Origin of the sequence: Thiobacillus sp. (genome assembly GCF_018780105.1) — a bacterium.
In the GTDB taxonomy this organism is placed as follows: domain Bacteria; phylum Pseudomonadota; class Gammaproteobacteria; order Burkholderiales; family Thiobacillaceae; genus Thiobacillus.
Genome location: NZ_JADMKC010000053.1, coordinates 1 through 48,639 on the forward strand (window position 1 = coordinate 1; position 48,639 = coordinate 48,639).

Here is a 48,639-nt window from a genome sequence, read left to right on the forward strand (position 1 = left end):
CGCTCAGTTTGCGCGGCGCTTGAATTCGTTGGTGCGGGTGTCGATCTCGATCATGTCGCCGATGTCGACGAAGGCCGCGACGGGCAGCTCGAAGCCGGTAGGCTTGATACGGGCAGGCTTCATCACCTTGCCGGAGGTGTCGCCGCGCACGGCAGGTTCGGTGTATTCGACTTCGCGGATCACGGTGGTGGGCATGTCGACCGAGATCGCCTTGCCGTCGTAGAACACCACTTCGACCGGCATGCCATCGTCGAGGTAGTTCAACGCGTCGCCGAGGTTTTCGCCTTCGACTTCGTACTGGTTGTATTCGCTATCCATGAACACATACAGCGGGTCAGCGAAGTAGGAATAGGTGCATTCCTTGCGGTCGAGCATGACCATTTCGAACTTGTCGTCGGCCCGGTAGACGTTTTCAGCACCGGACCCGTTCAAGAGGTTTTTCATCTTCATCTTGACGACAGAAGCGTTGCGGCCGGATTTCGAAAATTCGGCTTTCTGCACGACCATCGGGTCTTTGCCGACCATCACGACGTTGCCGGCGCGGAGTTCCATTGCGGTTTTCATGGGTGTCTTGTCCTGCGACTAAAGGCGCTGTGTACTGCGCAACAACGCCAAGGGGTTGGGAAAACGCGGCATTGTATTGATTCGGCACGATAAAGTCCAGAAAAACGAACGCGCGCCAGTCCTGCCCCAGCCGCGTGCTCAAACGGCCTGTGGCCGCTTGTTTTCGACAAATTCCACCAGCGTCTCGACCAGCCCCGGCTGATCGGCCAGCCGTGCCTGCCAAACTGCCGCGTGAGCGCCCAGCACGTCCCGCTGCGCCCGCCATCCGGCCCAGCACGCCGCCATGTCCGGCGCGCCAGGTACCCCGTTCCAGCACCGCCAGGCATCCCGCACCGCCTGTGCCGCAAGCGGCTCCAGGCCCTCCGTGTATAGGGCCAGCAAGGCTTCGAGCTTGTCGTGATGCACGCTTTCCGCCTGCGGATACGCCTGCCACACCAGCGGCCGCGCGGCCCACTGCGCCCGCACGCAGGAATCCTCGCCCCGCACGAAATTGAGGTCGCACGCCCACAGCAGGCGGTCGTAGTCGTCCTGGCTGGCAAACGGCAGCACCATCACCTGCAGCGCGTCGCGCCGGATGACATCGCCTGCCTGCAGCGCGCTCAAACCCAGCCATTTCGCCAGTTGCGGCAGGATGCGGCCCTCCGGCACCAGCAGCGTGACGGGATCGGCGCCGCTGCGCCAGGCGTCGAGCAGTTCCGCCAGCGCCGGGTTCTCGTACGCAAACAGCGAAATCCGCCATTCGCCGGGAACTGGCGCGGCCAGGCCAAGCGCGCGCCAGTAAGCCTCGATTTCGAGCTGGACAAATGCCGAGCGGCGCGCAAGCAGATCGCGCTCGCGCAGCAGGCCGCCGGTTTGGCGCGTATAGCCGGGAAAGAAAAAGTACTTGGTCAGCGGCAGCTGCGGGTGCGGCGAAGGCAGGCCGTGATGCGCGCCCACCCAGGACTCCGCGCTCAGATATTCGAGATTGATCCACACCGGCGGCGGCATGCGCGCGGCCATGGCCGCCACATAAACGTCGGGCAGCGTGCAACCGAAGGCCTCGATCACCGCTTCGGCCGGCTCCCCGAACACCGCTTCCTGCCGCCAGACGCAGACAGTCACCTCCTCGCACAGCTGCTGCGCGCGATCGGGCTGGATCTCCGGGCGGATCCGCTGAAACGCCGCCAGGTCGTCGACCCACAGACGCACCCGGGCGCCCTGCTCGTGCGCCAGACTGCGCGCCAGCCGCCAGCTGACGCCGATATCCCCGTAGTTATCGATAACCTTGCAGAAAATATCCCAGGTGCGCATCGGCCGCATCCTACCGCAGGAAGTGCAAGGTCCAGGGTGAGACGGGCAAAAACCACTGTTTTTGTAGGGATTTTGGGGCCAAGCACACACCAACACATGCGCGAATTCACCCTAGCCCGGATGGCGGTTTGTTCCTAATATGGAGCGCTCCCCCAAGGGAAAACGTGATGACCCAGTCCGTGATGGCTTCAGACAAAACGGAACCGGCCGCTGCTCGGCCGATCTCGATTTTAATTGTGGAAGACGAGCGCATCATCGCGCTCGATCTCAGGCAACGCCTGAACCAGCTCGGATATAGCGTGGTCGGCTCCGCGGCGAATGCGCAGCAGGCACTGGCGCTGGCGGTCGCCGAACAGCCCGATGTCGTGCTGATGGACATCCGCATCGAGGGTGAAATCGATGGCATCGCGGCAGCGCAGACGCTGTATGCTGAAACGCGGATTCCTGTAATTTTCCTCACCGCCTATGCCGACACGGAAACCCTTGAACGCGCAAAGGCGACATTGCCCTACGGCTATTTGCTGAAGCCCTGCCAGACTGCGGAACTGAACGCCGCGATCCGGATCGCGCTGGCGCGCCGCGATTCTGAACTACAACTCGAACGCAGCGAAGAACGCCAGCGGCTGGCTCTGGACGCCGGCCAGCTCGGCATCTGGGAATGGGATAGCGAGCATAACCAGTTGAGCATCGGCGGCCATCTCATCGCCATCCTTGGCGCCCCGCCCGAAGCATTTACCGAATCCTGCGATACTTTTCTGGCACGCGTGTATCCGGACGATCAAAGCAAATTGCAAGCCGCGCTGGAGCGCATGAAGACCAGCAACGAAGTACTCGATCTGGTGTTCCGCATCGTGCGCGACGACGGCGCCGTCGCCTGGGTTGAATCCCACGCCCGTGCCTACAAAGCGGCGCCTTCATCGCCCACACGGCTGATCGGGGTGCTGAAAGACGTTTCCGAACAATGCCGGATCGAAATGCAGTTGCGCCGCGCAGCTGCCGTCCTCGAAGCCACCGCCGAGGGCATTTTCATCATGGATGCTGCGCACATCATCATCTCGGTCAACCCCGCTTTCACCACCCTGACCGGCTACACCGCCGCCGAAGCCATCGGCCAGGATGCCGAAATCCTGCTCCACGCACGACGCCGGCACAGCGACGAGTTTTACCCCGCGCTGGAACATGCGCCCGCTCAGCAGTGGCAGGGTGAAATCCACTTTCAGCGCAAGACAGGCGAAATATTTCCAGCCTGGGAAAACCTCTGCCTGGTGAACGACCCGGATGGCTCGCTCGCGCATTACATCGTGGCCTTCGCCGACATCACCGCGTTGCAGGAAGCCGAAGCGGAACTGCATCATCTTGCACATCACGATCCGCTGACCGGCCTGCCCAACCGTCTGCTGTTTCAAGACCGTCTGAAGCAGGCGCTGGAGCGAGCGCAACGGCTTGGCGAGCGCTTCGCGCTGCTGTTTTTCGACCTCGACGACTTCAAAACGATCAACGACAGTCTTGGCCATGCCAGCGGCGATCTGCTGTTGCAGACAGTGGCGGAACGTCTGAACAAAAACCTGCGCCGTTCCGACACCCTGGCCCGGCTGGGCGGCGACGAATTCGTCCTGTTGCTTGAAAGCGTCAAATCATCCGAGGATTGCGCACGCATCGCGCAAATCCAGCTCAATGCACTGAGTCAGCCGCTCGAACTGGCTGGTGAGCGCGTGAGCATCTCGGCCAGTGTGGGGCTGAGCCTGTATCCGGATGACGGAAGCGATACGATGTCGCTCATCAAGGCCGCCGATACGGCGATGTACCAGGCCAAAGCGCAAGGGCGCAACCGCTTTTGCCTGTATGCCTCCGAAATGAGCACGCATGCGGCCAAACGGCTGACTCTGGAACAGGGTTTGCGGCGTGCGGTCGCGCGCGTCGGGCTCGCGGACAATGAGTTCGCGATGCATTATCAACCGCAGGTGGCGCTGGCCGATGGCCGCCTGACCGGGGTCGAGGCCTTGCTGCGCTGGAACCCACCTGACGCCGCCACGATTGAACCGAACAGATTCATTCCAGTTGCCGAGGAAATCGGCCTGATCGTTCCCATCGGCCGCTGGGTACTGGAACAGACGTGCCGTGATGCTGCCGCCTGGCAGCGCAGCGGCTGGAGCGGGCGGCTGGCAGTCAACGCCTCGCGACTGCAGTTAGCGCAAAGAGACTTCGACGAGACGGTGCGCGCAGCACTCACGGCGAGCGGCTTGCCCGCACACCAGCTCGAAATCGAAATTACCGAAACCAGCCTGATCGGTATCGAGCCCGGGATGCTCGAAAGAATCAAGGCGCTGGGGGTGCAGATTGCCATCGACGATTTTGGTTCGGGTTATTCGTCGCTCAGCATGTTGAAACACCTGCCAATCGACCGCCTCAAGATCGACCAATCCTTCGTCCGCGATTTGCCCGCTGATCCCGACGACATCGCCATTACCGAAGCCATATGCGCACTCGCCCACAGCCTGCGCCTTTCTCTCATTGCCGAAGGCATCGAGACCGCCGCGCAACTAGCGATGCTGCAAGGCATGAATTGCAACGAGGGTCAGGGCTATCTGTTTGAGCATGCGCTGCCCGCCGACGCCATTCCCGCGCTACTGGGTCGACAAGTGCCATGGGGCGCGCTGTTTGAGCGCTCGCCCGCTTGAACGCCCGTGCGCTGCAGGCGCTGTGCGCAGCGCTCGTCACGGGTTTGGGCGTGCTCATGCTGGTCGGATGGGGCTGGGATCATGGAACGCTGAAAACAATGCTACCCGGCCTCATCAGCATGAAGGTGAATGCCGCGCTCGGATTCGTACTGGGCGGCTCGGCATTGGCACTGCTGGGACGACCGCCCGGTCCCCTGCGGGATGCCGGTACGGTCTGCGCCGGCGGCTTGCTGACATTGGCGCTCGCGACCGCATTCGTACACGTCACCGGCATGACGCCCGGCTTCGATCTGACGACCAGCTTGGGTTTCGGGCTGGCCGCTGGCAGCCTGCTGATCAGCCGCAACGCCGCGCATTCGCTGCCGCGCAGCCGGATGGCGTACACCTTGGCGATCGCTGTCGCCGGATTGGGTCTGGCGGGCTACGCCATCAACGTCGAGGTTTTCTATAGCATTCCCGGCTTTGGCACATCCGCCCTTCATACGATGCTCGGACTGCTGCTGCTGGCAGCAGGATTGCTGGCGGCGGGACGCGGCGGCGTCTGGATCAAGCCGGCCGAAGCCCGGACGCGCACCGACAACCAGGCCCTGCTGGCCAGCAACGCGCTGCTGCGTTCGATATTCGAAGACGGCCCCGACGCGATCCTGGTTGTCGACAATGCCGGACAAATCGTCGAGGCCAGCCCGCGCGTCGAAAGCCTGTTCGGCTACACGCGCTCGGCGCTGCTCGGCCAGCGCATCGAAATCCTCCTGCCCGAACGCTACCGCGCCGCGCACCCGGCGCATCGCGCGGCCTTCGCTGCCGAGCCGCACGCACGCGCGATGGGCAGCGGGCTGGCGCTCTCCGGTCGCCGCGCCGACGGCAGCGAGTTCCCGATCGATGTGGTGCTCAGCCCCATCCAGGGCGGCCACGCGCAACGCACCATCGCTATCGTCCGCGACATCAGCGCCCGCCTGGAAATCGAGCAGGGACTCGCCGAAAAAACCGTGCTGCTGCAGGAAATCCACCACCGCGTCAAAAACAATCTGCAGGTCATCGTCAGCCTGCTGCGCCTGCAGGCCGATACGCTGCAGGATGCCGCGGCCCGTAGCGCTCTGGCCGACAGCCAGGCGCGCGTCCAGAGCATGGCGCTGTTGCACCAGTTGCTATACGAACACAAGGATTTTGCACGGGTCAGTCTGGACGATTACCTGCGGCAACTGGTCCAGCACGCGCAGAACAGTACGAATGCGCTACAAGTCACATTCATGCTCGATCTGGTCCCGCTCCAGCTCGACTTGCAACGCGCAGTTCCATGCGGTTTGCTGGTCAACGAACTGTTGAGCAACGCCTGCAAGCACGCTTTTCCAGACGGCAGAAGCGGAACACTGAAGGTGGAACTGCATGCGCCGGGAGATGACGGACTGGCACTGCTCGTTGTAAGCGATGACGGTATCGGCCTGCCAGCCGAAGTGGAAATCGGCCAGACCCGCTCGCTCGGTCTGCAGCTGGTTCCCCTGCTGACCGAACAGATCGGCGCCGAACTGCGCATCGTGCGCAACACCGGGACGCGCTTCGAGCTGCGCTTCCGGCCCGGCGGCTAGCTGCCGCCGCACCGCACCTACATGTTGGCGACCATCACCTCGGCAAACGCCGAGCACTTCACCTCGGTCGCGCCCTCCATCAGGCGCGCGAAGTCGTAGGTCACCTGTTTCGACGCGATGGCTTTTTCCATGCTGGCGACGATGAGGTCGGCGGCTTCGAGCCAGCCGAGGTGACGCAACATCATCTCGGCCGACAGGATCAGCGAACCCGGATTGACGTAATCCTTGCCCGCATATTTGGGGGCGGTGCCGTGGGTCGCCTCGAACATCGCCACGGTGTCGGACAAGTTGGCGCCGGGCGCAATGCCGATGCCGCCAACTTCCGCCGCCAGCGCGTCGGAGATGTAGTCGCCGTTGAGGTTGAGCGTGGCGACCACGTCGTATTCGTCCGGGCGCAGCAGGATCTGCTGCAGGAAGGCATCGGCAATCACGTCTTTGATGATGACGCCGTTCGGCAGTTCCATCCACGGGCCTTCGCCGATCAGGCGGCCGCCGAATTCGCGCGCGGCGAGTTCGTAGCCCCACTTCTTGAAGCCCCCCTCGGTGAACTTCATGATGTTGCCCTTGTGCACCAGGGTCACGGAACGGCGGTTGTTGTCGATCGCGTATTGAATGGCCTTGCGGATCAGGCGCTCGGAGCCTTCGACCGACACCGGCTTGATGCCGATGGCCGACGATTCGGGGAAGCGGATTTTGCTGACGCCCATTTCGTTCTGCAGGAAGGCGATGACTTTCTTGACCGCGTCGGTGCCCACTTCCCATTCGACGCCGGCATAGATGTCTTCGGTGTTCTCGCGGAAGATCACCATGTCGACTTTTTCCGGCGCCTTCACCGGGCTCGGCACGCCGGTGTAGTAACGCACCGGACGCAGGCACACGTACAAATCGAGCATCTGGCGCAGCGCCACGTTGAGCGAGCGAATGCCGCCGGAGGTCGGCGTGGTGAGCGGACCCTTGATCGAAATCACGTAGTCCTTCACCGCCTGCACGGTTTCTTCCGGCAGCCACTGGTCGTCGCCGTAAACCTTGACCGCTTTTTCGCCGGCATACACTTCCATCCAGGCGATCTGCTTCTTGCCTGCGTAGGCCCTGGCGACGGCGGCATCGACCACGCGGCGCATCGCCGGGGTGATGTCGACGCCGGTGCCGTCGCCCTCGATGAAGGGAATGATGGGCATGTCCGGCACGTTCAGACTGTTGTCGGCGTTGACGGTGATTTTTTGGCCTGCGGCGGGGATCTGGATATGTGTGCTCATGAAGGTCTCGAAACGTTGTTCCCTTAAATGGGTAAAATTGGGACTTTGCCCCCCACCGAAGTGTCGCGTCTTATTGTGTTCAACAAACCCTACGGCGTTCTGAGCCAGTTCACAGCCGAAGGCCGCTGGCAGGGTTTATCGGATTACCTCGCGCTGCCGGGTGTGTACGCAGCCGGACGCCTGGATGCGGACAGCGAAGGCGTGCTGATTTTAACCGATGACGGCGCACTGCAGAGCCGCATCGCCGACCCCAGGCACAAACTGCCCAAAACCTACTGGGCGCAAGTCGAAGGCATCCCCGACGAAGCCGCGCTGACCACGCTGCGCCAGGGCGTCGATCTCGGCGACTTCGTCACCCGGCCGGCAGCCGCACGCGTCATCGACGAACCCGCCGGCCTGTGGCCGCGCAATCCGCCGATCCGTTTTCGCGCAGCCATCCCGACCCGCTGGATCGAACTGGTCATCAGCGAAGGCAAGAATCGCCAGGTGCGCCGGATGACCGCCAAAATCGGCTTCCCCACCCTGCGGCTGATCCGCGCCGCGGTCGGCGAATGGACGCTGGGCGAGTTGCAACCCGGAGAATGGAAAGAATTGCATGTCTGACATCTGGTCACCCCACGTCGTCGTTGCCGCCATGGTCGAGCGCGACGGCAAGTTTCTGCTGGTGGAAGAAGAAACCGCCGAGGGCCTGCGCCTCAACCAGCCTGCCGGCCACTGGGAGCGCGGCGAAACGCTGATCGAGGCGGTGCGCCGCGAGGCGCTGGAGGAAACCGCGCATCACGTCGAACCGCAGGCGCTGCTGGGCGCTTACACCACCTACTACGAGCGGCGCGACATCACCTATCTACGCTTCGCCTACCTGTGCGAGGCGGTCGGTTTCGACCCCGACCGCAGTCTCGACACCGGCATCGTGCGCGCCGTCTGGCTGACGCCGCAGGAACTTGCCGCCAGCCGCATTCCGCCCCGCAGTCCGCTGGTGATGCGCTGCGTGCACGATGCGCTGGCCGGACACCGCTTCCCGCTCGACTTCGTGATGCACGCATGAGCACGCGCGTTGTGGTCGGCCTCTCGGGCGGCGTCGATTCCGCCGTCGCCGCCTATCTGCTCAAGCAGCAAGGCTACGACGTGCTCGGCGTGTTCATGAAGAACTGGGACGACGACGACAATACCGAGCAGTGCACCGCGCGCCAGGACTTTCTCGACGTGCTGGCGGTGGCCGACGTGCTCGGCATCGAGGTCGAGGCGGTCAACTTCGCCAAGGAATACAAGGAACGCGTGTTCAGCTACTTCCTCGCCGAATACCAGGCCGGGCGCACTCCCAATCCGGACGTGCTGTGCAACGCCGAAATCAAGTTCAAGGCCTTCCTCGAAGACGCCATCGCGCGCGGCGCCGAATTCATCGCCACCGGCCACTACGTCGGCAAGGGCATGGATGAAGCTGGCCGCGCCACCCTGCTGCGCGCGTTCGACAGCAACAAGGACCAAAGTTATTTCCTGTATCGCCTCGCGCCCGGCCAGCTTGCGCCCGCCCTGTTTCCGCTGGCGCACCTGCCCAAACCCGAGGTGCGGGAAATCGCTGCGCGCATCGGCCTGCCCAACGCCGCCAAGAAAGACAGCACCGGCATCTGTTTCATCGGCGAGCGCAACTTCCGCGAATTCCTCGAACGCTACCTGCCGCGCGACCCCGGCGACATGCGCACCCCCGAAGGCCGCGTCGTCGGCCAGCATCAGGGCCTGATGTATTACACGCTGGGCCAGCGCCAGGGCCTGGGCATCGGCGGGCAAAAGGACGGCAACGACGATCCCTGGTTCGTCGCCGCCAAGGACATGGCCAGCAATACCCTGATCGTGGTGCAAGGGCACGAACATCCGCTGCTGAAACGCAGCAGCCTCAGCGCCAACCAACTCAGCTGGATAAGTGGCGAAGCGCCCGACCCCGAACGCGCCTACACCGCCAAGACCCGCTACCGCCAGACCGACGCCGCCTGCCGCATCACCACGCTGTACGACGACACGCTGGAACTGGTGTTCGACGCACCGCAATGGGCAGTCACGCCAGGACAGTCTGTGGTGCTGTACGACGGCGAGCGCTGCCTGGGCGGCGGCATCATCGACAGCCCGGACTAAGCTGACCCGCGATTCAGTGCAGCTTGACGTGGCTTTGCACCGGTTTGCTGCTCATGCCGAGCGCGCCGGCTGCCACTTCATGGAGCAGCGGCTTCCAGATATGGTGCAGATTGCGGTCGTCCTTGGCCAGCTGCCTGGCCTGCGGGCCGGTCTCGCCGGCGCGCCCGTCCATGCGGACGGAATCGCCCATCGATGCATCCTGTGTCGCCGTCTGGAATGTCATCCTGCCTCCCGCTTGTTGCCAATAGCACGTCCAAAACACGTGTCATGCCTGCGTAACAGAGGCACGGACAAGCGGCGTAAACTCGGCACAGAACCTGCTTGTGCCCAAGCAGCGGCACCCCGTCCTGCAACCGTCGGGGGCCTGAAACCTGATTCGACTGGAGTGTTCTTCATGCCATTTCTCGGCTCATTTTCCCCTGTCATGCGTTCGCCGAAGCGAGGCACGCCATGAAAGCCGCAGTCGCCGAAGTCACCGCACGCATCGTCGCCCGCAGCGCGTCCCGCCGCGCGGCCTATCTCAGCCGCATCGACAAACTGGCCCAGCGCCCGCGCGGCAGCGACCGCATGGGCTGCGCCAACGTCGCGCACGCGTTTGCCGCGCTGCCCGGCACCGACAAGATTCGCGTGGTCGAAGAACGCTCGCCGCACATCGGGCTGATCACCGCCTACAACGACATGCTTTCCGCGCACCAGCCCTACGAAAGCTACCCGGCCCTGCTGCGGCACGAGGCGCACCACCAGGGCGCCACGCTGCAGGTGGCGGGCGGTGTGCCGGCCATGTGCGACGGCGTCACGCAAGGCCAGCCGGGCATGGAGCTGTCGCTGTTCTCGCGCGACACCATCGCCATGGCCACCGCCATCGGGCTGTCGCACGACGTCTTCGACGGCGCCCTGATGCTAGGCGTGTGCGACAAGATCGTGCCCGGCCTCTTGATCGGCGCGCTGCATTTCGGCCACCTGCCCTGCGTGTTCGTGCCGGCCGGGCCGATGGGCAGCGGGCTGTCCAACCAGGCCAAGGGCAAGATGCGCGAGCTCTACACCCAGGGGCTGGTCGGCCGCGAGGAACTGATGATTGCCGAAAGCGCCGCCTACCACGGTCCCGGCACCTGCACCTTCTACGGCACTGCCAACAGCAACCAGATGCTGCTCGAAGCCATGGGCCTGCATGTGCCGGGCGCGGCGTTCGTCCATCCCTACGACGAACTGCGCGAAGCGCTCACCCGTGAAAGCGTGCGCAGCCTGCTGGCGATGATGCCGCGCGGCCGCAACCTGCCGATCGGCAAACTGGTCGACGAAAAGGTGATCGTCAACGCCATGGTCGCCCTGCTCGCCACCGGCGGTTCCACCAATCACCTCATCCACTGGGTGGCGGTGGCGCGCGCCGCCGGCATCCAGATCGACTGGACCGACTTTGCCGACCTGTCCGCCGCGGTGCCGCTGCTGGCGCGCGTCTATCCAAACGGCAGCGCCGACGTCAACCAGTTCCAGGCCGCCGGCGGCCCCGGCCGCGTACTGCGCGAACTGCTCGACGCCGGCTATCTGCATGCCGACGTCGGCACGGCGAACGCCGAGGGCCTGCGCGCCTACACCCGCGTGCCCGCGATCGAGAACGAACACCTGGTCTGGCACGATCTGCCGCAGGCCAGCGGCGACCCCGCCATCATCCGCCCGGCCGACGAACCGTTTTCGGCCAGCGGCGGGCTCAAGCTGCTCACCGGCAACCTCGGCCGCGCAGTCATCAAGATTTCCGCCGTGCCGGACGACCGCCACGTGATCGAAGCGCCGGCGCGCGTGTTCGACAGCCAGGAAGCGCTGCTCGACAGCTATGCGGCCGGCGAACTCAGCGGCGACTTCATCGCCGTGGTGCGCTTCCAGGGCCCCAGCGCCAACGGCATGCCCGAACTGCACAAGCTCACGCCGCCGATGTCGGTGCTGCAGGGCAAAGGCTTCAAGGTGGCGCTGGTGACCGACGGCCGCATGAGCGGCGCCTCCGGCAAGGTGCCCGCCGCCATCCACGTCAGCCCCGAAGCCAGCGCCGGCGGGCCGCTCGCCAAAGTGCGCGACGGCGACCTGCTGCGCCTCGACGCCGTCGCCGGCACCCTGGAAGCCCTGGTCGATGCCGCGGTCTGGGATGCCCGCGAAGCCGCGCCGCTGCCGCCCGAGCAAAGCCTCGACAACGCCTTCGGCCTGGGGCGCGAACTGTTCGGCGGCATGCGCCGCAACGTCACCTGCGCCGAAGAAGGCGCCTGTACCTGGTTATGATCCTGTTTCCACTGATCGAGAATTGTTCATGAATCCGCTGAGCCTGGCCGACCACGGCCCCGTCATTCCCGTCATCGTCCTGCAGCGCGTGGCCGACGCCGTGCCGCTGGCCGAAGCGCTGCTCGCCGGCGGCGTCAAGGTGCTCGAAGTCACCCTGCGCACGCCGGTTGCGCTGGCCTGCATGGAAGCCATCGCGCGCAGCGTGCCCGACGCCATCCTCGGCGCCGGCACGGTGCGCAGCGCGGCGGACGCCCGGGCCGCGCGCGACGCCGGCTGCGCCTTCGCGGTGAGCCCGGGCTACACCGCCGCCCTCGGCGCCGCCTGCCGCGAGCTGGCGCTGCCGCTGCTGCCCGGCGTGGCCACCGCCAGCGAGCTGATGACCGCCCAGGCCGACGGCTACGATTTCCTCAAGTTCTTCCCCGCCAGCGCGGCGGGCGGCATCCCGCTGCTGAAAGCGCTGGCCGGCCCCTTCCCCGATGTCGCCTTCTGTCCCACCGGCGGCCTCACCCCCGACAACGCCGGCCAGTACCTCGCGCTGCCCAATGTGCGCGTGTGCGGCGGCTCCTGGCTGTCGCCGCAGGACGCCATGGCCAGCGGCGACTGGGCCCGCATCACCCGCCTCGCCCGCGAGACCGCCGCCCTGCGCAGCTGAGCGGCCCCTCCCCGCGTGCGCGCAGGCCGCGCTTGGCGGTAAAATCGCGGCTTGCGCGCCGACTGTCCGCGTGCCCACCTGCCGATTTCCCCGTACATGTCCGACACCCCTGCATCCAACTTCATCCGCAACCTCATCGACGAGCAGAACGCCGCCGGCAAATGGGGCGGCCGCGTCGAAACGCGCTTTCCGCCCGAGCCCAACGGCTATCTGCACCTCGGCCACGCCAAGTCGATCTTTCTGAACTTCGGCCTGGCGCGCGACTACGGCGGCGTCTGCCACCTGCGCTTCGACGACACCAACCCGGAAAAGGAAAGCCAGGAATACGTCGACGCCATCACCGAATCGGTGACGTGGCTGGGCTTCGACTGGGGCACGCACCTCTACTTCGCGTCGAACTACTTCGACACCATGTACGCCTGCGCCGAATACCTGATCAGCTCGGGCAACGCGTACGTCGATTCGCTGACCGCCGACGAAATGCGCGCCTATCGCGGCACGCTGACCGAGCCAGGCAAGGACAGCCCGCACCGCAGCCGCAGCATCGAAGAAAACCTCGACCTGTTCCGCAAAATGCGCGCCGGCGCGTTCCCCGACGGCGCCCATGTGCTGCGCGCCAAAATCGACATGGCTTCGCCCAACATCAACCTGCGCGACCCGGCGATCTACCGCATCAAGCGCGCGCACCACCACAACACCGGCGACACCTGGTGCATCTACCCGATGTACACCTACGCCCACCCGATCGAGGACGCGATCGAGCACATCACACACTCGATCTGTACCCTGGAATTCGAAGACCAGCGCCCGTTCTACGACTGGCTGCTCGACAAGCTCGCCGACGGCAATTTCTTCCCCCGCCCGCTGCCGCAGCAGATCGAATTCGCGCGACTCAACCTCACCTACGTCGTGCTCTCCAAGCGCAAGCTGATCCAGCTGGTCGACGAAAATCACGTCAGCGGATGGGACGACCCGCGCCTGCCCACGCTCGTCGGCGCGCGCCGCCGCGGCTACACGGCAGAAGGCTTCCGCCGCTTCACCGACCAGATCGGCGTCTCCAAGTCAGACGGCTGGATCGACTACAGCGTCTTCGAAGCCTGCCAGCGCGATGTCTTGAATGACTCCGCCCTGCGCCGCATCGCCGTGCTCGACCCCGTCAAGCTCATCATCGACAACTATCCGGACGGCCAGTCGGAAGAGTGCTTCGCCCCCAACCACCCGCAGCAGCCCGATCTGGGCAAGCGCGCCGTGCCGTTCTCGAAAGAACTGTGGATCGAGCGCGAAGACTTCATGGAAACCCCGTCCAAAGGTTACTTCAGGCTATTCCCCGGCAACTCCGTGCGGCTACGCTACGGCTACGTCGTCCAATGCACCGGCTGCGACAAGGACGCCAACGGCACCATCACCGCCGTCCACTGCGACTACCTGCCCGACACCAAGTCCGGCACCCCCGGTTCCGACTCGGTCAAGGTCAAGGGCAACATCCACTGGGTGAGCGCCGCGCACGCCATTGAGACCGAAGTGCGCCTGTACGACCGCCTGTTCAGCACCGCGCAGCCGGGCGGTGAAAGCGGCGATTTCCTGCTGGACCTCAACGCCGATTCAGTGAAAGTGATCCGCGCGCAGTTGGAGCCGGCGCTGAAGGACACCGCGCCCGAGCAGTCCTTCCAGTTCGAGCGCCACGGTTATTTTGTTGCGGATCGCGTCGATACCAAGCCGGGCGCGCCGGTGTTCAACCGGACGGTGACGTTGAAGGATTCGTGGGTGAAGGCGGAGAAGTAAGACTTGAATATGAACCAGGATGCGTGATCGCAGACTATATGTATGTCATCGAGTTCCTGATTTGTCTGAAACCCTACGATCAATCAACGGGAAGCAACAGCTCGCCGATATAATCAAGCTGTGGAACGCATACTTTCGATCAACCTCGCCCGAATCGACTGGTGTTGTGCTGAGCGCGGCATAACGCTGGACGAACTCGCGCAGGAAATCGATATTGCGCCCGCCAGTTTCGACAAGGTCATGGCGGGCACATTGGGGCTGACGTTTAACCAGTTGCGCAAGCTTGCCGAGTTCTTTGGCCGCGGCACGCTGTTCTTTCTGGAACCGGGGCCGGTCGACGAGGCCAAGGTTCACAGCCCGCAGTTCCGCACTCTCAGTAACCAGAAACCCGAATTGTCGCCCCGCTTGAAACTTTTGATCGAGCGGGTGGAGCGTCAGCGCGCGATCTTCCTCGCCCTGCGCGACGAACTCGATCCGGCGGACATGACACGCTTCGAAGCGCCAGACCTAGCGGGCCTGCGCATTCCGGATGCAGCCGCCCACGTCCGGGAGTGGCTGTGCCTAGACAAACGCAACGACTTCGACAGCTACCGACAAGCCATCGAGGCACACGGCATGCTGGTCTTCCGCAGCAACGGTTATGCGGGCAAGTGGCAGATCGCGAAGGAAAGCCCGATCCTCGGTTTTTCGCTCTACGACCCAGAATGCCCGGTCATTGTGGTGAAAAAACAGGACGCCGACACGCGCCAGAGCTTCACGCTCATGCACGAGCTTGGGCACCTGCTATTGCACCGCGCCAGTTCGATCGACGACGACAGCGATATGCATTCGCAGGAAGGCGAAGAACGCGAGGCGAACGCCTTCGCCGGGCATCTGCTAGTGCCCGATGCCTTCCTCGTAGATATTCGCGACAATCAGCGCCCCGTCGAGGTGGCAGCGTTCGACGACTGGCTGAAACCGCAACGCAAGGCCTGGGGTGTGAGCGGCGAAGTGATCCTGCGCCGCCTGCTAGACACAGGCCGCCTGCCCCCGGCGGCATATGCGGCCTACCGGCAATGGAACGCGAAGTTCCACCCCCCTGAGAAAGAAGGCGGCACCCGGGAACATCGCAACCGCGAACCCAAGCACATCTTCGGCGACGGTTACGTGCGCGTCGTGCTAGACGCTCTGAATTCGCGACGGATCACGTTGGCCAAGGCGAGCAGCTACCTGGACAACCTGAAGATCACGGACCTGCACAAGCTCGAACAACACTATGCAGGCATTTGATGCGTCTTCAATTCTCTATGCGTGGGATAACTACCCCGTCGCACAATTTCCAGGGCTCTGGGCGTGGATGGCGAATCGGGTGGCACAAGGGATGATCAGCATGTCGGTGGTCGCGATCGAGGAAGTCGGCCACAAGGCGCCGGAATGCGTGAACTGGCTCGACGAAGCCGGCATCGAGAGACTGCCCGTCACCGAAGCGATCTTGTTGGAGTCTTTGCGCATCAAGGGACTGCTGGAAATCGAAGAAGACCGGTATGGCGGTGGCGTCGACGAAAACGATTTGCTCATCATCGCCACGGCCAAGTTGCATCAACTGGAATTAGTAACGGATGAAGCATTTCAGGCGAAGCTGCCCAAGCTCAGACACAACTACAAAATCCCCGCAGTCTGTAACTTCGACACGGTCGGCGTGAAGTGGGTCGGTTTCCTCGGCTATCTCAAGCGTTCCGGCGCAGTGTTCGGTTGAACTTCAATGAATGACGCGAACCCAAAGGGGTCACCCATTAGCCGACCGCACAAACCCCCGGGTCAGGTCTTGCATTACAACATCCTCTTTCGTTTCCCATCGTTTGAAGTGTCATTGCAAGACCTGACCCCGAAGTTTCTGCGGATTAAGTGAGTGGGGTGGTCAAAAACCAACACCAAGTCTTGCCTGTTTTTTTTGTTTGCGTGCAGCAAAGCCGACCAGCCCCAAGCCTGCCAATATCAAGGCGTAGGCCTTAGGCTCGGGCACAGGAGAGAGTAGATAAGCGCGCCCAGAGCTATCGCCGGCAATGATCTGCCCCTGATCATTGATCCCATATGCGATCTGGAAATAGTCGCTCTCCAGCGTCGCCAAATCGTTCAAGTCTGTCATCCCTACCCCATTCGCGCCGGTGACAAACGCGTGATAACTCCCCGAACTACTTGTTGCCCATCCGACTACTTGCCCGCTCGTATTGATGCCCCAAGCGTCACTAAAGCAGCACCCACCGGGGAGAATACCCAAGTCGGTCATGCCTATTCCATCCGGACCGGTGATAAAGGCGTGAGCAGCGCCTTGCGAAGTGGTGGCAGCACCCACCACCCGCCCATCCTTGTTAATTCCCCTCGCGTTACTACTGACACCGCCCAAGGTGCCAAGGTCAATCATGTCGACTCCATCTAAACCGGTGATGAATGCATGATCGGCGCCGCTACTCGTGGCAGAAACGCCTACCACCTGTCCCCTGTCATTCATGTCATAGGCGCCGCTCGAAGTTCCCCCCAGGGTACCAAGATCAGTCATATCCACTCCGTTTGGGCCCGTGATGAAGGCGTGAAATGCGCCACTCGTGATGTAACTGCCCCCTGCCACCTGCCCGCTCGCATTGATAGCCACGGCAGAGCTGTTTGGCCCGCCCAATGTACCAAGGTCAGTCATGCCAAAACCGTTCAGGCCTGTTACGAAGGCATGACTGTCGCCACCGCTAGTTCCGGACCAACCCACGACCTGCCCACTTGCGTTGATGTCTCTAGCGTGACTTTGATAACCCCCCAGGGTACCAAGGGGCATCATGCTTACCCCATTTGAGCCAGTGGTAAATGCAATAGAATAGTAGGTGCCGGTGTTCGTATCACCCACTACTTGCCCATTCTCATTGATGCCATAAGCGGTACTGCCCAATCCGCAACAACCACCAAGATCAAGGACTGAATAGACTGTAGCGCTTGCTGGAGCGGCGAGTGCAAGACTTGCAGCCAGCATTAACGATTTGAGAAATACACCGAGTGCTTGAGCAACCTGTTTCATTGTTGACCTCCCCCTTATTGTTCGATTTCTAGTTTTGATCTGCGCATTTTTGTATAAGCAGTCTGCGAGCCATGACAGCAAGAAACATACCGCATGTATTAGCCGGCCAATATGTCATTGAACTGTCGGCTGTTATTGCAACTGAGAACTTGAATTAGAGTTCAAATTGTAAAATTCTTCGACAAACCAGGAAGAATTAAAGGTTCCAGGCTCGATTATTTCTTGGACGACAAAGCCTAAGCCAAGCATCAAGACCAGCAAAGCCAAGACCTAAGCCGAACGGCAACGCTCCTGCCCTAAGTTACCAGTGACCACCCCGCCCCCGGCGTGCCAAGATGGCCCGGATCAACGCCACGCCTCCCGATTCCATGCCCGCAGTCCGTATCCGCTTGCCTCTGGCCCTTGCGCTGTCGCTGGGGGTTCACGCGGGCATGGTGCTGTGGGCGGCCCGGATGCCGCCGCCTCCGGTTGCCCCGGAGCCCTTGCGGGTGACCCTCACGCTTGCGCCTGCCATTCCGCCGCCCAAGGCGGAAAGAAAGCAACGCGTGCGTGTGCTGGATGCCCCCTCGCCGCCCGCGCCCGAGAACACACCGGCCACGATGGCCGCGCCGGCCGCACCCACGGCGGAAGAATGGCAGCTCGCTTCGACCTACACGCTGAAGAACAGCAAGCGCTACCGCTACAACTGGGGCCAGCAGGTGCGCAGCATGATGGGAACGGCGGTGGCGGGCGAGCGGCAGGGGCTGGTGCGATTCCGCATCGAGATCGCGCCGGACGGCACGCTCGCCAAGGTCGATGTGCTGTGGTCAACCTCGGAGATCGCCGAGCAGCTGGCCTTGCAGGCGATTCGCGCCATGCCGCCGCTGCCGCCCACGCCGACGGGCAAGCCGCTGGTTTTCGAGAAGACCATCGCCTTTCTGCCCTTCGAGTCGGGCTGGCCGCCGATCTACAAGTACGACTGCCTGCCGGACCCGACATCGTTCAAGAACCCGTTCGCGTGGAACGCTTCCACGCCGCAAAACGTGCAGCAAGCCGGCGCGGAAGAGGCCGCGCCCTCACGCAGCGCCGCCGCGCAGACCGAGTGCCCCGATGCCGGGCCAGACTCGATCGAGGCGGAAGAAAAGGACATGGAGCGCCAGTTCAAGGAATGGGGCGCGGCGAATTTGAACGGGGCCGACTGAATTCACGGGAATGACGCCGATGGCCCGGCAGACACCGGCAGGAGTACTTCAGGGCTGGCGATCTTCCCAGTCATCCCACGCCACGTCGTAGCGCTTGAGATAGCCGCTGACGGCCACGCCCACGGTCGGGAAAAACATGTCTTCGCCCAGCCGCGCAAACAGGCCGAAGCGCTTGAGCTTGTCCTTGACCGGGTCTTTCATGCCGGCGAAGCAGAGTTCGATGCCGGCCGCTTGCAGCGTTTCGTCCAGTTCGGCCAGCATGTCGGCGGAGGTCACGTCCACGCTGGTGACCGGTTCCGCAGACACCACCAGCCAGCGCACCGGCGTGGGCGAGTTCGACACCGCATCGAGCACGCGCCCCTGGAACAATTCTGCGTTGGCGAAGAACAGCGGCGCATCCCAGCGGAACAGGACCAGGCCGGGAATCCGCCGGGCGTCGGGATAGCGCGTGATGTCGTGGTAGCCCTTGATGCCGTCGGCGCGGCCCAGCACGGCCGAATACGGCCGCCAGCCGTCCCACAGGAATTCGATCACGGCGATCAGGATCGCCAGGCCGATGCCGGGGATCGCGCCCAGCGCCGCGACGCCGACGGTGCAGACGATCGACAGCCAGAACTCCCAGCGCTGGATCCGGTAGATGCGCCGCAGGTCGGCGAATTCGAACAGGCCGATGGCCGAGGCGATCACCACCGCAGCCAGTGCGCTGGTCGGCAGGTTCTGCAGCAGGTCGGGCGCGACCAGCAGCAGCAAGGCCACGCCGAGCGCGCCGACGATGCCGGTCAGTTGGGTGCGGGAGCCGGCGGCTTCGGCGACCGGCGTGCGCGACGAGCTGCTGCTGATCGGAAAGCCCTGGAAAAACCCGGTAGCCAGGTTGGCGATGCCGAGCCCGACCATTTCCTGGTTCGGGTTAACGTAGCTGCGGGTGCGCGCGGCATAGACGCGCGACAGCACGCTGGTGTCGGCGAACGCGACCAGCGCGACGGCGCAGCCGCCGATCACGACGGGGCCGATATCGGCATAGGTGATCCACGGAATGGAAAATGCCGGCAGGCCCTGCGGCAGCGAACCGAGGATCGCGACATCCGCGCGCGTTCCCAGGTCCAGCACGCCCACGGCGACGGTCGCGCCGATCACCGCAACCAGGATGCCGGGAATGCGCTTGTGGCCTTTGAGCAGCAGGATCACCGCCAGGGTGCTGGCGCCGACCGCGAATGCGGCCCAGTTCGCCATGCCCGCGTGCACCGAGGTGGCGATGGCCCACAAGTCCCGTAGCGGGCCGCTGCCTTCGATCGAAAAGCCGAACAGCTTGGGCAGCTGGCTGATCAGCACCGTCAGCGCAATACCGTTCATGTAGCCATAGCGGATCGGCTTGGACAGCAGTTCGGTGATGAAGCCGAGGCGCGCCAGACCGGCCGCGATGCTCACCAGCCCGGACACGATCGCCATCATGCTGGCCAGGGCGATGGCACGCATCGGGTCGCCGCCGGATTGCTGCAGCACGACGGCGAGGATGACGGCGACCAGCGCGGAGTCCGGACCCAGCACCAGAATGCGGCTGGGCCCGAACAGCGCATACGCCAGCAGCGGGACGATGGTGGCGTACAGGCCGTAGATGCCGGGCAGCCCCGAGGCGACCGCATACGCGATGCCGACCGGCACCAACATCGTCGTCAGCACCAGCCCGGCAACAATGTCGTGCCGCAGCCAGGATGCGTCGTAGCTGCGCAGGATTTGCAGCCCCGGCAGCCAGCGCAGCCAGCCCGCCTGGCTGGCCTCCCTGTCGGGACGCGGAATGCGGCCGGGTTCGGGATCCGGGTTCGTAGCAGTGGAGTCGCTCATGGGGCATGCCGGAGGGTGGGATACCCGATAACACTACCCCCGGCATCCGCCTGCAACAAGCTGCACGCGCGCGTTTATGAAGCCGCACCCTCCGGAAAGCATGTTCACCTGTCTGACACACGCCTGCTATAAAAGATACGCGCAGGAATGATCGCGTCCAACCCACAGGAGTCCCCATGAACCCCGCGTCCCGCACCCCGCTCGCCCCCGACGAACTCAAGCGCATCCACGCCTGGTGGCGCGCCTGCAATTACCTCGCGGTGGGCATGATCTACCTGCGCGACAACCCGCTGCTCAAGCAGCCGCTCAAGGTCGAACACGTCAAGCACCGCCTGCTCGGCCACTGGGGCGCGAGCCCGGCGCTGTCCTTCACCTGGGCCCACCTCAACCGCCTGATCAAGCGCGACGACCTCGACGTGATCTTCATGGCCGGCCCCGGCCACGGCGCGCCGGGCGTGCTCGGCCCGGTCTATCTGGAAGGCACCTACTCCGAGGTCTATCCGGACAAGAGCGCGGATGCGGAAGGCCTGCAGAAATTCTTCAAGCAGTTTTCCTTCCCCGGCCACATCGGCTCGCACGTCACCCCGGAAACCCCGGGCTCCATCCATGAAGGCGGCGAACTCGGCTACAGCCTGTCGCACGCCTACGGCGCCTGTCTCGACAACCCCGATCTGATCGTCGCCTGCGTGGTCGGCGACGGCGAGGCCGAGACCGGCCCGCTCGCCACCGCCTGGCATTCCAACAAGTTCATCAACCCGATCCGCGACGGCGCGGTGCTGCCGATCCTCAACCTCAACGGCTACAAGATCGCCAACCCGACCATCCTCGCGCGCATCAGCCACACGGAACTCGAAGCGCTGTTCGTCGGCTACGGCTACACGCCCTACTTCGTCGAGGGCGACGACCCCGACACCATGCACCAGGCGATGGCCGCCACGCTGGAAACCGCCATCGCGAAGATCCGCGCGGTGCAGCAGGCGGCGCGCGCCTCGGGCGTGGCGGAACGGCCGCGCTGGCCGATGATCGTGCTGCGCTCGCCCAAGGGCTGGACCGGGCCGAAGGAAATCAATGGCCACAAGGCCGAGGGCTCGTGGCGCTCACACCAGGTGCCGTTCTCCGACGTGCGCAGCAACCCCGCCCACCTGCAGCTGCTGGAAGACTGGATGAAGAGCTACCAGCCAGAGGAGTTGTTCGACGCCGACGGCCGGCTGGTGCCCGAACTGCGCGCGCTCGCGCCCACCGGCACGCGGCGCATGAGCGCCAACCTGCACACCAACGGCGGCCTGCTGCGGCGCGACCTCAAACTGCCGGACTTCCGCAACTACGCGGTGGACGTGCAGCAGGCCGGCAAGGCGCTGCACGAAAACACCCAGCCGCTGGGCGAGTTCCTGCGCGACGTGATGCGCGACAACCCGACCAACTTCCGCCTGTTCGGGCCCGACGAAACCGCGTCCAACCGGCTGCAGGCGGTGTACGAAGTCAGCAAGAAAGTCTGGATGGCCGACCTGCTGCCGGAGGACGCCGACGGCGGCGAACTGTCGCGCGACGGCCGCGTGATGGAGATGCTGTCCGAGCACACGCTGATCGGCTGGCTGGAAGGCTATCTGCTGTCCGGCCGCCACGGTTTCTTCCACACCTACGAGGCCTTCGCCCACGTCATCGACTCGATGTTCAACCAGCACGCCAAGTGGCTGGACATCAGCAAGAACCACGTGCCGTGGCGCGCCTCGGTGGCGTCGCAGAACATCCTGCTGTCGTCCACCGTCTGGCGCCAGGATCACAACGGTTTCTCGCACCAGGATCCCGGCTTCATCGATCTGGTCACCAACAAGAGTCCGAGCGTGACGCGCATCTACCTGCCGCCCGACGCCAACACGCTGCTGGCGGTGGCCGACCATTGCCTGCGCTCGACCGACTGCATCAACGTCATCGTCGCCGACAAGCAGAAGCACCTGCAGTTCACCACCATCGACGAAGCGGTGGTGCATTGCGCCAAGGGCATCGGCATCTGGGCGCGCGCCAGCAACGATGCCGGCGTCGAGCCCGACGTGGTGATGGCCTCGTGCGGCGACGTCGCCACCCAGGAAGCGCTGGCGGCGACCGCCATCCTGCGCGAGAGCCTGCCCGAGCTGAAGCTGCGCTTCGTCAACGTGGTCGACCTCTACAGGATGCAGCCGGCGAGCGAGCACCCGCACGGCTCGACCGAGCGCGAGTTCGACAGCCTGTTCACCACCGACAAGCCGGTGATCTTCAACTTCCACGGCTACCCCTGGCTGATCCACAAGCTCGCCTACCGCTTCAAGAACCACGAGAACCTGCACGTGCGCGGCTACAAGGAACGTGGCAACATCAACACGCCGCTGGAACTGGCGATCCTCAACCAGACCGACCGCTTCACCCTGGTGATCGACGTCATCGACCGCGTGCCGGGGCTGGCCGCGCGTGCGGCGCATCTGAAAGAGCGGATGAAGAACGAGATCATCCTGAATCTCGCCTACGCGCACGAACACGGCACCGATAGCGACGACATCACCAACTGGGTGTGGCCGTATTGAACGGGGCGCAGACATCAACGGGCGCAACCGAATTATCATATGGGCAGGTGCGATCTCTGGCGCAAGCCGTGCTGGCGCCGCAACCCGAATCCAGAATTCAGAACCCGGAATTCAGCTACCGACCTCAACCGATTGACTAAGGCGAACCCATGGCGCTTCATCCCCTCGCAGGCAAACCCGCTCCCCAGGACATGCTCGCCGACATCGGCGCGCTGCGCGATGCCTACAGCGCACGCAAACCCGACGTCGCCGACAAGGCGCAGCGCGTGAGTTTCGGCACCAGCGGCCACCGCGGCTCGTCGCTGCGCACCACTTTCAACGAAGGCCATGTGCTGGCGATTTCGCAGGCGATCTGCGAATACCGCGCAGGCCGCGGCATCGACGGCCCGCTCTTCATCGGCAAAGACACCCACGCGCTGTCCGATCCGGCCTTCGTGTCCGCGCTGGAAGTGCTGGCGGCCAACGGCGTCGCCGTCATGGTCGACCGCGACGACGGCTACACCCCGACGCCCGCCGTCTCGCACGCCATCCTCACCTACAACCGCAGCCGCACCACCGGGCTGGCCGACGGCATCGTCATCACCCCCTCGCACAATCCGCCGGAAGACGGCGGCTTCAAGTACAACCCGCCGCACGGCGGCCCGGCCGACACCGACATCACGCGCTGGGTCGAAGACCGCGCCAACGCACTGCTGGCCGACGGCCTCAAGGACGTGAAGCGCATGGCCTACGCCGCCGCGCGCAAGGCGGCGCACGGTTACGACTACGTCGGCACCTACGTCGACGATCTGGGCGCGGTGCTCGACATGGACGCGATCCGCGGCGCCGGCCTCAAGATCGGCGTCGACCCGCTCGGTGGCGCCGGTGTGGCCTACTGGCAGCCGATCGTCGAACGCTACGGCATCGAAATCGAGATCGTCAACAAAACGGTCGATCCGACCTTCGGCTTCATGAGCCTGGACTGGGACGGCAAGATCCGCATGGACTGCTCGTCGCCCTACGCCATGGCCAAGCTGATTGCGCTCAAGGATCGTTTCGACATCGCCTTCGGCAACGACACCGACCACGACCGCCACGGCATCGTCACCCGCGCCGGACTGATGAACCCCAACCATTTTCTGGCGGCCTCGATCCACTACCTGTTCACCCACCGTCCCGACTGGCGTGCGGACGCCGCAGTCGGCAAGACCATCGTCAGCAGTAGCATGATCGACCGCGTCGCCGCGCAGATCGGCCGCAAGCTGGTGGAAGTGCCGGTGGGCTTCAAGTGGTTCGTCGACGGCCTGCACGACGGCTCGATGGGTTTCGGCGGCGAGGAAAGCGCGGGCGCGTCCTTCCTGCGGCGCGGCGGCAGCGTGTGGACCACCGACAAGGACGGCATCATCATGGATCTGCTGGCCGTGGAAATCATGGCGAAGACCGGGCGCGACCCCGCCGAGTATTACGGCGACCTCACGCGCGAACTCGGCGCGCCGGTGTACGCGCGCATCGACGCCCCTGCCTCGGCGGCGCAGAAAGCGGCGCTGCTGAAACTGTCGCCGCAAAACATCGACGCCAGCACCCTGGCCGGCGACCCCATCGTGTCCATGCTCACCGCCGCGCCCGGCAACGGTGCCGGCATCGGCGGGCTCAAGGTGGTCACCGAGCAGGGCTGGTTCGCGGCACGGCCGTCGGGCACCGAGGAGGTCTACAAGCTGTATGCCGAAAGCTTCCGCGGCGACGCCCATCTGCAACAGATCCAGCAGGAAGCGCAGGCGATCCTGAGCAAGGCGTTCGCCAGTTCGGCGGGCTGAAGACGCGGCGCGGCAATCCGGGCGCAGGCGCATGAGCGGCAACGCCATCCTGGTCGTCAATGCCGGCTCGTCGAGCCTGAAGTTCGCGCTGTTTCGCCTCGACACGGCCGACTCCCTGCAACTGGCGGTGCGCGGCCAGATCGACGGCATCGGCAGCCGGCCGCAGTTCAAGGTGAAGGACGACGCGGGCCAGGCGCTGGCCGAACGCGAACTGGAGGTCACCGACGTGCGCGAGGTGAAAGATGCGATCGCACTCGCGGGCCTTTGGCTGAGCACGCACTTTCCGGGCGAAGCCCTGCTCGCCGTCGGCCATCGCGTAGTGCACGGCGGCGCCGACTACGCCCAGCCGGTGCGCGTCGACGACGCGGTGTTCGCCGATCTGGAAAAGCTCACCCCGCTCGCCCCGCTGCACCAGCCGCACAATCTGGCAGCGATCCGCGCGCTGCGCGAGACGCGACCCGAGCTGCCGCAGGTCGCCTGCTTCGATACCGCGTTTCACCGTACGCACCCGCAGCTGGCCGATCTGTATGCGCTACCTTGGGACTACTACGAGGCCGGGGTGCGGCGCTACGGTTTTCACGGGTTGTCCTACGAATACATCGCGTCGGTGCTGCCGCAGGTCGCGCCTTCAATTGCACAGGGCCGCGTGATCGTCGCGCACCTCGGCAGCGGCGCCAGCCTGTGCGCACTGCGTGCGGGCAAGAGCGTGGATTCGACCATGGGCTTCTCGCCGCTCGACGGCATCCCGATGGGCACCCGGCCCGGCGCGCTCGATCCCGGCGTGCTGCTCTATCTGGTCGGCCAGCGCGGCATGACGGCCGCGGCGCTGGAAAAGCTGCTGTACAAGCAATCCGGCCTGCTCGGCCTGTCCGGCGTCAGCAACGACATGCGCCTGCTGCAGGAAAGTGCCGAGCCGCGCGCCAAGCTCGCAGTCGACTACTTCGTGCATTACGTTGCCAAAGAGATCGGTGCGCTGGCCGTCGTGCTCGGCGGACTGGACGCGCTGGTATTCACCGCGGGCATCGGCGAGAACGCACCGGCGATCCGCGCGCGTATCGTGGCTGCCTGCGGCTGGCTCGGTATCACACTCGATAGCAATGCCAACCAGCGCGGCGACGCCTGCATCTCGACGGCGGACAGCCCGGCCTCGGCCTGGGTGGTGCCTACCAATGAAGAACTGATGATCGCCCGCCACGCCCTCACGCAGGTGCAGGGCGAGTAAAGTCGGCACGACAACCAAGGGAGCCGGAATGGACGCAAAAACCCCCAGCATGAAAGACACGCCACGCGCGGGCTTTGCCGCAGACATCCTGCCCGGCCTCACCACTGCCGCCGTGGTGGTCCCCAAGGCGCTGGCCTACGCGACCATCGCGCTGCTGCCGGTGCAGGCCGGCCTGTTCGCCGCCATGCTGCCGATGGCCGTGTATGCGCTGCTCGGCAGCTCGCGCCTGCTTTCCGTCAGCACCACCACCCCGATCGCGATCCTGTGCGCGGCCGCCATCGGCGAAGCCCTGCGCGTCGACCCCACGCTGGCGCCGCTCACCGCCGCCGCCACGCTGTCGCTGCTGGTCGGACTGATGCTGATCGGCGCGCGCGTGCTGCGGCTTGGTTTTCTCGCCAACTTCATTTCCGAGCCGGTGCTGACCGGATTCAAGGCGGGCGTCGGCTTCGTCATCGTGGTCGACCAGTTGCCCAAGCTACTCGGCATCCACATCCACAAGGAAGGCTTCTTCCGCGACGTGGCCTCGATCGTCGCGCATGTGCCGGAGCTGTCGTGGGCCACGCTCGGCGTCGCCCTCGGCACCTTCGCCGTCATCGCCTTCGCCAAGCGTTTTCTGCCGAAATCACCGGCGCCGCTGCTCGCGGTGGCGCTCGGCATTGCCGCCTCGGCACTCATCGGGCTCGAAGCCGCCGGCGTGAGCGTGGTGGGCGCCATCGAGGGCGGACTGCCCCGTCTGCAAATGCCGCAGCCCGGCCTATTCGAGGCGATGTGGCCGGCCGCCGCCGGCATCGCGCTGATCTCCTTCACCGAATCGATCGCGGCGGCGCGGGCCTTCGTCCGCCGAAGCGATCCGCCGCTCAACGCCAACCGCGAACTGTTCGCCATCGGCGCCGCCAATGCCGCGGGCGCGTTCATCGGCTCGATGCCGGCCGGCGGCGGCACCTCGCAGACCGCGGTCAACCGCAAGGCCGGCGCGCGCACGCAGGCGTCCTCGCTGGTCGTGGCCGCGGCGGCGTTCGCCACCCTGCTGTTTCTGGCGCCGGTGATCGCGCTGATGCCGCACGCCACCCTGGCGGCCGTGGTCATCGCCTATTCCATCGGGTTGATCAACCCGGCCGAGATGGTCGCCATCCGCCGCGTGCGCACCATGGAATTCCGCTGGGCGCTGTTCGCCTGCCTCGGCGTGATGGTGCTGGGCACACTCAAAGGCATTCTGGTCGCCATCGTGCTCTCGCTGGTGGGCCTGATGTGGCTGGCGAACGACCCGCGCGTGTACGAAATCCGGCGCAAGCCCGGCACCAATGTATTCCGCCCGCGCAGCCCCGAGCACCCGGAAGACGAAGCCCTCCCCGGCCTGCTCATCGCCCGCCCCGAAGGCCGCATCTACTTCGTCAACGTCGGCAACGTCGGCGGCAAGCTGCAAACCATGCTCAAGGAGCATGCCCCGCAGGTCGTCCTGCTCGACTGCTCCGCCATGCCCGGCATCGAATACACCGCGCTCAAGATGCTGGTCGAGGCCGAGGAACGACTGCGCGGCGAAGGCACCGAACTGTGGCTCGCCGCGCTCAACCCAGAAGTGCTGGAGCTGGTGCAGCGCACGCCGCTGGCGGAACGTCTGGGACGCGAGCGGATGTATTTCACCGTCGAGCAGGCAGTGGAGGCATACGCGGCGCGGCAGGCTGGCGGGGCTGGGGTTTGATCTTCCGGGTTGCGGAGGATTTCCATGGTTTGCGGGTCGGATTCCGGCCCTGAACAGCCGGTCAGCTTGGTAGCCATCAAGGTCTGCTATTCGGAAAAATGCGGTTATTCAGGCAATTCGGCTTGCAGAGTTTTTAATTGGTAAGCGCTTATGCTGAAGGTCATGCAGATCAGGAATTGAAAAGATGAATTGGAAAGAAGGCCTCCGCCAGACTGGCGTACCAGCCGCACTCGGAGCGGCCTTATTGTTTGGGGCGGGAACACCGCTCGCAAAGTGGCTGCTTGATGCTGTAAATCCGTGGATGTTGGCAGGACTGCTCTATTTGGGTTCAGGAGTCGGCCTGTCACTTTATCGTTGGCTGAGCCGTGCCCCTGCCGTTCGGCTTCCCCGGAATGAAGTGCCGTGGTTTGCCGGGGCGATTTTGTCTGGTGGGATCATCGGCCCAGTACTGTTGATGTTTGGGCTGACGGGTATGCCTGCATCCGGAGCGTCTCTCCTGCTGAATGCCGAAAGTGTGTTCACCGCGTTGCTGGCGTGGTTTGTATTCAAGGAGAACTTCGACCGGCGCATCGCACTGGGCATGCTTGCCATCGTGGCCGGTGCGGTTGTCCTGAGCGTTCCCTCAGGTGTGAGTATTTCCGGACTGTGGCCGACACTGGCCATCATTAGCGCGTGTTTCGTTTGGGGTGTCGACAACAACTTGACCCGCAAGGTGTCACTTACCGATGCCACCTGGATCGCTTCGGTGAAAGGCTTGGTATCAGGTGTCGTCAATCTGGGTCTGGCCTTCTCGCTAGGCGCGTCGATGCCGGCATTGCCAAATTTGGCAGGAGCAATGTTTGTTGGCTTGCTTGCCTATGGGGTGAGTTTGGCGCTATTCGTTGTAGGCCTGCGTCACCTCGGTACTGCACGCACTGGCGCTTATTTCTCGGTCGCGCCATTCTTCGGGGCCTTGCTCGCTGTAGTGATGGGGGAGCCGGTCACAATACCGTTGCTGATGGCCGGTGCATTAATGGCGCTGGGCACGTGGTTGCATCTGACCGAGCGCCATGAGCACGGACACCAGCACGAAGAGATGGAACACAGTCACGAACATGTCCACGACGAACACCACCTGCACGACCATGACTATCCGGTGTCACCCGCCACCAAACATAGCCATCGGCACCAGCACGAGCCGCTGATCCACACGCATCCACACTTCCCAGACGCTCACCACCGGCATGGCCATTGAAGGTGGCAGATTTAAACTATCCAATAACACTTGAAGGTCTGCTTAAGGCTGATATGCGAGCGAGTTTGGTATTTGCTTGGCCGTCCCTTCATGGCCGATTCCTGCCCTCGGCTACCGGCCGAAAGCGGTCACCACCCCACGAACACACCGATCCTAATCGGGATGCGCCGCGAAGAACTCCAGCGCGTTCCGGGTTTTCGGCTCCTGGACGCCGCTGAGGGCGATGCCGCAGCGGGCGAGGTAGGCCTTGAACTCGGCGATGACCTGGAAGGCTTCTTCCGGCAGGCACTTGGTGGAGACTTCGAGGATGCGCGAGCCGTCGGGGTAGAGCCACATTTCTACGGTGATGCCGCGCTCGAAATCCTTCGGCAGGTGCTTGCCCTTGAGCAGAAAAACCGGGCCCATCGTCACCAGCGAATCCAGCGATAGGCCCGCCGGCGCGTGCGCTTCGTAGAACGCCCGCTGCGCTTTCGAGAACAGTTCGCTGAGCGGGGTGTCGCCGGCGCTCACGTCGAGTATTTCCTTGTTGGTGCAGGCGCCCTTGAACGAGGCCGAGCAGACGAAACCGCCCGGCATCATGTCCAGTTCGATCTTGAAGCCTGCAGTGCGCCGCAGGTCCGGATCGACGTGGTCCGGTTCCACCGGACGCAGCTTGATGACGGTGTCGCCGCGCCCGCCCTGGATGCGCCGGGCCCGCACTACGACGCCGGCCTTGAACAAGTCCAGGTTAGGGGTGTCGAAAAAGAAGGCCTGCCGCGGCTGTGCCTCGACCGGGTCGAGCTTCAGGCGCTTGATCGTCGCCCGGTGCCCGGTGGCGGGGATGGTCAGCTTCAGTTCGATGCTGGTGGATTTTCTACTCAGCGCGAATGCTTTGGCCACGTCCTCGGCGCTGAGGACCGCCGCCTCCGGTTCGGGCGCAGCCGGTTTGGCCATGGCGGGTTTGGTCGTTCTTGGCTTGGCCGCTCTTGGCTTGGTCGCTGCGGGTCTGGTTGATGCGGGCTTGGTCACTACGGCCTTGGCGCTCGCGGCCCGGGTACGCGGGGCACTCGCGGGCTTGGTGACCGGTGCGCGGGTTGCGGTTTTTTTGCTGGCGGGTGTGCTCATGTCGGCTGTCCTTTTCTGTTTGCTGCGTGGGGGGGGTTCAGACATCGAAGCGTTCGGCCAGCACGCCGTGGCGCAGGCCGCGGTCGCTGACTGTGAAGCTGTCCTTGCCCAGCTTCTCCATCACGGTGCGGACGATGCAGGCGCCGGCGAGGATGACTTCGGCCCGCTTCGGCTGCAGGCCGACGATGGCACGGCGGGCATCGGCATCGCGCGTGCGGTAAAGCTCGATCTGGCGATCAATCTCGGCGCGATCGAGGACGGTGCCCTGCACGACAGACGGATCGTAGGTGGCGAGCCCGTGTTTGACTGCGGTGAGGTTGGTGACCGCGCCGCCCATCGCCACCAGCAGGTCGGGCACCGGACGCCCGTCGATGCGCGACAGGTCGGCCGAGATTGCGGCCATCGCTTCGCGCAGGGTGTCGGGCGAGACAGCGCCGTCGAGACCAAAGCGTTCGGTGTAGCGCACAGCGCCGACGTCGACGCTGAAGCGATCGTCAACGCGCTCATCCTGGCCGAAGGTGAATTGCGAGCTACCGCCGCCGGTGTCGAACACGACAAGCGCGCCGCTCTTCAGGCCGAGCCCCGACTTCGCTGCCAGGTAGGCCAGCCGGCCTTCTTCTTCGCCGGAAATCACGTCGATATGCACGCCGGTGCGCGCCTCGATGGCGGCGACGACCGCGCTGCCGTTCGCGGCAATGCGCAGGCCGGCGGTGCCCACCGCGGCGAGCGCCCGCACGCCGTGCCGCTTCGCTTCGTCGGCCATGTCGGCGATGGCGACGACAGCACGCTCCAGTGCGGCGTCGATGATCCCGCCCTGCTGCGCGAGCCCTTCGCCCAGACGCGTCAGCTCGGCGCGGTCGACGAGGGTGCGCCAGTGTCCGGCGCGGTCGCGTTCGGCGATGTGGAACTTGATCGAATTGGTGCCGGCGTCAATGACGGCGTAGCGTTCCGGCTCGTCGTCGATCAGCGCCGCCAGCCCTTTGGGATAGCTGGTGTTGGTGTAGCCACCGAGGCCGAGGCTGCGTACGGCGCGGACCACCGCTTGCGCATCCGTCGACTCGACGGCGAGGGTGCGGGTGGGTTTGCCGTTCGCAGTCACGTCGGAAAGCTCGGCCGTGCAGCCGCCGACTGAGTAGCGGACCCGCCGCTTGTGAACGTCAACTTTTCGGATCGCGCCGCCCGGCTGGGCGAAGGCTGCGATGAATGCGTCGAGGGTGTAGCTGGCGCGGGCCAGCTCGGGCAACGGGAGCTTGAGCGATTCGAACACGCGCGTCACCTCGCTGGCCGGGAGCGGAAATCCCGCTTTCATCACCGGCGTCCACTGCTCCAGACCCGCTGCGTTGACCTCCCGCAGCACCTTGATGTCCATCAGGTCTGCGCGGACCTTCACATTGTCGCCGGCGCCGGAAAGCAGATAGACCTCGTCGCTCTCCTGCACGCCTTCCGGCGTCAGCGCCGCCAGCTGCGCCTCGGCCTCGCCGAAGCTCCGACCAAACGAGCGCCATTCCCAGCGCGGTATGATTTTTTCCATGATTGATTGTGTGCTCTATGAAAGGTTTGTTATTGCACTGCACCGAAAAACAGAATCCCTGTTAGTGCTTTAACTCTAAGCCGTGCAAGTCAGCTGTCAATGCGCGACCTGACGTAAACTTGAAAAACCGGTTTCCCCACCCTTCGCGAATGGATAGACATCTTGTGCTGACCCATACCGTTTACACGCCGCCCACAGCGGCCACCCCACGATGAGACCGCATATCTGGGAACGGATGCGGCGGTTCTGGGAGGCTGACCGCGGCCTGTCGATCATCCTCGCACTGCTTGTCATCACCGTCTTTGTGCTGCCCGTGCTGCTGACACCCGACTCAACCGGGCGACTCGTGAGCAATCTTGCCTTTTCTGTGCTGCTGGTCGCAGGTGCATTCACTACGGCCGAATCGCGCCGGGTGCGATTTACCGTGGTGACGCTCACGGCAGTTGCGCTGCTGGTGCGCTGGACCGATGCCATCGCACCGTCGGACACACTCGCCATCGGACGCGAAGCCACCACCCTCGTCATGCTCTTGCTGTTTGCCGCGGTCGTGGCAGCACGGGCCTATCGCAGCGGCCCGGTCACCCATTACCGCATCCAGGGTGCCGTCGCCGTGCTGCTGCTGCTCGGGCTGGTTTGGGCCAGCGCCTACGAACTGCTGTACCTCATTCATCCCGATGCCTTCAGCGGCGCGGTCGGCAACGCGCCCGGCGCGCTGACGTGGATCTATTACAGCTTCGTGACACTCACCACCATGGGCTACGGCGACATCACGCCGGTTCACCCGATCGCGCGTTCGCTTGCCATCTCCGAAGCATTGGCTGGACAGCTCTATATTGCCGTGACGCTCGCGCGACTGATGGCCCTGCACGTCAGTACCGGCAACAAAAATTAGCGATAAAAAAACGGGCGCGCGGTGTGCGCTGCCGTTGTTCCATTGACCTGAACACGCCTGAAGGGAATGTCGATGCGCCTGAAGTTTTCCGTTGCATGGCTGTTCGTGTTCATCCCGATCACGCTTGCGCTCGAACATTTCGGCGTAGCGGATCCGCTGCTGTTCTTTTCGGCGGCGCTCGCCATCGTGCCCATCGCCCACCTCATCGTGCACGCCACCGAGCAACTCGCCACGCGCACCGGAGACGCCATCGGCGGGCTGCTCAACGCGACCTTCGGCAACGCGCCCGAACTCATCATCGCGTTCGTGGCACTCAAGGCCGGGCTGTTCGACATGGTGCTGGGCTCGATCGCCGGCGCGATTCTGGCCAATCTGCTGCTCGCGCTTGGCATCGCCTTCCTGCTGGGCGGCCTGCGTCATCACGATCAAGACTACAACCCGGTGGCCGCCCGGGTCTACAGCTCGATGATGCTGATCGCCGTCATCAGCCTCGCCGTGCCGAGCGCGTTCAGCCGCTTCTTCGCGCCGGAGGAAACCATCCGCCAGGAGATGCTGCTCAACATCGGCCTCGCCTTCGTTCTGCTCACCGCCTATGTGCTGTATCTCGTATTCATGCTGAAGACGCACGCCGGAATGTTCGCCAGCCGCGGCAGCCCGGACCAAGCGGACGATCACGGCCCGCACTGGAGCCTGCCGCGCGCGATCGGCAGCTTGGTCGGCGCCTCGGTGCTGGCGGCGTGGATGAGCGAAATCCTGGTCGGCGCGGCCGAAGGCACCGGGACGGCGCTCGGCATGTCGCAACTGTTCATCGGCATCGTGTTCCTGGCGGTGGTCGGCGGTGCGGCCGAAAGCCTCTCGGCCATCGCGATGGCGCGCAAGAACCGGGTCGACATGGCGGTCGGCATCGCGCTCGGCAGTTCGATCCAGATCGCGCTGTTTGTGGCACCGGTGCTGGTGCTGGCCAGCTATTTCGTTGCGCCGCGGCCGCTCGATCTGGCCTTCGGGCGAGCCGAGGTCGGCGCGCTGTTCATCGCCGTCCTGATCGGCAGCATGGTGGTCAGCGACGGGCGCTCCAACTGGTACAAGGGCGTCCAGCTCATCACGGTCTACGCCATCATCGCCTTGATGTTTTACCTGATGCCGGATTTGGCGACCACGGGTTAAGCCACCGCCGATTGTCTCCCCGCTCAGAGCTGCGACTCGATCGGCAGCAGCCCGAGCAGCCATACCGAGAACCGCCGCATCGCGCCGACTTCGGGTTCGCTCAGATAGCGGCGCTCGCCCGCGGTGCCGGCCTCGACCCACTCGATGTGCGCGTGTCCGGACGCATCGACGACGCGCTCCAGCCGCCAGGCGATGCTGTCGAAGTTGCGCTCGATCGTGCCGGCAACCTCTTCCGCCAGCGGCGGGCTCTCGCACACCACGCCGATTTCGGTGTTGAGCTGGATCGAGCGGGGGTCGAGGTTGAGCGAACCGATGAATACGGCACGGCGGTCGAACACGAAGGACTTGGCATGCAGCGAGGCGCGTGAGGCGCCGAATGCCTTGGCCTTTTTCTCCGCATGGGCCGGCTGGACGGCCCCCGGCTTGAGTTCGTAAATCGCGACGCCGCCCTCGAGCAGCGCTTCGCGGTAACGCTGGTAGCCCGAATGCACCGCGCCGACATCGGTGGCGGCGAGCGAGTTGGTCAGTACGGTGACGCGAATACCCCGCTTCACCAGCCCGTTCAGCCAGGCGACGCCCGCCTTGCCCGGGATGAAATAGGGCGAAACGATCAGCAGTTCCTGCTGGATCTGCGCGCTGATACCGGAAAACTGCGGCAGCAGATGCCCCTCGGTTACATCCGGCGCACGGCCGATCTTGGCCGGATCGTCATACAGCAGCGTGGCCGCGCCGCGGAAAAAGTTCGGGTGTCCCGAGGTCCAGGCCTCGACGAAGCGCTTCCCCGTTTGCGTGACATAAGGGCTGTCGCGGTTCGCCTCGATAAAGGCGGCGAGATCGGCGCGCAGCCTGGCGAGACTGGCGCTGTCGGCGCTGCGCCCAAGCAGCGACGCAACCGGATAGGACGACGGCGCATTCCAGTACTGGTCGAAAGAACGCGACACCTCGGCGACGACCGGGCCGAGCGTCAGCACGTCCAGATCGTCGAAGGCCACCTCGCTGGACGCGTCGAAATACTCGTCGCCGATGTTGCGGCCGCCCAGGATCGCCGCCTGGTTGTCGGCGACGAAAGCCTTGTTGTGCATGCGCCGGTTGACGCGGGAAAAATCGGTGAGCATGCCGAGCCCGCGAAAGCTGCGCGAAGCCAGCGGATTGAACAGCCTGACCTCGATGTTGGGGTGGGCTTCGATCGCAAGCAGGGTCTCGTCGTTGGCGCGCGCACCGACGTCGTCCAGCAGCACCCTGATCCGCACGCCGCGATCGGCCGCGCGCAGCAGCGCGTGGGCAAAGATGCGGCCGGTGAGATCGTCGTGCCAGATGTAGTACTGGACATCGAGCGAGCGCTGCGCCGCATCGGCCAGGACGATGCGCGCCAGCAGCGCGTCGATGCCGCTCTTCAGCGGCAGGAATCCGTTGTCGCCCGGAAACCCCTGCAACACGGCCTGGCTTTTCTGCCCCAGCGCCGTCGTGGCAGTGTCCTGCAGGGCATGCGACACATACTGCGCGCCATTGTCGGGCAGGCTCGCGCAGCCGCCGAACAACAGGCCCAGCATCGCGAAGAGCAGCCCGCGCGACACCGTCAGCGGCCCGTACAATCGAGGCGGATATCGCTGTATTCGCCGACGGCCTTGCCGCCGGTGTTGTCGGTATCGGTCATCACCGCCACCCCCAGCACGCGACCGGGCGCGCTGCCGAAGGCGCGCTTGTAGTCGGCGACGAGGTTGCGCTGCACCGACTGCCACTGCCCCAGGCCTTGCGCTCCGGACGCCACCGCCAGCATCTTGACCTGACTGGTATGGGCCGAGGGAATCACGGCGCCCGCCGGAACGTGATCGCTCCAGATATACATCAGGGTGGCGTACGGCGCATCGCGCCCGGTCAGCGATTTGGCACGCTGGAAACGTTTCTGCTCGGCTTCGGGCAAGGCCGTCTTGTCGCCGTCGAACGCGACCAGCACGCGCAGCGACGCGTCCTCGCGTTTCTTGTCGCGGTTGTCGGCATCCGCCACCAGCGCGTCGGTCTTCCAGCGCCATTTCAGGCTCGCGGGAACGCTCGCCGGTTTGAGCAGGGCCACATAGAGCGAGGCCGAGCGGTCCGCTGTCCCGCGCAGCACCGCATGGCCAGCTTCCTGCGCCTGGGTGTAGACCGTGTCGCGCTTGAGTTTCGACAGCGGCTGATGCGCCCAGCCGGCTGCTGTCTGGCCAAAGCCCAGGTCATGCGCCACACAGGGAGACGCCGCTTGAGCCGATGCGCTCCACGCCAGGAATAAAGACAGAGTGATGCCGGATAAAGAATTCATGTTTGGGGTTCGGTTTCAAGGACGGGAATATTCGAAACAGGTCGTCGCGACGTGGTTCAGCCTGCAAGTCAGTATCCATAGGCCGGCGGGCAGGGTCAATCCTCTGATTCATGCGGATCGTGGCTATAATTTTTTGGCGCGCTGCCTGTTCAACATGGCCGCCATGCAATTGAACAGAGACGTGTCGAGTGAAAACTGAAAACGAAAAACGCATGCAGGTACTGGATCCGGTCGATCGCGTATCCGAGATCATCTTCGGCCTGATCATGGCGCTGACCTTCACCGGAACGATCAGCGCAGCGACCGCCGGGCGCGAGGAAGTCCGCACCGTGTTGTATGCCGCGCTCGGCTGCAACATCGCATGGGGGCTGGTCGATGCAGTCATGTATCTGATCCGGACGCTGACCGAACGGACGCGCAAGCACACCCTGTTGCAGCGTATCCGCAGCGTCGCCGACCCGTCCGATGCCCATGCGATCATCGCCGGGGAACTACCCGCGCGTCTCGGCGCCTCGATCGGCGCCGACAGTCTGGAAGACATGCGCCAGCGCCTCCTCGCCCTGCCCGTGCCGGCGCGTGCGCGCCTTAGCCAGGATGATTACATCGGCGCCCTGTGGGTGTTCCTGCTCGTCGTTCTGGCTACCTTTCCGGTCGTGATTCCGTTCATTTTCATCGCCGAAACTGCGCTGGCAATGCGCGTGTCGAACGCCATCGCACTGCTGATGCTGTTCGCGGCGGGTCATGCCTACGGGCGTCATGCAGGCGGCGTACCCTGGCGGTCCGGCCTGGCCATGATGGCCATCGGCGCGGCGCTGGTGCTTGCCACCATCGCGCTCGGGGGGTGAGCATGCGACTGTCAACCTTCGCGGCCGTACTGCTGATGCCGGCTCTGTGCGCAGCGCAGGAAGGTGCGAACCACGTGCCACTGCAAACTGACGCCAGCGCGTCCGGCTGGGCGTTTGCCGCGACCGGCTACTACTACGCGCTCGACGATCAGGACAACTACTTCTCCGCGATCGCCACCGCCGATCGCGACGCGCTGCATCTCGAAGCGCGTTACAACTACGAGGCCATCGACAGCGCTTCGCTGTTCGCCGGTTGGGCGTTTGCCGGCGGCGATAGCGTGAGCTGGGAAATCACGCCGATCATCGGCGCGGTCATGGGTTCAAAACACGGGATCGCGCCCGGGCTCGAAGCGAGCGCAGCCTATGGCATGGTCGATTTCTACATCGAGGCCGAATACGTGGTCGACCTCGATGTGCGCGATGACAGCTTCACCTATGCCTGGAGCGAGCTCGGGCTCACGCCGCTGGCATGGCTGCGCTTCGGCCTCGTTGGCCAGCGCTCGCGCGCCTACGATAGCGAGCGGGATATCCAGCGCGGCGGGTTCGCCCAGCTGACCGCCGGCCGGTTCACGCTCGGCGCCTATGTCTTCAATCCGGACGACAGCGCCGACCGCTTCGCGATCGTCTCGTTCGGCGCAAGTTTCTAGGTCCGGTTAACGCTTATCCCGCTGTCCTGCCATTCCATTAGAATGAATTTCAGCCTTCACTTTTAATCTACCCCGCCGAGGAGATCATCATGAGCAATCCTACCGAAGACGCAGGCGTCATCCAGGCCCTGCTTGAACGTCTGAATACGCAGCGGCTGCCGCTTGCGCTTGATCTGAAGGCCCGGGTCGACCGTGGCGAAAAACTCAGCGATTACGACATCAGCAAGCTGGAAGAGATTTTTGCCGATGTGCAGACGGCGCAGCCTTTCGTCGAACGGCAACTCCAGCTTCACCCCGAACACCAGAATCTGGTCGCCAGCCTGCTGCACCTGTACAAGGAAATTCTCGACAAGGCGACAGAGAACGAAAAACCGGCCTGAGCCCGGACGGCTACCCGCGGCGCTACAGGTAGCGATGCGCCGTGGCCAGCAGGTTTTCCTGCTGCGGAAGATCGCCCGGGATGATCGACACCAGCAACAACACGCTACGCTGTCCACGGGCGTTGTGTAATTCGGGTAACACGATGTCGTGTGCGGCGGCATCCTGCGCATCGCGCTGGATGTTCATGCTGTCCAGCCGCATGCACACATTCTCAATTTTCAGTTGCTGTTCGGCCTGCGACAGCAGGTCCGCAACACATTCCAGGTGCGTGCCCAGTACGCCGGAATCCGCGCCCAGTTCCTGCAACTGCTGTTCGACGTCCGCCAGATCGCTCTGCAGACTGGCTGGATCGGCCGCTTCAGCTTCATCTTCGGCGTCCGCTGCATCGAAGCCCCAGCCGTTGCGCGCCAGCGTAGCCAGTTTGTGCCGCAGCACATCGCGCTGACGAACCAGATCGGCGCGCTCACCACGCATCTCGACGATGCGCGCCAAAGCCAGCGCCAGCAGGTGGTCGAATGCGCGGCGCTTGAGAAGCCGGCGGCTCTCCGCTTCGTCCTCTGCCGCCTCCATCAATTGATGCTTGCGAAAGCTGACTGTCACTTGCGCCACGTCGCGCCGCAGCTGGCCGCCCACCTGATCGACGCCGAGCACATTTTTCTCGACCCGCTCGGCCATCAGCAGCGCAGTCACCCGTTCGGCGGCAACCGATGCCTGCTTCATGTACGCATTCAACGCTCGATCGCGGCCGAACACTTCCTGCATCTGCGCGGCCGACACGAATAACGCGGCCAGGCGCGGGTCGGTGCTGAAATCCTCGCGCCCCGCCGCCAGCGGCGCAGGCAGGGCATCGATCAGCGCCACGACATGATCGACGGCATGGATGACCGGCTTGCGCAGACTATTCCGGTAGCCGGGAAGATGCCGCAGCCTGGCGTCGGTTCCGTCCACCGCGCGCTCGATCGCGGCTTCGATCAGCGACTCGGGATAGTGGCTGCGGCTTTTTTCACCGCCGAAAAAGGACTGGAACAGGTTCAGCATGACGTTCGCCTTGGCATGACCTGACGCGGATTCAATAACGCTCGGGAATCCAGCGGCGCTTGGTCATGGTCGCCTGGTCGTCGTAAGCATTTTTCATGTTGCGCTTCGGCAGTTTGACCTTCGTGCGCGGCTGTCGCACGTAGGGAAGCTGCTCCAGCAGATGCGTGATCAGGTTCAGGCGCGCCCGGCGCTTGTTGTCGGAGTGAACGGTATGCCAGGGCGCGTAGTCGGTGTCGGTGGCGTCGAGCATCTGGTCGCGCGCACGCGAATAGTCGTACCAGCGCTGGCGCGAAGGCAGGTCCATCGGGGAGAGTTTCCACTGCCGCACCGGGTCTTCGATACGCGCAGTGAAACGCCGCTCTTGTTCCTCGTCGCCGACTTCCAGCCAGTATTTGAGCAGGATGATGCCGTTCGCGACGACGAGGTGTTTTTCGAAAGCAGGGCACATCTCCAGAAATTTCTTGTGCTGCTCATCGGTGCAGAAACCCATCACTTTCTCTACGCCTGCGCGGTTGTACCAACTGCGGTCGAAGATCACCACTTCGCCCGCCGCGGGGAAATGCGTCAAGTAGCGCTGCGCATAGATCTGGCTCTTTTCCCGGTCGGAGGGCGCCGGCAAGGCCACCACCTTGAAGACGCGCGGGCTGACCTTTTCGGTAATGGCCCGGATGGTGCCGCCCTTGCCCGCTGCGTCGCGGCCTTCGAAAATAATGATGATGCGCTGTCCGGTGGCCTTCACCCAGTCCTGCACCATGCACAGTTCGGCCTGCAGTTCGCGCAGCTTGCTTTCGTATTCGCGACGCTTCAATTTGGGCGACTCGCTTTCCGCAGCAGCCTTCTTTTTGATGACGGATTTTGATTCGGGGGGTGCGTTTTTTTTGCCCATGTGCGTCTCCGGTTGAATTGGCATAGCCGTTTTGAGTCTAGGGTTGAAAGCGCACCGAGGCAAGCCTGGCAACCGCGGCGGAAGTGCGCCACGGCTTGCCTGTCGATAGCCCGGCCTGAGCAATTCTGGCACACTGGCGCAGCCGCTTTGCGGCCTGATGACAGCACCTGCCAGCGGCAGAAGAATGCATCGCTCAGACAGGACACATGACGTTCCAGAACGGGAATACACATGAATTGCACGCTGCCTGCCCTGACCTCCGCTCACCTGCCGGGTGAGTCTTTTCAACCGTGCTTCAGCGGTTCAGCCCAACAACCCCTGCCCATGTTCGCCACCCCCCGCCTTCGTCTGCCGCTCGCCCTCGCCGCCCTTGCCCTTCTGCTGACAGCTTGCTCGAAAGAGACGCCGCCGCCGCAACGCCCGGCGCCCGCAGTCAGTGTGATCACCACCCAGCCACGGGACATTCCCTACACGCCGAGCTTTGTCGCACAGACCGAAAGCTCACGGCAAGTGAACATCGTGGCACGGGTGTCGGGCTTTCTCGACAAGATCGTGTACCGCGAAGGCGAACTGGTGAAGGAAGGCCAGCTGCTGTTTCTGCTCGACCCCAAACCCTTTGAAGCGCAGCTGGCCGCGGCACGCGGCGAACTGCAGTCGCAGCAGGCGCGCTTCACCACCGCGCAGGCGAACCTCGGCCGGGTGAAACCGCTGGCGCAGCAAAATGCCTTGTCGCAGTCCGACCTGGACCGCGCCCAGGGTGAATTCGATTCAGCCAAGGCAGCCGTGTTCTCGGCGCAGGCCAAGGTGACCGAAGCCGAACTGAACCTGAGCTACACCCGCATCCATTCTCCGGTGACCGGCCTGGCCAGCAACTCGGTGCAGCGCCAGGGCGCGTACCTGAATGCGATGTCGCCCGACTCGACGCTCACCTATGTCGCCGCCATCGATCCAGTGTGGGTTACCTTCAGCGTGTCGCAGAATCAGGTCGCGAAGTGGCGCGACGAGCGCTTGAAAAAACGCATCGTCTCGCCGAAGAACGACAACTATGAAGTCGAAATCCTGCTGGCGGACAACGCGCTGTATCCCTATCGCGGCAAGATCAATTTCGCCGACCCCTCGTTCAGCCAGGACACCGGCTCCTTCATGGTGCGCGCCGTGCTGCCCAACCCGGACAAGCTGTTGCGGCCGGGGATGTTCGTCACCGCGAACGTCCATGGCGCTATGCGGACGAATGCCATCGTGGTGCCGCAGCTCGCTGTGCAGCAGGGCTCGAATGGTCACCTCGTTTACGTGGTGAACCCTGCGGGCAATGCGGAAGTGCGTCCGGTGGTGGTCGGCGACTACTACGGCGCAAAGGACATCGTCATCCTCAGCGGCCTGCATGCCGGCGACCGGGTTGTGGTGGAAGGCGTGCTCAAGGTGGTGCCCGGACAGCCGGTGAAAATCGTCGAGCCGGCCGCACCCGCTGCAGCAGCGCCCCAAGCAGCCCAACCCTGAGCGAGCGCGCCATGTTCACCCACTTTTTCATTGACCGTCCGATCCTGTCGGCCGTCATCTCGATCCTGATCGTGCTGGGCGGCGCGGTCGCCATGTTCGTGGCGCCGATCTCGCAATATCCCGAACTGGCACCGCCGCAGGTCACCGTCGAGGCACGCTACCCGGGTGCGACCGCCGAAGTCATCGCCAACACGGTGGCGGCGCCGATCGAGGCGCAGATCAACGGGGTGGACAACCTGCTCTACTTCAACTCGGTGAGCTCGTCGTCCGGCAACGTCTCGATCAGTGTGGTGTTCAAGCCGGGCAGCGATCCCGACATCAACCAGGTCAACGTGCAGAACCGCGTCAGCCAGGCGTTGCCGATGCTGCCGCAGGTGGTGTCGCAGCAGGGCGTGACGGTCGACAAGAAATCGTCGAGCCTCATGATGGTGCTGTCGGTCTTTTCGCCCGACGATCGCTACGACGCGACCTACATCGACAACTACACCAATCTCTACGTACTGGACGAACTCAAGCGCGTACCCGGCGCCAACCGCGCGTCGGTATTCGGCTTACCGGACATCGCGATGCGGGTGTGGCTGCGTCCCGACCGCATGGCGCAACTCGGCATTTCGGTGCAGGAAGTCTCCAGCGCGATCCAGAGCCAGAACCAGACTTTCGGCATCGGCCAGATCGGCGCACAGCCGACGCCGCAGGGGGTGCAGCAAACCTTCGTGGTCACCGCGCAGGGTCTGCTCACCAAGCCTGAGGAATTCGAGGACATCATCGTGCGCACGGCCAAGACCGGCACCGCCATCGTGCGCGTGCGCGACATCGGCCGGGTCGAGCTGGCCAAACGCGACTACTCGATTGCCAGCCGGATGAACGGCAAGACCGCGACCACCATCGGCATTTTCCAGCAGCCGGGCGCCAACGCGGTGGAAACGGCCGCCGCCGTGCGCGCGCGTCTCGAAGAACTGAAAAAGCAGTTCCCCACCGGTCTCGATTACACGATCAGCCTCGACACCAGCCTGTTCACCCTCAATTCGATCGACAAGGTGGTGCACACCTTCTTCGAGGCGGTCATCCTGGTGGTGCTGGTGGTGTTCGTGTTCCTGCAGTCGCTGCGCGCGACGATCATCCCCATCCTCGCGGTGCCGGTGTCGATCATCGGCACCTTCATCGGCATGCACCTGCTCGGTTTCTCGATCAACATGCTGACGATGTTCGGGCTGATTCTCGCCATCGGCCTGGTGGTCGACGACGCCATCGTGGTGGTGGAAAACGTCGAAACCAACATGGTGAAGCACGGCCTCGGCGCGCTGGAGGCGGCCAAGCGGGCGATGAGCGAAATCGCCGGTGCGCTGATTTCCATCGTGCTGGTGCTGGTGGCGGTGTTCATGCCGGTTGCCTTCCTCGGCGGTGTCACCGGTACGCTGTACCAGCAGTTCGCCATCACCATCGCGATCTCGGTGGTCATCTCGGGGATCATGGCGCTGACGCTGTCGCCCGCGCTCGCGGCCATCATCGTCAAGGCGCATCACGGCGAGAAGAAGGGGTTCTTCCGCTGGTTCGAACAATCCTTCGAGCGCCTCACCGCCGGCTACGTCGGCGGGGTCGCCCGACTGATCCAGCGCTGGCCGGTCGCGCTGCTGGTGTTTGGCGGCATCCTGGTCGCCATCGTGCTGATGTTCCGCGTGCTGCCGGGCAGTTTCGTGCCGGACGAAGACCAGGGCTATTTCTTCGTGGTGGTGGAGGCGCCCGATACCGCCAGCCAGGGCTACGTCGGCGCGCTCGCCGATCAGGCTACGAAGATCATCGCCACCGAGCCGGCGGTGCAGGATGTGGCGCTGGTGAACGGCTACAGCCTGGTCGACGGCACTTTCCGCAACAACGCGGCGGTGCTGTTCGTGTCGATGAAGCCGTTCGACCAGCGCACCGATGCGTCGCAGCTCACCTTCGGCGTGTTGCCGCGGCTCAACCAGCAATTCGCCCGGCTGAAGGAGGGCTTCGTGCTCGGCATCAATCCGCCCTCGATTCCCGGCCTCGGCACCACCGGCGGCTTCGAGTTCTATCTGCAGAACCGCGGCGCAGGCGACACCCAGGCAACCAGCCAGGCAGTGCAGGCCTTCATCGCCGCGGCCCGGCAGCGACCTGAACTTGCCGGCGTCAACACCACGTTCAAGGGCGCCACGCAACAGCTGTTTGTCGATCTCGACCGCAACAAGGCCGAAGTGCTGGGGGTGTCGGTGCTGGATGCGTTCCAGACCATGCAGAGCTTCTTCGGCTCGTCGATCGCCGGGCAGTTCAGCCAGTTCAGCCGCGTATGGTGGGTGGTGCTGCAGGCCGACGCCGAATACCGCATCAACCCGGACGATTTCAACAAGGTCTATATCCCCTCGAAAACCGGCAGCATGGTGCCGCTGTCGGCGCTGATCAGCGTGCGCTATGTGGCCGCGCCGAAATTGATGGAGCGCTTCAACGGCTTCCCGGCCGTCAAGATCACCGGCAACCCGGCGCCGGGCTACAGCTCGGGACAGGCGCTGGCGGCGATGGAAGCGGTGGCCGGCGAAGTCCTGCCCGGCGGCTTCTCCTACGCCTGGGCAGGTCAGGCGCTGCAGGAAAAATCGTCCGGCAGCACCTCGTCGATCGCCTTCATCGCCGGCCTCATCGTGGTGTTCCTGCTGCTCGCGGCGCAGTTCGAGAAATGGACCCTGCCGCTGGCGGTGCTGCTGACCGTGCCGGTAGCGATCCTCGGCGCCCTGCTGCTGACCTGGATCGTCGGGCTGGAAAACGACGTCTACTTCCAGGTCGGTCTGGTCACTCTGGTGGGCCTGTCGGCGAAGAACGCCATCCTGATCTGCGAAGTCGCGATCGAGCACGTGCATGCGGGCATGGCGATCCACGAAGCGGCCATCGCCGCCGCCCGCGCGCGCCTGCGCGCCATCGTCATGACCTCGCTGGCGTTCGGCCTCGGCTGCGTGCCGCTGGCTATTGCTACCGGGCCGGGCGCGAACAGCCTGCGTGCCATCGGCACCGGGGTCATCGGCGGCATTCTGGCCTCGACTATCGTGGCAATCTTCTTTGCGCCGTTCTTCTTCTGGCTGCTCGAAAGCCTCTCCGCCCGCTTCGCGGGCAAACGTGCCCTGGCCCAGCCTGGCGCGCACGCCCACCCGGAGGGACAGTGACATGCGTACACGCATCCTCGACGCCGCCCTCGCCGCAGCCCTGCTCGCTGGCTGCAGCGTCGGCCCCGATTACGTGCGGCCGGATATCGCCGCGCCCGCAGCCTGGCGCATCGATTTCCCGCACGCCGCCGAGGTCGTCAACACCCGCTGGTGGGAACAGTTCGGCGACCCCGCGCTGAACCAGCTGATCGACATCGCCCTGCGCGAGAACCTCGATGTCGCCATCGCCAGTGAACGCATCGAGCAGTTCATGGGGCAACTCGGCACCACCCGCGCGCAGTTCTATCCGCAGATCGGCTACAGCGCCGATGCCAGCCGCAATCGCGCCAGCAGGGTCGGCCAGCCGCCACTCGCAACCGGCGCGGATCCCTACTCCAGCCTCTATCAGGGCGCGCTCGGCGCCGACTGGCAGATCGATTTGTTCGGCCGCGTGCGCCGGCAGAGCGAAGCCGCGCAGGCGCAGGTCTACGCCAGCGAGCAGGGTCGGCGCGGCGTCATCCTGTCGGTGGTCACCAGCGTCGCGGCCAGCTACATCGGTTTGCGCGGACTCGACCGCCAGCTCGAAATATCGCGCGCCACGGCGGACAACTACGCCGGCACCCGCAAGATTTTCGAGCTGCGCTTCAAGGGCGGCGTGGTCTCGCAGGTCGAAGTCTCGCAAGTGGATTCGCAATACCAGCAGGCGCTCGCCGCGATCCCCGTGCTCGAACAACAGATCGCCGCCCAGGAAAACCTGATCTCGCTGCTGCTCGGCCGCCCCCCCGGCCCGATCCCGCGCGGACTATCGATCGACGCGCTGAGCGCGCCGGGCATCCCCGATGGCCTGCCTTCAACGCTGCTGGAACGCCGCCCCGACATCCTGCAGGCCGAGCAGAACCTCGTCGCCGCCAACGCAAACATCGGCGTCGCCAAGTCGCTCTACTACCCCAGCCTGTCGCTGACCGGCACGCTCGGCTCGGTCAGCACGGCCGTCGGCGATTTCCTCAGCGGTCCGGCAACCGCCTGGTCGGTCGCCGGCGGACTGGCCGGCCCGATCTTCACCTTCGGCGCCATCGAGGGCCAGGTGCAGACGGCCGAGGCGATCCAGCGCGAGGCGCTGGCGAATTACCGGCAGGTCATCCTCAATGCCTTCCGCGAGGCCAACGACGCGCTGGTGGGCTCGCAAAAAACGCAGGCGGAATCCGTGGCCCAGTCGCAACGCGTGGCCGCGCTGCGCGAATACGCGCGGCTGTCGCGGCTGAAATTCGACAACGGCTATGCGGGATATCTGGAAGTGCTGTACGCGGAGAACGAACTGTTCAGCGCCGAGCTGACTGCGGTGCGCTCGCAGGCGGACCGCTACACCCAGCTGGTGAACGTGTACAAGGCGATGGGGGGCGGCTGGGTCGACCTGGCGAGCGAAGCCAGTCTGGCTGCGACACCCTCCCCCCAGGCGGCCGCGCTGCCATGAACCACCGACCAGCTGGCTAACCGACGTTGGCGTCAAAATAGAACCGTCATGAACATTCGCATTGCCACTACAGATTCCGAGATCGCCGTTTGCTATCCCGTCATGCGGGAGCTTCGCCCCCACATCGCAGAAGATCAATTTCTGTCCAGAGTTCGAAACCAGGAAAAAACCGGCTATCAACTTGCCTTTATCGAACAACCGGATGGCGTGGTAGCTGTCGCAGGATTCCGAGTCGGTGAAAACCTGGCATGGGGCCATTTTCTGTACGTTGATGACCTTGTAACGTTGCCATCTCACCGATCAAATCGCTTCGGCGCCAGCCTGCTTTCCTGGCTTCGAGAATTCGCAGTAAAGGAAGGCTGCGTGCAAATGCACCTTGATTCAGGTATTCAAAGAAAAGATGCGCATCGTTTCTATGAGCGCGAAGGCATGTCAATGACAAGCCTTCACTTCGTCGAAAACATTGCGCCAACCCACTGAACATATTGCGTTTCCGTACGGATGTTGTAATGCTTGATCCGGATTCGGTTGCGCACCTGATCAAGTAGTTTCGGCGGCGGGGCGGAAGGGGTGTTTTCATTTTGCATTTACGTCCCCTATCAAGACCAAGGCACATTCAGAACAATAGGTTATCGTGATAATGGTTGCGTTATACACTTCAGTTAATTTTTGTTATACACCGATTCAGGTGTCTACTTAACGTTGGTCGAGATAGCTGTCTCCGCCCGTAATGATCGAACTGCAATCGTTGTTATCAGAAAAGCGGCCGATTTATAAAACGACGGAACAATGATAAAAAGCGAAGTGTTTTTAAGAGCGGTGGATAACGCCAGCGTTAATACACACGCTCTGAAACACACTTCGGTTCTTCAATAAAACCACGTGAGCACGGGGCGCAGGATGAGAGCGAAAACAAGCATCGTCACAAGTCCCAGACACCTCTCCCGTCCAACCCGTCGTCCGAGCACACTCGCCGCCCTTCAGGCGTCAAGGTGCTCAACTCCAATACGTTGGGCCTAGCAAACCATGGGTATCGAGCTTGTTTGGGAGGAAGAAAATGGCACTGAGCTGGCGCGCCTCAGTGATCCACAGTCACTTCTGACAGGGTTTCTGCCATCAGAATCCGCACTAGAGTTTGCCTGTTTGCGTTTCGTTGATCCTTACGGGGACACCATCTTCAACACTCTCCAAATACCCGTTCTTCTGCACGAGCTAAACAGTCTTACTCCAAAACCGCTGGAGCCCCCTGTCGCAGAGCATCTGAAAAAAGCCATTTCTCTGGTGGCCAATGCCCAAGGCCATATTCATACCTATATAAGGTTTGTCGGTGATTAACAACCGCCTAGGCCCAACCCATCATTCCACCGGACCTGCGCGAAAAGCCGCGCAGGCCGGTGAATTCAAACGTTAGAGCGCTTGCGCGAAATGCGAACTGTCTGGATAACAACCGGTATTGGCCTCTCGCTTAGCCTCGTAATGCTATCTATAAGCATCTTCCAATCTGGTGAGGCTGCATTTCTATTCCGGGCCGCACGTTACCTTCATGGCGCAGCGGCATATTCCATCGGCGTAAGTTATCTTGCCCTCGCTATTTCGCTCCTGGCTGCCTTTTTTCTTGGCGCCAACACCGGGCCAAAACACTTGCTTCGTCCCATAAGGAATGCTGGCTTTTTCTGCTTTGCTGTTGCGTTTGTTCTGGCTGCGGCGCTTGGAGTTCGCCATGTGCTTACTGGTAGTGCGCTCTAACCCGGCGGTCAAGACCGCTCCACTTCGTTCCGCTGGGACGCCGCTTAAGCGGCGCCCCTTACCTCTACGTTAGACATCAAAATCATGGACCAAAACTCCTGGAGCGATAGAGTGGCTGCTCTTGCAGTGGACGCCTTATTGACTGCGAAAATTGTGAAGAAAGAAGACTTCGAGCGTGCGGTGGGCATCGTTTCTGAGGAAATATATGTTCGGTTATGCCTCGAAGACATGCCCCCTCCTGCAGAGTCCAGCTGATGTCTAACATGGCGCTCAACCTCGCTCCCTTCGGTCGCTGGACGGCGCTAAAGCGCCGCCGGTTAGCTCTACGTTAGGTCTCACGAGAATGAACGAGCCATTCGCAGATTTTGACCTGAGTGATTTTTGGGAAGACTCAGACTACGCAAGGCAGGAGTACGTTGGCCCCGCTTTCACTGATCTTGATGTCGCTCGCGTAGAACGGAAACTTGGATACAAGCTACCCAAGTCTTACATCACGTTGATGCGCACTCAAAACGGTGGCATCCCGAAGCGAACGAATCATAAAACCAGCGAGCGAACGTCTTGGGCAGAAGATCACATAGCGATCACCGGCATCTACTCTATCGGTGAAGATAAAACCTATTCTTTATGCGGCGAGTTCGAGAGCAGCTTCTGGGTTAGTGAATGGGGGTATCCCCCGATTGGCATCTATTTTGCGGATTGTCCGTCCGCCGGTCACGACATGCTTTGCCTTGATTACAGAGAGTGCGGCCCAAGTGGTGAGCCTCGAGTAGTCCACATTGACCAAGAGTGGGATTACAAAATTACACTCGTTGCAAATAGCTTTGAGTTGTTTATTCGAGGCCTTGAGGATGATGATGCCTTTGAGACCTAACCCGGCACTCAACCTCGCTCCCTTCGGTCGCTGGACTCTAACCTTCCCCCGAAATAGTTGACACCTCCTTCTAACCGATTGGAGGTCAACATGGCCAAATCCGGCCCCAGAAAAATCAACCGCTACAGCGAAGAATTCAAGGCAACGGCAGTTCGATTAAGCGACCTTCCCGATGTCCTCATACAGGATGTGGCAAACGCGCTGGACATCCACCCCTTCATGTTGTCACGCTGGCGCAAGCAAGCCAGGGAGGGATTGATCGTGACCAAAGGCATCAAGCTGGATCTGGAAACCGCATCTGAACTGAAGCGGCTGCGGGATCTGGAGAAGAAGTACAAGCTGCTTCAGGAGGAGCACGCGC

General features: G+C 63.5%; 41 protein-coding genes. 28 read left to right on the forward strand and 13 right to left on the reverse strand.

Translation table 11 applies throughout. The annotated features are described in order from the left end of the window. Positions 1–3: 3 nt before the first annotated feature. Both efp and earP read right to left on the reverse strand, forming a co-directional pair. Positions 4–564 (reverse strand): elongation factor P, encoded by a 561-nt coding sequence (gene efp / locus IV098_RS15290; protein ID WP_296890597.1) that lies wholly within the window; start codon positions 562–564, stop codon positions 4–6. Between the two features lie 138 nt (positions 565–702). After that, positions 703–1,854 carry an elongation factor P maturation arginine rhamnosyltransferase EarP gene (gene earP / locus IV098_RS15295; protein WP_367114192.1) on the reverse strand — a complete coding sequence of 384 codons (1,152 nt, stop codon included), beginning with the start codon at positions 1,852–1,854 and terminating at the stop codon, positions 703–705. A 167-nt stretch (positions 1,855–2,021) separates the two neighbouring features. Between earP and IV098_RS15300 the strand changes: the two genes are divergently transcribed. Together IV098_RS15300 and IV098_RS15305 are read left to right on the forward strand one after the other, a co-directional pair. Continuing rightward, complete coding sequence (locus IV098_RS15300) at positions 2,022–4,532, forward strand: EAL domain-containing protein (protein WP_296890601.1); 2,511 nt, start codon at positions 2,022–2,024, stop codon at positions 4,530–4,532. Further along, entirely contained in the window at positions 4,529–6,115 is a 1,587-nt protein-coding gene (locus IV098_RS15305) for a histidine kinase dimerization/phosphoacceptor domain -containing protein (protein WP_296890603.1), read from the forward strand. Before IV098_RS15300 ends, IV098_RS15305 begins: the two co-directional genes overlap by 4 nt. Before the next feature lie 17 nt (positions 6,116–6,132). Here the strand turns inward: IV098_RS15305 and icd are convergent, their stop codons facing one another. Then, complete coding sequence (gene icd / locus IV098_RS15310; RefSeq protein WP_296890605.1) at positions 6,133–7,371, reverse strand: NADP-dependent isocitrate dehydrogenase; 1,239 nt, start codon at positions 7,369–7,371, stop codon at positions 6,133–6,135. Positions 7,372–7,431: 60 nt separating this feature from the next. On the opposite strand from icd, the gene IV098_RS15315 reads away from it, so the two are divergent. Genes IV098_RS15315 through mnmA form a run of 3 tightly spaced genes read left to right on the forward strand, consistent with a single transcriptional unit; the run spans position 7,432 to position 9,498 of the window. Continuing rightward, positions 7,432–7,974, forward strand: coding sequence for a pseudouridine synthase (locus tag IV098_RS15315; protein ID WP_296890675.1), 543 nt, complete (start codon positions 7,432–7,434; stop codon positions 7,972–7,974). Next, entirely contained in the window at positions 7,967–8,416 is a 450-nt protein-coding gene (locus tag IV098_RS15320; RefSeq protein WP_296890607.1) for an NUDIX hydrolase, read from the forward strand. Before IV098_RS15315 ends, IV098_RS15320 begins: the two co-directional genes overlap by 8 nt. Continuing rightward, positions 8,413–9,498, forward strand: a complete 1,086-nt coding sequence (mnmA, locus tag IV098_RS15325) for a tRNA 2-thiouridine(34) synthase MnmA (protein ID WP_296890609.1) — start codon at positions 8,413–8,415, stop codon at positions 9,496–9,498. Before IV098_RS15320 ends, mnmA begins: the two co-directional genes overlap by 4 nt. A gap of 13 nt (positions 9,499–9,511) precedes the next feature. Here mnmA and IV098_RS15330 read toward each other — a convergent pair whose 3' ends face one another. Continuing rightward, on the reverse strand, positions 9,512–9,688 hold the full coding sequence (locus tag IV098_RS15330) for a hypothetical protein (protein ID WP_296890611.1): 177 nt from the start codon (positions 9,686–9,688) through the stop codon (positions 9,512–9,514). 260 nt (positions 9,689–9,948) lie between these two features. Between IV098_RS15330 and edd the strand changes: the two genes are divergently transcribed. The 5 genes from edd to IV098_RS15355 all read left to right on the forward strand — a co-directional run bounded on the left by edd (position 9,949) and on the right by IV098_RS15355 (position 15,932). Then, positions 9,949–11,763, forward strand: coding sequence for a phosphogluconate dehydratase (gene edd, locus IV098_RS15335; protein ID WP_296890613.1), 1,815 nt, complete (start codon positions 9,949–9,951; stop codon positions 11,761–11,763). Positions 11,764–11,791: 28 nt separating this feature from the next. Beyond that, complete coding sequence (gene eda / locus IV098_RS15340; RefSeq protein WP_296890615.1) at positions 11,792–12,415, forward strand: bifunctional 4-hydroxy-2-oxoglutarate aldolase/2-dehydro-3-deoxy-phosphogluconate aldolase; 624 nt, start codon at positions 11,792–11,794, stop codon at positions 12,413–12,415. A 96-nt stretch (positions 12,416–12,511) separates the two neighbouring features. Then, on the forward strand, positions 12,512–14,197 hold the full coding sequence (locus IV098_RS15345; protein WP_296890617.1) for a glutamine--tRNA ligase/YqeY domain fusion protein: 1,686 nt from the start codon (positions 12,512–12,514) through the stop codon (positions 14,195–14,197). 120 nt (positions 14,198–14,317) lie between these two features. After that, positions 14,318–15,466 carry an ImmA/IrrE family metallo-endopeptidase gene (locus IV098_RS15350; protein WP_296890619.1) on the forward strand — a complete coding sequence of 383 codons (1,149 nt, stop codon included), beginning with the start codon at positions 14,318–14,320 and terminating at the stop codon, positions 15,464–15,466. Further along, a complete protein-coding gene (locus tag IV098_RS15355; RefSeq protein WP_296890621.1) occupies positions 15,453–15,932 on the forward strand; it encodes a DUF4411 family protein in 480 nt (159 codons plus the stop codon). The genes IV098_RS15350 and IV098_RS15355 overlap by 14 nt, the downstream gene beginning before the upstream one ends. A gap of 162 nt (positions 15,933–16,094) precedes the next feature. Here IV098_RS15355 and IV098_RS15360 read toward each other — a convergent pair whose 3' ends face one another. After that, positions 16,095–17,237, reverse strand: a complete 1,143-nt coding sequence (locus tag IV098_RS15360; protein WP_296890623.1) for a PEP-CTERM sorting domain-containing protein — start codon at positions 17,235–17,237, stop codon at positions 16,095–16,097. Between the two features lie 335 nt (positions 17,238–17,572). On the opposite strand from IV098_RS15360, the gene IV098_RS15365 reads away from it, so the two are divergent. Next, positions 17,573–18,418 (forward strand): energy transducer TonB, encoded by an 846-nt coding sequence (locus IV098_RS15365; RefSeq protein ID WP_296890625.1) that lies wholly within the window; start codon positions 17,573–17,575, stop codon positions 18,416–18,418. Between the two features lie 48 nt (positions 18,419–18,466). Here the strand turns inward: IV098_RS15365 and IV098_RS15370 are convergent, their stop codons facing one another. Continuing rightward, positions 18,467–20,257, reverse strand: a complete 1,791-nt coding sequence (locus IV098_RS15370) for a SulP family inorganic anion transporter (RefSeq protein WP_296890627.1) — start codon at positions 20,255–20,257, stop codon at positions 18,467–18,469. Positions 20,258–20,433: 176 nt separating this feature from the next. Here IV098_RS15370 and IV098_RS15375 point away from each other — a divergent pair, with 176 nt between their 5' ends. The 5 genes from IV098_RS15375 to IV098_RS15395 all read left to right on the forward strand — a co-directional run bounded on the left by IV098_RS15375 (position 20,434) and on the right by IV098_RS15395 (position 28,760). Then, entirely contained in the window at positions 20,434–22,812 is a 2,379-nt protein-coding gene (locus tag IV098_RS15375; RefSeq protein ID WP_296890629.1) for a phosphoketolase, read from the forward strand. 149 nt (positions 22,813–22,961) lie between these two features. After that, positions 22,962–24,605 carry a phosphoglucomutase (alpha-D-glucose-1,6-bisphosphate-dependent) gene (gene pgm, locus IV098_RS15380; RefSeq protein WP_296890631.1) on the forward strand — a complete coding sequence of 548 codons (1,644 nt, stop codon included), beginning with the start codon at positions 22,962–22,964 and terminating at the stop codon, positions 24,603–24,605. A gap of 31 nt (positions 24,606–24,636) precedes the next feature. Then, positions 24,637–25,827: an acetate/propionate family kinase gene (locus tag IV098_RS15385; RefSeq protein ID WP_296890633.1), complete on the forward strand. Its 1,191-nt coding sequence runs from the start codon at positions 24,637–24,639 to the stop codon at positions 25,825–25,827. 28 nt (positions 25,828–25,855) lie between these two features. Continuing rightward, positions 25,856–27,526, forward strand: a complete 1,671-nt coding sequence (locus IV098_RS15390) for a SulP family inorganic anion transporter (protein ID WP_296890635.1) — start codon at positions 25,856–25,858, stop codon at positions 27,524–27,526. Between the two features lie 184 nt (positions 27,527–27,710). Next, positions 27,711–28,760: a DMT family transporter gene (locus IV098_RS15395; protein WP_296890637.1), complete on the forward strand. Its 1,050-nt coding sequence runs from the start codon at positions 27,711–27,713 to the stop codon at positions 28,758–28,760. A gap of 153 nt (positions 28,761–28,913) precedes the next feature. Here IV098_RS15395 and IV098_RS15400 read toward each other — a convergent pair whose 3' ends face one another. Then, positions 28,914–29,864 carry a hypothetical protein gene (locus IV098_RS15400; RefSeq protein WP_296890639.1) on the reverse strand — a complete coding sequence of 317 codons (951 nt, stop codon included), beginning with the start codon at positions 29,862–29,864 and terminating at the stop codon, positions 28,914–28,916. A 37-nt stretch (positions 29,865–29,901) separates the two neighbouring features. After that, complete coding sequence (locus IV098_RS15405; protein WP_296890641.1) at positions 29,902–31,395, reverse strand: hypothetical protein; 1,494 nt, start codon at positions 31,393–31,395, stop codon at positions 29,902–29,904. 211 nt (positions 31,396–31,606) lie between these two features. On the opposite strand from IV098_RS15405, the gene IV098_RS15410 reads away from it, so the two are divergent. Further along, on the forward strand, positions 31,607–32,287 hold the full coding sequence (locus tag IV098_RS15410; RefSeq protein WP_296890642.1) for a potassium channel family protein: 681 nt from the start codon (positions 31,607–31,609) through the stop codon (positions 32,285–32,287). 72 nt (positions 32,288–32,359) lie between these two features. Further along, positions 32,360–33,451: a calcium/proton exchanger gene (gene cax / locus IV098_RS15415; protein WP_296890644.1), complete on the forward strand. Its 1,092-nt coding sequence runs from the start codon at positions 32,360–32,362 to the stop codon at positions 33,449–33,451. Positions 33,452–33,474: 23 nt separating this feature from the next. Here the strand turns inward: cax and IV098_RS15420 are convergent, their stop codons facing one another. After that, complete coding sequence (locus tag IV098_RS15420) at positions 33,475–35,043, reverse strand: phospholipase D family protein (RefSeq protein WP_296890646.1); 1,569 nt, start codon at positions 35,041–35,043, stop codon at positions 33,475–33,477. Then, a complete protein-coding gene (locus tag IV098_RS15425) occupies positions 35,028–35,747 on the reverse strand; it encodes a DUF3047 domain-containing protein (RefSeq protein WP_296890648.1) in 720 nt (239 codons plus the stop codon). Before IV098_RS15425 ends, IV098_RS15420 begins: the two co-directional genes overlap by 16 nt. Positions 35,748–35,935: 188 nt before the next feature. On the opposite strand from IV098_RS15425, the gene IV098_RS15430 reads away from it, so the two are divergent. From IV098_RS15430 to IV098_RS15440, 3 genes are all read left to right on the forward strand, one after another. Next, entirely contained in the window at positions 35,936–36,592 is a 657-nt protein-coding gene (locus IV098_RS15430) for a VIT1/CCC1 transporter family protein (protein ID WP_296890650.1), read from the forward strand. 2 nt (positions 36,593–36,594) lie between these two features. Beyond that, entirely contained in the window at positions 36,595–37,239 is a 645-nt protein-coding gene (locus IV098_RS15435) for a hypothetical protein (protein WP_296890652.1), read from the forward strand. 89 nt (positions 37,240–37,328) lie between these two features. Further along, positions 37,329–37,619 (forward strand): hypothetical protein, encoded by a 291-nt coding sequence (locus IV098_RS15440; RefSeq protein ID WP_296890653.1) that lies wholly within the window; start codon positions 37,329–37,331, stop codon positions 37,617–37,619. 22 nt (positions 37,620–37,641) lie between these two features. On the opposite strand, the gene IV098_RS15445 is transcribed toward IV098_RS15440, so the two are convergent. Continuing rightward, positions 37,642–38,658: a hypothetical protein gene (locus IV098_RS15445; protein WP_296890655.1), complete on the reverse strand. Its 1,017-nt coding sequence runs from the start codon at positions 38,656–38,658 to the stop codon at positions 37,642–37,644. Between the two features lie 31 nt (positions 38,659–38,689). Next, the gene (gene ppk2, locus IV098_RS15450; RefSeq protein WP_296890657.1) at positions 38,690–39,544 is read right to left on the reverse strand and encodes a polyphosphate kinase 2; all 855 of its coding nucleotides are present in this window, start codon (positions 39,542–39,544) and stop codon (positions 38,690–38,692) included. A gap of 324 nt (positions 39,545–39,868) precedes the next feature. Here ppk2 and IV098_RS15455 point away from each other — a divergent pair, with 324 nt between their 5' ends. The 5 genes from IV098_RS15455 (at position 39,869) to IV098_RS15475 (ending at position 46,993) form a co-directional block, all read left to right on the forward strand. Further along, on the forward strand, positions 39,869–41,041 hold the full coding sequence (locus tag IV098_RS15455; RefSeq protein ID WP_296890659.1) for an efflux RND transporter periplasmic adaptor subunit: 1,173 nt from the start codon (positions 39,869–39,871) through the stop codon (positions 41,039–41,041). Positions 41,042–41,052: 11 nt separating this feature from the next. Continuing rightward, the gene (locus IV098_RS15460) at positions 41,053–44,208 is read left to right on the forward strand and encodes an efflux RND transporter permease subunit (protein ID WP_296890661.1); all 3,156 of its coding nucleotides are present in this window, start codon (positions 41,053–41,055) and stop codon (positions 44,206–44,208) included. 1 nt (position 44,209) lies between these two features. Then, a complete protein-coding gene (locus IV098_RS15465; RefSeq protein ID WP_296890663.1) occupies positions 44,210–45,658 on the forward strand; it encodes an efflux transporter outer membrane subunit in 1,449 nt (482 codons plus the stop codon). Between the two features lie 48 nt (positions 45,659–45,706). Beyond that, positions 45,707–46,138: a GNAT family N-acetyltransferase gene (locus IV098_RS15470; protein WP_296890665.1), complete on the forward strand. Its 432-nt coding sequence runs from the start codon at positions 45,707–45,709 to the stop codon at positions 46,136–46,138. A gap of 546 nt (positions 46,139–46,684) precedes the next feature. Beyond that, positions 46,685–46,993: a hypothetical protein gene (locus tag IV098_RS15475; protein WP_296890667.1), complete on the forward strand. Its 309-nt coding sequence runs from the start codon at positions 46,685–46,687 to the stop codon at positions 46,991–46,993. A 183-nt stretch (positions 46,994–47,176) separates the two neighbouring features. Here IV098_RS15475 and IV098_RS15480 read toward each other — a convergent pair whose 3' ends face one another. After that, positions 47,177–47,380 carry a hypothetical protein gene (locus IV098_RS15480; RefSeq protein WP_296890668.1) on the reverse strand — a complete coding sequence of 68 codons (204 nt, stop codon included), beginning with the start codon at positions 47,378–47,380 and terminating at the stop codon, positions 47,177–47,179. Between the two features lie 367 nt (positions 47,381–47,747). Here IV098_RS15480 and IV098_RS15485 point away from each other — a divergent pair, with 367 nt between their 5' ends. Beyond that, complete coding sequence (locus IV098_RS15485; RefSeq protein ID WP_296890671.1) at positions 47,748–48,278, forward strand: SMI1/KNR4 family protein; 531 nt, start codon at positions 47,748–47,750, stop codon at positions 48,276–48,278. 90 nt (positions 48,279–48,368) lie between these two features. Further along, the coding region (locus IV098_RS15490; RefSeq protein WP_296890673.1) for a transposase at positions 48,369–48,639 on the forward strand (271 nt) is incomplete at its 3' end.

Coding starts and splice junctions, on each gene's coding strand:
- IV098_RS15365 (WP_296890625.1), top strand. CDS start 17,573: ATGGCCCGGATCAACGCCACGCCTCCCGATTCCATGCCCGCAGTCCGT.
- IV098_RS15435 (WP_296890652.1), top strand. CDS start 36,595: ATGCGACTGTCAACCTTCGCGGCCGTACTGCTGATGCCGGCTCTGTGC.
- efp (WP_296890597.1), bottom strand. CDS start 564: ATGAAAACCGCAATGGAACTCCGCGCCGGCAACGTCGTGATGGTCGGC.
- IV098_RS15300 (WP_296890601.1), top strand. CDS start 2,022: ATGACCCAGTCCGTGATGGCTTCAGACAAAACGGAACCGGCCGCTGCT.
- IV098_RS15320 (WP_296890607.1), top strand. CDS start 7,967: ATGTCTGACATCTGGTCACCCCACGTCGTCGTTGCCGCCATGGTCGAG.
- IV098_RS15445 (WP_296890655.1), bottom strand. CDS start 38,658: ATGCTGAACCTGTTCCAGTCCTTTTTCGGCGGTGAAAAAAGCCGCAGC.
- pgm (WP_296890631.1), top strand. CDS start 22,962: ATGGCGCTTCATCCCCTCGCAGGCAAACCCGCTCCCCAGGACATGCTC.
- IV098_RS15410 (WP_296890642.1), top strand. CDS start 31,607: ATGAGACCGCATATCTGGGAACGGATGCGGCGGTTCTGGGAGGCTGAC.
- IV098_RS15330 (WP_296890611.1), bottom strand. CDS start 9,688: ATGGGCGATTCCGTCCGCATGGACGGGCGCGCCGGCGAGACCGGCCCG.
- IV098_RS15465 (WP_296890663.1), top strand. CDS start 44,210: ATGCGTACACGCATCCTCGACGCCGCCCTCGCCGCAGCCCTGCTCGCT.
- IV098_RS15405 (WP_296890641.1), bottom strand. CDS start 31,395: ATGGAAAAAATCATACCGCGCTGGGAATGGCGCTCGTTTGGTCGGAGC.
- IV098_RS15370 (WP_296890627.1), bottom strand. CDS start 20,257: ATGAGCGACTCCACTGCTACGAACCCGGATCCCGAACCCGGCCGCATT.
- mnmA (WP_296890609.1), top strand. CDS start 8,413: ATGAGCACGCGCGTTGTGGTCGGCCTCTCGGGCGGCGTCGATTCCGCC.
- earP (WP_367114192.1), bottom strand. CDS start 1,854: ATGCGCACCTGGGATATTTTCTGCAAGGTTATCGATAACTACGGGGAT.
- eda (WP_296890615.1), top strand. CDS start 11,792: ATGAATCCGCTGAGCCTGGCCGACCACGGCCCCGTCATTCCCGTCATC.
- edd (WP_296890613.1), top strand. CDS start 9,949: ATGAAAGCCGCAGTCGCCGAAGTCACCGCACGCATCGTCGCCCGCAGC.
- IV098_RS15375 (WP_296890629.1), top strand. CDS start 20,434: ATGAACCCCGCGTCCCGCACCCCGCTCGCCCCCGACGAACTCAAGCGC.
- IV098_RS15440 (WP_296890653.1), top strand. CDS start 37,329: ATGAGCAATCCTACCGAAGACGCAGGCGTCATCCAGGCCCTGCTTGAA.
- IV098_RS15390 (WP_296890635.1), top strand. CDS start 25,856: ATGGACGCAAAAACCCCCAGCATGAAAGACACGCCACGCGCGGGCTTT.
- cax (WP_296890644.1), top strand. CDS start 32,360: ATGCGCCTGAAGTTTTCCGTTGCATGGCTGTTCGTGTTCATCCCGATC.
- IV098_RS15425 (WP_296890648.1), bottom strand. CDS start 35,747: ATGAATTCTTTATCCGGCATCACTCTGTCTTTATTCCTGGCGTGGAGC.
- IV098_RS15475 (WP_296890667.1), top strand. CDS start 46,685: ATGGGTATCGAGCTTGTTTGGGAGGAAGAAAATGGCACTGAGCTGGCG.
- IV098_RS15395 (WP_296890637.1), top strand. CDS start 27,711: ATGAATTGGAAAGAAGGCCTCCGCCAGACTGGCGTACCAGCCGCACTC.
- IV098_RS15360 (WP_296890623.1), bottom strand. CDS start 17,237: ATGAAACAGGTTGCTCAAGCACTCGGTGTATTTCTCAAATCGTTAATG.
- IV098_RS15355 (WP_296890621.1), top strand. CDS start 15,453: ATGCAGGCATTTGATGCGTCTTCAATTCTCTATGCGTGGGATAACTAC.
- IV098_RS15485 (WP_296890671.1), top strand. CDS start 47,748: ATGAACGAGCCATTCGCAGATTTTGACCTGAGTGATTTTTGGGAAGAC.
- ppk2 (WP_296890657.1), bottom strand. CDS start 39,544: ATGGGCAAAAAAAACGCACCCCCCGAATCAAAATCCGTCATCAAAAAG.
- IV098_RS15470 (WP_296890665.1), top strand. CDS start 45,707: ATGAACATTCGCATTGCCACTACAGATTCCGAGATCGCCGTTTGCTAT.
- icd (WP_296890605.1), bottom strand. CDS start 7,371: ATGAGCACACATATCCAGATCCCCGCCGCAGGCCAAAAAATCACCGTC.
- IV098_RS15480 (WP_296890668.1), bottom strand. CDS start 47,380: ATGGCGAACTCCAAGCGCCGCAGCCAGAACAAACGCAACAGCAAAGCA.
- IV098_RS15385 (WP_296890633.1), top strand. CDS start 24,637: ATGAGCGGCAACGCCATCCTGGTCGTCAATGCCGGCTCGTCGAGCCTG.
- IV098_RS15345 (WP_296890617.1), top strand. CDS start 12,512: ATGTCCGACACCCCTGCATCCAACTTCATCCGCAACCTCATCGACGAG.
- IV098_RS15400 (WP_296890639.1), bottom strand. CDS start 29,864: ATGAGCACACCCGCCAGCAAAAAAACCGCAACCCGCGCACCGGTCACC.
- IV098_RS15460 (WP_296890661.1), top strand. CDS start 41,053: ATGTTCACCCACTTTTTCATTGACCGTCCGATCCTGTCGGCCGTCATC.
- IV098_RS15455 (WP_296890659.1), top strand. CDS start 39,869: ATGTTCGCCACCCCCCGCCTTCGTCTGCCGCTCGCCCTCGCCGCCCTT.